The 57,671-nt window shown below is 40.2% G+C and carries 60 protein-coding genes, 1 pseudogene and 1 riboswitch; of the genes and pseudogenes, 22 read left to right on the plus strand and 39 right to left on the minus strand.

Features of this window, described 5'->3' with window-relative positions; genetic code table 11:
• Positions 1–370: 370 nt before the first annotated feature.
• Entirely contained in the window at positions 371–1,117 is a 747-nt protein-coding gene (locus NYE23_RS14625; RefSeq protein ID WP_341078893.1) for a class I SAM-dependent methyltransferase, read from the minus strand.
• 55 nt (positions 1,118–1,172) lie between these two features.
• On the minus strand, positions 1,173–3,263 hold the full coding sequence (locus tag NYE23_RS14630; RefSeq protein WP_341078894.1) for a transglycosylase domain-containing protein: 2,091 nt from the start codon (positions 3,261–3,263) through the stop codon (positions 1,173–1,175).
• Between the two features lie 322 nt (positions 3,264–3,585).
• Here NYE23_RS14630 and NYE23_RS14635 point away from each other — a divergent pair, with 322 nt between their 5' ends.
• Positions 3,586–4,122 carry a universal stress protein gene (locus NYE23_RS14635; protein WP_341078895.1) on the plus strand — a complete coding sequence of 179 codons (537 nt, stop codon included), beginning with the start codon at positions 3,586–3,588 and terminating at the stop codon, positions 4,120–4,122.
• Between the two features lie 61 nt (positions 4,123–4,183).
• Here NYE23_RS14635 and NYE23_RS14640 read toward each other — a convergent pair whose 3' ends face one another.
• Positions 4,184–4,639, minus strand: a complete 456-nt coding sequence (locus tag NYE23_RS14640; protein WP_341078896.1) for a helix-turn-helix transcriptional regulator — start codon at positions 4,637–4,639, stop codon at positions 4,184–4,186.
• A gap of 270 nt (positions 4,640–4,909) precedes the next feature.
• Between NYE23_RS14640 and NYE23_RS14645 the strand changes: the two genes are divergently transcribed.
• The 6 genes and pseudogenes from NYE23_RS14645 to NYE23_RS14670 all read left to right on the plus strand — a co-directional run bounded on the left by NYE23_RS14645 (position 4,910) and on the right by NYE23_RS14670 (position 10,326).
• Entirely contained in the window at positions 4,910–6,049 is a 1,140-nt protein-coding gene (locus tag NYE23_RS14645) for a histidine kinase N-terminal domain-containing protein (RefSeq protein WP_341078899.1), read from the plus strand.
• 117 nt (positions 6,050–6,166) lie between these two features.
• Positions 6,167–6,709 carry a GNAT family N-acetyltransferase gene (locus tag NYE23_RS14650; RefSeq protein WP_341078901.1) on the plus strand — a complete coding sequence of 181 codons (543 nt, stop codon included), beginning with the start codon at positions 6,167–6,169 and terminating at the stop codon, positions 6,707–6,709.
• 207 nt (positions 6,710–6,916) lie between these two features.
• Positions 6,917–8,209, plus strand: coding sequence for a hemolysin family protein (locus NYE23_RS14655; RefSeq protein WP_341078902.1), 1,293 nt, complete (start codon positions 6,917–6,919; stop codon positions 8,207–8,209).
• Between the two features lie 295 nt (positions 8,210–8,504).
• Positions 8,505–8,690: pseudogene (locus NYE23_RS14660) on the plus strand (MerR family transcriptional regulator); the annotation flags it as partial.
• Positions 8,691–8,699: 9 nt separating this feature from the next.
• The gene (locus NYE23_RS14665) at positions 8,700–8,906 is read left to right on the plus strand and encodes a MerR family transcriptional regulator (protein ID WP_341078904.1); all 207 of its coding nucleotides are present in this window, start codon (positions 8,700–8,702) and stop codon (positions 8,904–8,906) included.
• A gap of 64 nt (positions 8,907–8,970) precedes the next feature.
• Positions 8,971–10,326, plus strand: a complete 1,356-nt coding sequence (locus tag NYE23_RS14670) for a hemolysin family protein (RefSeq protein WP_341078906.1) — start codon at positions 8,971–8,973, stop codon at positions 10,324–10,326.
• A 47-nt stretch (positions 10,327–10,373) separates the two neighbouring features.
• On the opposite strand, the gene NYE23_RS14675 is transcribed toward NYE23_RS14670, so the two are convergent.
• Both NYE23_RS14675 and NYE23_RS14680 read right to left on the minus strand, forming a co-directional pair.
• Entirely contained in the window at positions 10,374–11,783 is a 1,410-nt protein-coding gene (locus NYE23_RS14675) for a sensor histidine kinase (protein ID WP_341080742.1), read from the minus strand.
• The gene (locus NYE23_RS14680) at positions 11,773–12,471 is read right to left on the minus strand and encodes a response regulator transcription factor (RefSeq protein WP_341078907.1); all 699 of its coding nucleotides are present in this window, start codon (positions 12,469–12,471) and stop codon (positions 11,773–11,775) included. The genes NYE23_RS14675 and NYE23_RS14680 overlap by 11 nt, the downstream gene beginning before the upstream one ends.
• A 437-nt stretch (positions 12,472–12,908) precedes the next feature.
• Here NYE23_RS14680 and NYE23_RS14685 point away from each other — a divergent pair, with 437 nt between their 5' ends.
• From NYE23_RS14685 to NYE23_RS14695, 3 genes are all read left to right on the plus strand, one after another.
• The gene (locus NYE23_RS14685) at positions 12,909–13,547 is read left to right on the plus strand and encodes a hypothetical protein (RefSeq protein ID WP_341078909.1); all 639 of its coding nucleotides are present in this window, start codon (positions 12,909–12,911) and stop codon (positions 13,545–13,547) included.
• 81 nt (positions 13,548–13,628) lie between these two features.
• Positions 13,629–13,946, plus strand: coding sequence for an ArsR/SmtB family transcription factor (locus NYE23_RS14690; RefSeq protein WP_035326772.1), 318 nt, complete (start codon positions 13,629–13,631; stop codon positions 13,944–13,946).
• A gap of 205 nt (positions 13,947–14,151) precedes the next feature.
• Positions 14,152–14,949 (plus strand): S8 family peptidase, encoded by a 798-nt coding sequence (locus NYE23_RS14695; RefSeq protein WP_341080743.1) that lies wholly within the window; start codon positions 14,152–14,154, stop codon positions 14,947–14,949.
• Between the two features lie 203 nt (positions 14,950–15,152).
• Here the strand turns inward: NYE23_RS14695 and NYE23_RS14700 are convergent, their stop codons facing one another.
• From NYE23_RS14700 to NYE23_RS14710, 3 genes are all read right to left on the minus strand, one after another.
• Positions 15,153–15,611, minus strand: coding sequence for a C1q-like domain-containing protein (locus tag NYE23_RS14700; RefSeq protein WP_341078912.1), 459 nt, complete (start codon positions 15,609–15,611; stop codon positions 15,153–15,155).
• 628 nt (positions 15,612–16,239) lie between these two features.
• Positions 16,240–17,163 (minus strand): cation diffusion facilitator family transporter, encoded by a 924-nt coding sequence (locus tag NYE23_RS14705; RefSeq protein ID WP_341078914.1) that lies wholly within the window; start codon positions 17,161–17,163, stop codon positions 16,240–16,242.
• A gap of 221 nt (positions 17,164–17,384) precedes the next feature.
• On the minus strand, positions 17,385–18,680 hold the full coding sequence (locus NYE23_RS14710) for an NCS2 family permease (RefSeq protein ID WP_341078915.1): 1,296 nt from the start codon (positions 18,678–18,680) through the stop codon (positions 17,385–17,387).
• A 93-nt stretch (positions 18,681–18,773) separates the two neighbouring features.
• Positions 18,774–18,875: riboswitch (purine riboswitch) on the minus strand.
• A gap of 202 nt (positions 18,876–19,077) precedes the next feature.
• Between NYE23_RS14710 and NYE23_RS14715 the strand changes: the two genes are divergently transcribed.
• A complete protein-coding gene (locus NYE23_RS14715; RefSeq protein ID WP_341078916.1) occupies positions 19,078–19,392 on the plus strand; it encodes a DUF948 domain-containing protein in 315 nt (104 codons plus the stop codon).
• A 31-nt stretch (positions 19,393–19,423) separates the two neighbouring features.
• Here the strand turns inward: NYE23_RS14715 and NYE23_RS14720 are convergent, their stop codons facing one another.
• Complete coding sequence (locus tag NYE23_RS14720) at positions 19,424–20,326, minus strand: YihY/virulence factor BrkB family protein (protein ID WP_341078917.1); 903 nt, start codon at positions 20,324–20,326, stop codon at positions 19,424–19,426.
• Between the two features lie 317 nt (positions 20,327–20,643).
• Here NYE23_RS14720 and NYE23_RS14725 point away from each other — a divergent pair, with 317 nt between their 5' ends.
• Positions 20,644–21,537, plus strand: a complete 894-nt coding sequence (locus NYE23_RS14725) for a YitT family protein (RefSeq protein WP_048011901.1) — start codon at positions 20,644–20,646, stop codon at positions 21,535–21,537.
• A 29-nt stretch (positions 21,538–21,566) separates the two neighbouring features.
• On the opposite strand, the gene NYE23_RS14730 is transcribed toward NYE23_RS14725, so the two are convergent.
• From NYE23_RS14730 to NYE23_RS14805, 16 genes are all read right to left on the minus strand, one after another.
• Positions 21,567–21,929: a YidH family protein gene (locus NYE23_RS14730; RefSeq protein WP_341078919.1), complete on the minus strand. Its 363-nt coding sequence runs from the start codon at positions 21,927–21,929 to the stop codon at positions 21,567–21,569.
• Positions 21,930–22,026: 97 nt separating this feature from the next.
• The gene (locus NYE23_RS14735; RefSeq protein ID WP_341078920.1) at positions 22,027–22,803 is read right to left on the minus strand and encodes a sulfite exporter TauE/SafE family protein; all 777 of its coding nucleotides are present in this window, start codon (positions 22,801–22,803) and stop codon (positions 22,027–22,029) included.
• Between the two features lie 64 nt (positions 22,804–22,867).
• On the minus strand, positions 22,868–23,095 hold the full coding sequence (locus NYE23_RS14740; RefSeq protein WP_035326750.1) for a sulfurtransferase TusA family protein: 228 nt from the start codon (positions 23,093–23,095) through the stop codon (positions 22,868–22,870).
• A gap of 53 nt (positions 23,096–23,148) precedes the next feature.
• The gene (locus NYE23_RS14745; protein ID WP_341078922.1) at positions 23,149–24,270 is read right to left on the minus strand and encodes an MBL fold metallo-hydrolase; all 1,122 of its coding nucleotides are present in this window, start codon (positions 24,268–24,270) and stop codon (positions 23,149–23,151) included.
• 45 nt (positions 24,271–24,315) lie between these two features.
• Entirely contained in the window at positions 24,316–24,894 is a 579-nt protein-coding gene (locus NYE23_RS14750) for a sulfurtransferase TusA family protein (RefSeq protein ID WP_341078924.1), read from the minus strand.
• 21 nt (positions 24,895–24,915) lie between these two features.
• Complete coding sequence (locus NYE23_RS14755; protein ID WP_341078926.1) at positions 24,916–25,392, minus strand: DsrE/DsrF/DrsH-like family protein; 477 nt, start codon at positions 25,390–25,392, stop codon at positions 24,916–24,918.
• A gap of 135 nt (positions 25,393–25,527) precedes the next feature.
• Positions 25,528–25,827 carry a rhodanese-like domain-containing protein gene (locus NYE23_RS14760; RefSeq protein WP_341078928.1) on the minus strand — a complete coding sequence of 100 codons (300 nt, stop codon included), beginning with the start codon at positions 25,825–25,827 and terminating at the stop codon, positions 25,528–25,530.
• 15 nt (positions 25,828–25,842) lie between these two features.
• Positions 25,843–26,202 carry a rhodanese-like domain-containing protein gene (locus NYE23_RS14765; RefSeq protein ID WP_341078929.1) on the minus strand — a complete coding sequence of 120 codons (360 nt, stop codon included), beginning with the start codon at positions 26,200–26,202 and terminating at the stop codon, positions 25,843–25,845.
• Positions 26,203–26,299: 97 nt separating this feature from the next.
• Complete coding sequence (locus NYE23_RS14770; RefSeq protein ID WP_341078931.1) at positions 26,300–26,560, minus strand: metal-sensitive transcriptional regulator; 261 nt, start codon at positions 26,558–26,560, stop codon at positions 26,300–26,302.
• Positions 26,561–26,582: 22 nt separating this feature from the next.
• Positions 26,583–26,927, minus strand: a complete 345-nt coding sequence (locus NYE23_RS14775) for a rhodanese-like domain-containing protein (protein WP_341078933.1) — start codon at positions 26,925–26,927, stop codon at positions 26,583–26,585.
• A 621-nt stretch (positions 26,928–27,548) separates the two neighbouring features.
• Positions 27,549–28,961, minus strand: a complete 1,413-nt coding sequence (locus NYE23_RS14780; protein WP_341078934.1) for a SpoVR family protein — start codon at positions 28,959–28,961, stop codon at positions 27,549–27,551.
• Positions 28,962–29,089: 128 nt separating this feature from the next.
• Entirely contained in the window at positions 29,090–29,641 is a 552-nt protein-coding gene (locus tag NYE23_RS14785) for a PepSY domain-containing protein (RefSeq protein ID WP_341078936.1), read from the minus strand.
• A 95-nt stretch (positions 29,642–29,736) separates the two neighbouring features.
• Positions 29,737–30,429 carry a PepSY domain-containing protein gene (locus tag NYE23_RS14790; RefSeq protein WP_341078937.1) on the minus strand — a complete coding sequence of 231 codons (693 nt, stop codon included), beginning with the start codon at positions 30,427–30,429 and terminating at the stop codon, positions 29,737–29,739.
• Positions 30,430–30,499: 70 nt separating this feature from the next.
• Positions 30,500–31,852, minus strand: coding sequence for a HAMP domain-containing sensor histidine kinase (locus tag NYE23_RS14795; RefSeq protein WP_341078939.1), 1,353 nt, complete (start codon positions 31,850–31,852; stop codon positions 30,500–30,502).
• Complete coding sequence (locus NYE23_RS14800; RefSeq protein WP_341078941.1) at positions 31,849–32,544, minus strand: response regulator transcription factor; 696 nt, start codon at positions 32,542–32,544, stop codon at positions 31,849–31,851. Before NYE23_RS14800 ends, NYE23_RS14795 begins: the two co-directional genes overlap by 4 nt.
• Before the next feature lie 112 nt (positions 32,545–32,656).
• Positions 32,657–32,974: a DUF3889 domain-containing protein gene (locus NYE23_RS14805; RefSeq protein WP_341078944.1), complete on the minus strand. Its 318-nt coding sequence runs from the start codon at positions 32,972–32,974 to the stop codon at positions 32,657–32,659.
• Between the two features lie 207 nt (positions 32,975–33,181).
• Between NYE23_RS14805 and NYE23_RS14810 the strand changes: the two genes are divergently transcribed.
• Positions 33,182–33,436: a YhdB family protein gene (locus NYE23_RS14810; RefSeq protein WP_035326734.1), complete on the plus strand. Its 255-nt coding sequence runs from the start codon at positions 33,182–33,184 to the stop codon at positions 33,434–33,436.
• A 59-nt stretch (positions 33,437–33,495) separates the two neighbouring features.
• On the opposite strand, the gene NYE23_RS14815 is transcribed toward NYE23_RS14810, so the two are convergent.
• The 6 genes from NYE23_RS14815 to NYE23_RS14840 all read right to left on the minus strand — a co-directional run bounded on the left by NYE23_RS14815 (position 33,496) and on the right by NYE23_RS14840 (position 40,311).
• Entirely contained in the window at positions 33,496–34,032 is a 537-nt protein-coding gene (locus NYE23_RS14815; protein ID WP_341078945.1) for an NADPH-dependent FMN reductase, read from the minus strand.
• A 143-nt stretch (positions 34,033–34,175) separates the two neighbouring features.
• Positions 34,176–34,820: a response regulator transcription factor gene (locus tag NYE23_RS14820; protein ID WP_341078947.1), complete on the minus strand. Its 645-nt coding sequence runs from the start codon at positions 34,818–34,820 to the stop codon at positions 34,176–34,178.
• The gene (locus tag NYE23_RS14825; RefSeq protein WP_341078949.1) at positions 34,821–35,951 is read right to left on the minus strand and encodes a GAF domain-containing sensor histidine kinase; all 1,131 of its coding nucleotides are present in this window, start codon (positions 35,949–35,951) and stop codon (positions 34,821–34,823) included.
• A 163-nt stretch (positions 35,952–36,114) separates the two neighbouring features.
• The gene (locus NYE23_RS14830) at positions 36,115–36,837 is read right to left on the minus strand and encodes an SDR family oxidoreductase (protein WP_341078950.1); all 723 of its coding nucleotides are present in this window, start codon (positions 36,835–36,837) and stop codon (positions 36,115–36,117) included.
• 39 nt (positions 36,838–36,876) lie between these two features.
• A complete protein-coding gene (locus tag NYE23_RS14835; RefSeq protein ID WP_341078951.1) occupies positions 36,877–38,622 on the minus strand; it encodes a phospho-sugar mutase in 1,746 nt (581 codons plus the stop codon).
• Positions 38,623–38,808: 186 nt separating this feature from the next.
• Positions 38,809–40,311: a bifunctional GNAT family N-acetyltransferase/carbon-nitrogen hydrolase family protein gene (locus tag NYE23_RS14840; protein ID WP_341080745.1), complete on the minus strand. Its 1,503-nt coding sequence runs from the start codon at positions 40,309–40,311 to the stop codon at positions 38,809–38,811.
• A gap of 388 nt (positions 40,312–40,699) precedes the next feature.
• Here NYE23_RS14840 and NYE23_RS14845 point away from each other — a divergent pair, with 388 nt between their 5' ends.
• Together NYE23_RS14845 and NYE23_RS14850 are read left to right on the plus strand one after the other, a co-directional pair.
• On the plus strand, positions 40,700–41,140 hold the full coding sequence (locus NYE23_RS14845; RefSeq protein WP_341078952.1) for a disulfide oxidoreductase: 441 nt from the start codon (positions 40,700–40,702) through the stop codon (positions 41,138–41,140).
• A complete protein-coding gene (locus NYE23_RS14850; protein ID WP_341078953.1) occupies positions 41,140–41,610 on the plus strand; it encodes a thioredoxin family protein in 471 nt (156 codons plus the stop codon). The genes NYE23_RS14845 and NYE23_RS14850 overlap by 1 nt, the downstream gene beginning before the upstream one ends.
• 31 nt (positions 41,611–41,641) lie before the next feature.
• Here the strand turns inward: NYE23_RS14850 and NYE23_RS14855 are convergent, their stop codons facing one another.
• Positions 41,642–42,040 (minus strand): YhcU family protein, encoded by a 399-nt coding sequence (locus NYE23_RS14855; protein WP_341078954.1) that lies wholly within the window; start codon positions 42,038–42,040, stop codon positions 41,642–41,644.
• A gap of 342 nt (positions 42,041–42,382) precedes the next feature.
• Between NYE23_RS14855 and NYE23_RS14860 the strand changes: the two genes are divergently transcribed.
• Positions 42,383–43,303, plus strand: coding sequence for an RluA family pseudouridine synthase (locus NYE23_RS14860; protein WP_341078956.1), 921 nt, complete (start codon positions 42,383–42,385; stop codon positions 43,301–43,303).
• 105 nt (positions 43,304–43,408) lie between these two features.
• Here NYE23_RS14860 and NYE23_RS14865 read toward each other — a convergent pair whose 3' ends face one another.
• The 3 genes from NYE23_RS14865 to helD form a co-directional block, all read right to left on the minus strand.
• Positions 43,409–43,669: a GlsB/YeaQ/YmgE family stress response membrane protein gene (locus NYE23_RS14865; RefSeq protein WP_035326710.1), complete on the minus strand. Its 261-nt coding sequence runs from the start codon at positions 43,667–43,669 to the stop codon at positions 43,409–43,411.
• 202 nt (positions 43,670–43,871) lie between these two features.
• Positions 43,872–44,699, minus strand: coding sequence for an aldo/keto reductase (locus NYE23_RS14870; protein ID WP_341078958.1), 828 nt, complete (start codon positions 44,697–44,699; stop codon positions 43,872–43,874).
• A 270-nt stretch (positions 44,700–44,969) separates the two neighbouring features.
• Positions 44,970–47,237 carry an RNA polymerase recycling motor HelD gene (gene helD, locus NYE23_RS14875; protein ID WP_341078961.1) on the minus strand — a complete coding sequence of 756 codons (2,268 nt, stop codon included), beginning with the start codon at positions 47,235–47,237 and terminating at the stop codon, positions 44,970–44,972.
• A 391-nt stretch (positions 47,238–47,628) separates the two neighbouring features.
• Between helD and NYE23_RS14880 the strand changes: the two genes are divergently transcribed.
• The 4 genes from NYE23_RS14880 to NYE23_RS14895 all read left to right on the plus strand — a co-directional run bounded on the left by NYE23_RS14880 (position 47,629) and on the right by NYE23_RS14895 (position 50,493).
• Positions 47,629–47,892 carry a CD3324 family protein gene (locus tag NYE23_RS14880; protein WP_341078963.1) on the plus strand — a complete coding sequence of 88 codons (264 nt, stop codon included), beginning with the start codon at positions 47,629–47,631 and terminating at the stop codon, positions 47,890–47,892.
• A 141-nt stretch (positions 47,893–48,033) separates the two neighbouring features.
• A complete protein-coding gene (locus NYE23_RS14885) occupies positions 48,034–48,672 on the plus strand; it encodes a FusB/FusC family EF-G-binding protein (RefSeq protein ID WP_341078964.1) in 639 nt (212 codons plus the stop codon).
• 192 nt (positions 48,673–48,864) lie between these two features.
• Positions 48,865–49,482 (plus strand): DUF47 domain-containing protein, encoded by a 618-nt coding sequence (locus tag NYE23_RS14890; protein WP_048011739.1) that lies wholly within the window; start codon positions 48,865–48,867, stop codon positions 49,480–49,482.
• Between the two features lie 12 nt (positions 49,483–49,494).
• Positions 49,495–50,493 (plus strand): inorganic phosphate transporter, encoded by a 999-nt coding sequence (locus tag NYE23_RS14895; protein WP_048011738.1) that lies wholly within the window; start codon positions 49,495–49,497, stop codon positions 50,491–50,493.
• Between the two features lie 32 nt (positions 50,494–50,525).
• Here NYE23_RS14895 and NYE23_RS14900 read toward each other — a convergent pair whose 3' ends face one another.
• Complete coding sequence (locus tag NYE23_RS14900; RefSeq protein WP_341078967.1) at positions 50,526–51,185, minus strand: HAD family hydrolase; 660 nt, start codon at positions 51,183–51,185, stop codon at positions 50,526–50,528.
• Between the two features lie 82 nt (positions 51,186–51,267).
• Positions 51,268–52,938 (minus strand): M20 family metallopeptidase, encoded by a 1,671-nt coding sequence (locus NYE23_RS14905; protein ID WP_341078971.1) that lies wholly within the window; start codon positions 52,936–52,938, stop codon positions 51,268–51,270.
• Positions 52,939–53,216: 278 nt separating this feature from the next.
• Between NYE23_RS14905 and NYE23_RS14910 the strand changes: the two genes are divergently transcribed.
• On the plus strand, positions 53,217–54,518 hold the full coding sequence (locus tag NYE23_RS14910) for an NCS2 family permease (protein ID WP_341078972.1): 1,302 nt from the start codon (positions 53,217–53,219) through the stop codon (positions 54,516–54,518).
• Positions 54,519–54,648: 130 nt separating this feature from the next.
• On the plus strand, positions 54,649–55,221 hold the full coding sequence (locus tag NYE23_RS14915; protein ID WP_341078975.1) for a YitT family protein: 573 nt from the start codon (positions 54,649–54,651) through the stop codon (positions 55,219–55,221).
• 36 nt (positions 55,222–55,257) lie between these two features.
• On the opposite strand, the gene NYE23_RS14920 is transcribed toward NYE23_RS14915, so the two are convergent.
• Complete coding sequence (locus NYE23_RS14920) at positions 55,258–56,646, minus strand: L-cystine transporter (protein ID WP_341078976.1); 1,389 nt, start codon at positions 56,644–56,646, stop codon at positions 55,258–55,260.
• A 209-nt stretch (positions 56,647–56,855) separates the two neighbouring features.
• Positions 56,856–57,671, minus strand: a complete 816-nt coding sequence (gene proC, locus NYE23_RS14925; RefSeq protein ID WP_341078978.1) for a pyrroline-5-carboxylate reductase — start codon at positions 57,669–57,671, stop codon at positions 56,856–56,858.

Below are 57,671 nucleotides of genomic sequence, written 5' to 3' on the forward strand. Positions count from 1 at the left end.
TAGTTGGTGCGATTGTGGTAATTGGAGCACTAATCAGCTGGTTATTCTAAATTATTTCTATTAAAAAAGGCTGAATGGCCTTTTTTTTTGGCTCTTTTCGTATATATTACTGTTTTTCAGCCATCAATGTTGTCCGTTGATTTCCGCTCCAGGCTGCTCAGCGAACCGCGGGACAGGCGGTGAGCCTCCTCGACGCTCCGCGTCTGCGGGGTCTCACCTGCCCTGCTACTCCCGCAGGACTGTGAATAAGCTTCCTTGAGTAAACACCGCATGAAGAAAATGCGAATGCATTTTCGAGGATCTCCCACCTTCCGCTCCAATCAACTCAGTAGATACGAGGAAAAAGCAACAAACCTTGCGAAAACAAACTTTATTTATATGCAATGGCAATTGGCTGATAAAATCCAGACTCTTCAGGGAGGAGCCATTTGATCTGCCGAAAACCAGCTTTGCGCAGGTAATTGTTTAACTCTTCCCTTCTGTAGGCCCTATACTGAGAAAGTCTTTCTGACACAGACCAGGTTCCGTCCTTTTCCACCATTGTAAAATGCCTCAAATTATATATATCAGAACTCAAATGCCAATCCCAAAGCTGAAAGGTTATGGTGTGATCCCTTTTGGCAGGCAAGGTGGACGTTGGCCTTTCTTTATGTATTTCATCATAATTCCTGATTGAAAAGAGAAAAATGCCTTTCTCGCTGAGTAAACTGTAAACTTCTTTAAGTGCCTTGATGCATTCTTTTTCGGTGATAAGGTGCGGCAAGGCGTTATCCATCGAGATAATGGCCTGAAAAGATTCACTGTGCACAGATGACAATGCCCTCATGTCTGCCTGAAAAAATTGGATGTTCAGCTGTCTCAGCTCTGCTTCTCTTTTTGCCCTATCGATTGACTTTCCACTAATGTCTGATGCAGTTATTTTGTACCCCTTTTTGGCCAGAGCTAATGTTTGAGTCCCTATTCCGCAAGAACAATCCAATAAAGATGATGTGTTTTTTATTCCTTCTGCCGATAAAAGTTGATCCAGTACATCACCCTGTCTGGCAATGGAACGATCCCAATTCTCAAATATTAAGTGATACTCTTCCGCTAATTCATCATAAAATTGTTCTGCCATATAGATGACCTCCTTAAAAAAAGAGTACAGCTTTTCACTGTACTCGTAAAATGTATTAATCATGCTTCTTTTCTTTATCTTTCTTGTTATCTTTATCTTTTCCTTTACCTTTTTCTTTCCCTTTATCCCATTTCTCTTTCCATTTCTCTTTTTCTTTTTCAATTTTTTCTTTTATCTTCTCTGTTTCTTTTTTTATGTTGTCTTCCCATGCTTTCCTTTGCTGCTCCCTTTGCCTCTGTTCCATCAGGCCGGCAATATGAGGGACATTAAATGACTCTGCTTCCTGATTTTTCAGGGCTTCTGACATGATTGCCCGGAATATCGGAGCCGTGCCTTCACTGCTGGAGGTAGTAAGATAATTATTTGCATCTGTCTTATCATGGCCTACCCACACAGCACCTACCAGCTGTGGTGTGTAGCCGACAAACCATTGATCTTTAACTCCGTCAATGCCTTCGATGGTCATTTGTGTACTGCCTGTTTTCCCTGCAACTTCTCTGCCTGGTATTTGGGCAGCCTTCCCTGTACCATGCTGAACTACCCCGAGAAGCATGGTTGTCACTTTATCTGCAACATCCTTGGAAATGACTCTTGTATTCTCACCTTTCCACTCTGCTACTGTGACTCCATCTTTATCAACTATTTTTGTAATGGAGTGGGCTTCCGGCCTCTCTCCGCCATTTGCAAATACAGCATAGGCCTGTGCCATGGTCAGAGGAGAAACTCCTACACTTGTGCCCCCAAGAGCAAGTGCAAGATTCTGATTGATGGCTTCTTCAGGTATACCAAACCTCTTCGCCGCATCTACCCCTTTTTCAACACCAATCTCATCCAAAAGCCATACAGCAGGAACATTCAAAGAGTCCTTGACTGCTTCATACATTGGCACATTACCCCGGAACTGGCCATTATAGTTATTCGGCTCATAATCTTTGCCAAATGTCATTCTTTCATCTTTAAGTTCATCTGTGATTTTCCAACCCGATTCCAATGCTGCTGCGTATGGTACAATCGGCTTCATTGTCGATCCGGGCTGGCCTACTTTATGAACGGCACGGTTATGGCCAAGAAGGGTATGTTCACCTCTTCCACCTGCAAGGGCACGGATTCCTCCATTCTTTGGATCCAGAAGTATGGCTCCGCTTTGCACCTGCTGATCTCCCGTCCCTTTAGGAAATAATTGATCATTTGTGTAGGTTTCTTCTACACTGCTCTGCATCTCCTGATCAAGCTCAGTATATATTTGATACCCTTCACTTAAAAGCTCATCAAGCGAAATATTGTATTTGTTAATCGCCTCTTCCAGAACAACGTCTACATAATAAGGGAATTTCCCTTTAAAGGGATCACCGCCGCTGTCTTCAAAAACAAGCTTTTCATTTTTGGCTTTTTCCCATTCCTTTTCAGTAATAAAGCTGTGTTCCTTCATACGATCAAGGACGGTATTCCTTCTCTCTATTGCCTTTTCTTCATTTTGGTAAGGATTGATGGCTGATGGGGCTTTAACCAGCCCTGCAAGCAATGCTGCTTCACTAATGGAGAGATCCTCAACATCTTTTCCATAGTACTTCATCGCCGCACGTTTGATCCCCCATGCGCCTTCCCCAAAATAAACCTGGTTTAAATACATTTGAAGAATTTCGTCTTTGCTGTATTCCTTTTCAATTTCAAGGGCAAGGAAGAATTCTTCCAGTTTTCTCTTGTATGTTTTTTCTGAAGACAATAGCGCATTTTTGGTCAGCTGCTGGGTAAGCGTACTGCCGCCCTCGACTATTCCGCCTGCTTTCACGTTTGTAAAGAAGGCCCTGGCTATTCCTTTTAAATCAATGCCCCCGTGTTCATAAAAACGGTGATCTTCAATGGCAATAACAGCATTTTTCATATGATCAGGAATTTGATCAATGGAGATGCCTTCATTTTTATTTGCTGAGATTTTACTGGCTACTTCCCCATCGGCGTCATAAATGACCGTGGATTGTGCAAGCCCTGCTTCGAGTGCACTTATATCCGCATCCTTATATGAAAAATAGACGAAGCTTAAGAAAGCCAGGACCAAAGTAGATGCAAGCAATATGGATACCTGTGTAAGGTGCAGCTTATTCCAAGTGGACTGAAACTTTTTAATAACTGAAGTTTTCTTTCTCATATTTCCTCCAAATTCTTGCTGATGATTAATTTGCATTTGTACGGAAGTCTTCAGATTACACCGATAACAGCATAACTTCAAAGAATATGATTTTATATAGTATTTTGTTTCCATGCAAACTACTGCCGGACATATAAATATACCCTGGAACTTCCAATGATACTCTTCACTGCTGAAAATATGCATTAGAATTTACGGATACCGGTCATTTTTTATGGGGGTATATTAAGTTTTCAAGCTCTGAGGTTTTTTATGATTTACTCTTCGCAGCTGAGGGTATATAAACAATAAGTTTCCTTACCTTAAGAAGGAGTGAACACTGATGAATTTTAATAAAATTGTATTGGGCTATGATGATACAGACGGAAGCAGACAGGCTTTGGATTTGGCAATCGGATTAGTTAAACAAAACCCTGAAGCTCAACTCCTGGTTGCTCAGGTCTTTGAAGAAACAGTTGAAAATATTCCCATAAACAATGAAAAAGCAGTCGAGCCTGTAAGAACAAATGGCTATATGCTGGAGGGAATTCAGATCCCCCCTCTTCCGGTATATCATGATGAATCCTCTTCCAATACACATGCAAGAGTAAAGCATAGTGTGGACAATACTTTTTACAATGCCAGGGAAATTCTTGAGCCTTACAGCATTAATGCAAAGTTCGATGTTATTGAGGGAAGCCCGGCAGAAAGCATATGTGAATATGCAGCGGCTGAAAACGCCGATTTAATTATTGTTGGAAACTCAGGCAAAGGCGGAATTAAAAAGATGTTCCTTGGGAGCACCAGTACAAAAATTGCCAGAAATGCTCCTTGCCCGGTGCTTATAGCTAAAGAGAAGGAAAATCCGAAAATCCCTTAAAACAGAAAAGCAGCCCGGCGGCTGCTTTTTTATGTGAATAAAGCTATTATTGGTGAAGGTCTTAATTCTCGGCTGCCAGCTCCTCAAACCGTTCTTTAGAAGACATTTCGTCGAAACTGCTGTAAATTCTAAAATGGTCCTGATCAATAATCCGGTAGTGCTGGCTAATGATATTCTGCTGAAGAATCAAACCGTTGCTTCTCTTTAATTCCCTCCACCAGAGCTTCCCGCCAAGGGTCTTTTCCTTCCTATAATCGATTCCTTCTCTGGCAATAGTCTCCAGAACTTCAAGTGGTTCATTTCCAAACAAAAACCGGACTGTTTCCGTTTCCCTGAATAATGCACAAACAGCTACCACGGTCGACCAGCCTGCCTCTGCTCGCCCTTTCTCAATTTGAACCAGGGTCTTTTTTGAAACACCAATAATTTCCGCCATCTTATCCTGTGTGTATCCTGCCTCTGTACGAATAAGACGGATCTTATCTGAAACTTTCAGTATGATTTCATCTCTAGTCAATGCAGCTTCATTCCCTTTTTGTTGTTGGTGTAAATTTACACCTGTTTCTATATTATAAAAGAAATAATGACCATTTTACAAATAAAAAACTGTCTTTTTCTTTAACTATACCAATTATCACAAAAAAATGACTGTGCTTTTAGTCACAAGTTGGCCTTAATCCTCGGGGTAAAAATTACTGATATTTTCCATTAAATTAACAGAGGATTTTGCAGTATTCTATCGAAATCTATGGGTTAACTGTTATTATGCAAAAAAGTGGAGGATAAAATGACGATTGAACCAAATAATGCCATATTGGAACTTCTGCTAACGGAAAAAGAAAGCCTTTTAAGTGAATGGAATGATAAAATCCTCATAAATAAGGATGATCCTTTTAAAGATAAAATCAAGGATAATGGCGACGCCATGTTTCAATTGATTATTCAAATTTTGATAAAAGACGGGACAAAACTGGAAAACTATATTCAGAAGCTGGCATACTCTGTCGCTGAACAGCGAGTAAAAGCAGATATTAATATTGGAGACTTTGTTTATAATGTCAACTTGGGAAAAACAATCGTTCTCAATATATTGAATCGTTCCGAAATACATTTTCATGATCTCCAGAGACAGTACGAAAGAATCAGTTATTGCTTCGATAAATTCTTATATCACGCTGTGTCCAGATATACAGATGCCAAAGATCAGATTATTAAGGAAAAGACACAATTTATCGATTCCACCCATAAAGATAGATTAACACTGCTGGGCCAAATGACTTCAAGCTTTATCCATGAGTTCAGAAATCCGCTTACCTCTGTACAGGGGTTTATTCAGCTGTTAAAATCCGAAAATCCCTCCATGAAGTATTTGGATATCATTTCAAATGAACTGGAGCAGCTGAATTTTAGAATTTCACAATTCTTGCTCCTATCTAAAAAGGAACTGATCGGAAAAGAAAAAATTACTTTTTCTCTAAATGAATTAATAGATGAAGTCCTGATATTCTTATATCCCAGCATCCTGGATGGAAAGGTTACGGTCCTTCAGAATATGAAAGATGATATCTATTTGATTGGCTATGCAGATGAAATCCGTCAAGTCTTCATTAATATTATTTTCAATGCCATTGATGTACTTACACAGTACCGCAGCGACCCTGTCATCCATATTAAAAGCAAATGGGCACCAGATGGCCACATAAAACTGGATATTTCTAACAATGGCCCGAGAATTCCGGATCATCTTGTCAGTTCCATTTTTGAGCCATTTGTTACAACAAAAACACTCGGAACGGGGCTGGGTCTGTTTGTTTGCAGAGAGATAATTGAAAAACATCAAGGGACTCTGACCTGTGATACCGAATCAGACTGGACCGTGTTCAGTATAACCCTGCCAACTGAAAAGGTGACTAAAGACAGGAGCTGACTCCGAATCCGGGGAACAGCTTTTTCTTCTTACATACTAAAAATGCTTATATGATTTAAACAATAAAGCATATGTTTTAATTATTATATTTATAGTTTGCCGGAGGAGGTTTGTCACTTGTTTTCTTTAAAAGTAGATGAAGAAATAGAATTGCAATTGTTCCAGCTTCATCATTCAGAAGAGCTTTTCAGCTTGGTGGACAGAAACCGCAGCCACTTAAGAGAATGGCTTCCATGGGTAGATAATATGGCTTCACCTGTTCAGTACCATTCAATCATTCCTATATGGCTGAAACAGTTTGCCGATAATAACGGCTTTAATGCCGGAATCCGTTATCAGGGAAAACTCACAGGCTCTATTGGTTTTCACCAGATTGACTGGAACAACAGACAAACCAGCATTGGATACTACCTTGCAGAAGATTTTGAGGGCAGCGGAATTATGACAAGAAGCGTGCAGGCCATGATCAACCATGCTTTTTTTGATTTAAAACTGAACCGCATCGAAATACGCTGCGGGGTCAGAAATGGAAAAAGCCGTGCGATCCCTGAACGGCTTGGATTTCGCCAGGAAGGCATCATCCGGGATGGCGAGTATCTATATAATCGATATCACGATCTTGCAGTATACGGACTTCTGGCAAGAGAATGGAGTGTTTAAACAAAAAGCCTGCTCAGGCTTTTTTATTTTTCCCTGCATACAAGATTGTGCATTATTTATTTTTCCAGATTACATCTCTTAATTAAGGGTAATTTCATATAAAGAAAAATCTTTTATCCCTGGTTAATTTGTAAAATTCATGAATAAGGGAAAAGTACTTATTATAAAGGAGGTGCCTGCCCCTTACATATCGTGTAAGGGATATATATGATCACCCTTAGCCTATTCTTATTATTTTTATTAATCGCATTAACTGCTTTTTTTGTTGCTTCTGAATTCGCCATTGTTAAAGTGCGGACTTCACGAATTGACCAGCTTATGCTGGAGGGAAATCCTAAAGCCCGTTCTGCAAAACAAGTTATAAGCAGTCTGGATGAATATTTATCTGCCTGTCAGCTTGGAATTACAATCACCGCGCTGGGCCTCGGCTGGCTGGGTGAACCGACCATTGAGAGACTGCTTCATCCTGTATTTGAAAGTCTTAACTTGCAGGCTTCTGTAACTCATATCCTCTCCTTTGTCATTGCTTTTGCTGTTGTGACATTTCTCCATGTGGTCATTGGAGAGCTTGCGCCAAAAACCTTTGCGATTCAAAAAGCTGAAGCCATAACTTTAACCTTTTCAAAGCCATTAATATTATTTTATAGGATTATGTATCCATTTATCTGGATTTTAAATGGTTCAGCCAGAGTTATTACAGGATTATTTGGACTGAAGCCAGTTTCAGAGAGTGAAATGGCCCATTCAGAGGAAGAACTTCGGATTATCCTATCTGAAAGCTTAAAGAGCGGTGAAATTAACCCATCCGAATATCAGTATGTTGATCGGATATTTGAATTTGACAATAGAATCGCAAAAGAGATTATGGTTCCGCGGACCGAGATTGTTACCATTCCGGAAGATTCATCACTGGCAGAAACCCTCGATATCATATTGAATGAGCGTTATACCCGCTATCCGGTTACGGCGGGCGATAAGGATAATATTCTCGGGATCATTAATGTTAAGGAAATCTTAACTGACTGTGTAAGAAAAAAATGTGAAGGCAAACACCCCTTGCTGCAATATATTAAACCTGTCATCAGGGTGATTGAAACCATTCCCATTCACGATTTGCTCCTTAGAATGCAAAAGGAGCGTTCACATATGGCGATTCTCCTTGATGAGTACGGCGGGACCGCTGGAGTGGTCACAGCAGAAGATATCCTGGAAGAAATCGTCGGTGAAATCCGGGACGAATTTGATGCCGATGAACTCCCTCTTGTTCAAAAGTCAGGGGAAAACCATTATATCCTTGATGCGAAACTGCTGATTTCAGAAGCAAATGATCTCCTTGGAACAACATTATCTGATGATGATGTGGACACCATCGGCGGATGGATTATGACACAGAAGTATGATGCTGCTCAGGGAGACTTTGTTGAAGAAGAAGGTTACAGATTTATTATTAAAGAAATGGATGGACACCATATTTCTTATTTAGAGGTTGTGAAAATATAATCTTCATTTTCTTAAAAACCGGGAGCGCAATTTTGCTCCTGGTTTTTTGTGCGGGTGCTTAAGCTGAAGCTTTTTCAACACCCTATAAAAAATTTTTATTTTTCCGAATCTTTTCACTTCATATTTAATGAATAATTTCATAAAATAAATGTAATCCTTTTTTCCAAACTGCTACGTTTGACTGTATGGTTTCCGCTAACGTATAATTGATTCTAACTATATCTCTTGTTGAAAAGCATTATTATGGAGATATAAGTATTCATAACAGAGGTGATATGATGGGGCTTACTATCGTATCGGCGAATTAGCCAATATTGCTAACGTTTCTAAAAGAACGATTGACTACTACACTAGCATAGGCCTAATAAAAGCGAAACGCTCAAAATCAAATTATCGCATATATTCAGAAGAAGTGCTGTCTGATTTAAGATTTATTGAGGAATGCAAAATACTGCATCTTCCGCTTGAAGAGATTAAGAGAAAACTAGAAATGAAAACGAAAAGGGAGATTCAGACAGGGGAAGTTGAAAAGCATATTAACGCAGTCACATTACAGATGAAACAGCTTCAGCAGGAAATAGCTGTGCTCATGCCGCTTATTAATACAATGGATGATGAGCAGAAAAATGGCTTTTCCAGAAAGCTGACTGCCGAAAGTACTGCATTGCTCCGTTCCCTTTCCGGCTTAACCAGCTAATCCCATTTTTCACAAAATCAGGAGGTGACACCCTGCCCGTTTAGGCGGGATAAGGGGAACTTATTTGGACATATTAAACTTGGTTTTTATAGCCATTTTAATTGCTTTAACGGCTTTTTTCGTTACATCGGAATTTGCCATTGTTAAAATACGAAGTTCCAGGATTGATCAGCTAATTGAAGAAGGCAATAAAAATGCAATTGCTGCGAAGAAAGTGATTTCGAATCTGGATGAATACCTATCAGCCTGCCAGCTGGGAATTACCATTACAGCTCTCGGTCTTGGCTGGCTGGGTGAGCCGACAATTGAACACCTGCTGCGGCCGGTGATAAATAGTTTCGGTTTGCCGTCATCCATTTCGCATATTATCTCATTCAGCATTGCTTTTGCTTTTATCACCTTCCTGCATGTAGTAGTGGGAGAATTGGCTCCAAAGACTCTGGCGATACAAAAAGCAGAAGCGGTTACACTATTAACAACACGTCCTTTAATCTGGTTTTACCGGGTGATGTATCCGATCATTTGGGCGCTGAATGGTTCTGCCCGCCTATTGACCAGCATGTTTGGATTAAAGCCTGCTTCTGAACACGAATTAGCACATTCTGAAGAAGAACTTCGCATTATTTTATCAGAAAGCTATGAAAGCGGCGAAATTAACCAATCTGAGTTTAAGTATGTAAATAAAATCTTTGAGTTTGATAATCGGATCGCGAAAGAAATAATGGTTCCGCGTACTGAAATTGTTTCTCTCTCAAAAGATGATACACTTGAAGACTTTCTGCAAATCGTTCAGGAAGAGAAATTTACACGATATCCCATTATAGATGGAGATAAGGATCATATCATTGGCATGGTCAACATTAAAGAAGTCATGACAGATCTCATTATGAACCGGGAATTATCATCTAGCACTCTTGAATCATATATTCGTCCCATTATCAGGGTCATTGACAGTATACCTATCCATGAGCTGCTGCTTAAAATGCAAAAAGAGCGCATCCACATGGCCATCTTAATGGATGAGTACGGCGGTACCTCGGGGTTAGTGACTGTTGAGGATATCATCGAAGAGATTGTTGGCGAGATCCGTGATGAGTTCGACATGGATGAAGTGCCGATGGTTAGAAAGACGCATGAAGGTCAATATATCATTGATTCAAAAGTTCTCGTCAGCGAAGTTAACGACTTGCTGGGTACCGATATTAATGATGAAGATGTTGACACCATTGGCGGATGGATATTGACTGAGAATTACGAAGCCAAACAAGGCGACATAATCGAGCACGAAAAATATCGATTTAAAATTCTGGATATGGAAGAGCACCATATTAAGTATCTTGAAGTAACAGCAGTACCTGAAACAGAAGAGCCGGCACCTGCAAAAGAAGTGCCCTTTACTGAATCTGAAGTATTGTCTTAAATAACCAAAGGAACAGCCTGCTTGAGTGCTGTTCCTTTTCTTTAGCCTTATTGCTCCCGCGGAAATCTAATCGTAAATTTGGTCCCTACCCCTTTTTCACTCCTGACAGCAATTTCTCCGCTGTGCAGCTGAACAAGCTGTTTGACAATGGAAAGACCAATGCCAAATTCACCAAATGAATGATTGGTCCTGGATAAATCCGCTTTATAAAAACGCAGCCAGATCGATTCAATTTCTTGCGGATCGATGCCTACACCCGTGTCTTCTATTACAATCAATGTCTGACCGGGATCTTCTTTGCCCCTTAAAAATATGGAGCCCTGCTCGGCGAATTGAATGCTGTTCTTTACAATATTCACCAGAATCTGAATTAGCCGGTCATAATCAGCATAAACTGAAACCCCTTCTTCAGCCTCTATATAAATCCTGTTACCCTTTTCCTCTGCCTGAATTTCCAGCTGTTCCTTAACAATTTCAAAGGCCTCCATGAGATCAATATCCATTTTATTCAGCTGCAGCTGATTGGAACGGATCTTCTCATAATCCAGATTTTCATTCACCAGCCGAATAAGCCTCTTTGCTTCCCTGTCTATCAGGATCATCCCTTTTTCTGTATCCGCCTCCGGGATCAGACCTCCCTTAATGCCTTCAGCCAAACCGCTGATAGTGGTCAAAGGAGTCCGAAGCTCGTGCGAGACATCAGCAATGAATTTCCTTCTTCTATTTTCCAGTCTTTTAATTTCTTCATTTGATTCCCTGAGTCTTGCTGCCATATCATTAAAGTCTTTAGCCAGTTCACCAATTTCGTCCATATAGGTGTAGGGAACATTGATATCATAGTTCCCGGATGAAATCATAGAGGCAGCATTCCTAAGCTCCGTTATCCTCTTGATCAAATTTTTAGAGAGAACCAGACTTAAAAGGATGGTCGCAGAGAGTGAAATAAAAATGGTATATAATAAAAATCGATTTAATTGGCTGACAACCTCCATAGCCCCTGTTATAGGAGACAGAAGCAAGACTCCGCCAACAAGACTGTCCCCCTGCATATATGGCAGGGCAACCAATGTTACCTCCTGGCCGAAGCGTTTTATATCATGCTTTACAGTTACTTTATTTCCTTTGGAAATTTCAGCCCACTCAGATTTGGTCAGCTGAATCATCGGATCTGATTTAAGCTCCGGGTACAAGACCCTCCCTTTATGATCAAAGAGGATGTATTTGATGTTTCTGGCATCGAGCAGCTGGCTGTATTCTGTCAGAAATTCTTCATCCCCCTCTATTCTGACTGTTATGTCTGTCAGGATCTGCTCTCCATAGGAATCGAGCTCTTCCACTTTATTTTCAAAAATATAATTCTCCACAAACTGTGAGAATAGAAGGCTTAATAACAGGAATGCCAATATAAGGATACTGACATGACTAATCAGCAGCTGATAAAAATACTTAACCTTCATTTTCCGCTGCCGTTTCATCGAATTTATAACCTACACCCCAGACAGTATGAATAAAGGGCTGCTCATCAGTGCCTATTTTTTTCCGGAGCCTTTTTATATGTACATCTACCGTTCTTTCATCTCCATAAAACTGATAACCCCATACACTATCAAGCAGCTGCTCTCTTGTAAAAACCTGTTTTGGATGTTTTACAAGATAATACAGCAAGTCAAATTCTTTTGGGGTCAAATTCTTTAAAAGCTGCCCATTATAGTATGCCTCTCTGGATTCTTTGCTGATTTTGAAAAATTCACTGGCAACATAATGATGTTCATCTGCTCCTGCTTCAGCCTGGAATCTGCGTGTCACGGCTTTAATCCTCGCCATTAGCGTCAGCGGACTGAATGGCTTGGTCACATAATCATCGGCACCCATTTCAAGGCCCAGAACCTGATCGGATTCGCTGTCTTTAGCCGTCAGCATAATAATCGGAACCTTGCTCAGTTCCCTTATTTTACGGCAGAGCGTCACTCCATCCATGACCGGTAGCATCCAATCAACGATAATTAAGTCCCATTTTTCTTTATTAAAATGCTCAAACCCCCGCTGGCCATCGTGAACAAAAACACCCTGATACCCTTCTTTCATAAAGAACATCTCCAGCATTGAACAGACACTTTCATTATCTTCCACAACAAGTATTTTCATTTCCCTTCACCGCCCCTGTACAGTCTTTTATTCTTAATGTAATCGATTTGAGTGTTTTTTTTCAATGAATATCTCTGACCTTAATGTTTTTCAAAGATCTTTCTTCAAAGAATATTTTGTTTTGAGTATAAATTCAGCCCGGTGATTTCCGCTGCAGGCACGCAGCGAACCCGCGGGGAGGAATGCGAGCCTCTACTCCCGCAGGACATTGAATAAGCTTCCTCGATTGAACACCGCACGAAGGAAATGCGTCAGCATTTTCGAGGATCAAGTGCCCACAGCGAAGATCAACTCAGTAACTTAAACTAAGTTATGTAATATCAACAAAACTTTACGAAAGCAGCCTTTTCTATAAAGTCATCCAAATTCTTTATTGTTATCAATATCTTGGGAAATGCTAATTACGACTTATCATTTTGAAAGGAGTGCAGTATAGGATGAATAAAAAATTTCTTTTATTAGTATCTTTTTGCTTTATTTTAATAGGGGCCGCGATTTCGGTTAATGCTGAAACAGCGCCAAGAGGAAATTCACCGGCACAGGAGCAAATACATGAACACCATCACAGAATAATTGATGAATCACTAATGAAATCCCTTCAGGAACAAGGATTCACAAAAAAGGAAATCTTCATAGCTGCCCATATTGCAAAGTTTTCAAATAAACAGGTTGCAGAGGTATTGGCTTTTTATAAAAAAAATAACTCCTCCTGGGAAAAAACAGCACAGCAGTATGGAGTGGATTTAGAAAAAATCAAGAAGCATCATCATCACATGGATAAGTTCCTTGAAGCGAACAAGCAGGTTGTTCTGCAAAAGATCTCCGAGTATTCCGGCAAATCGACTCAAGTGCTTCAGGGGTATCTTGACAAAGGAGTTCCGCTTCGTTTTCTTGTTTCAGGTGCAGCCATGGCAAAGGCGGCAAATAAGGATTTGGGTGAAATAATCCAATTGAGGGAACAAGGAAAATCATTATCAGAAATAAAAACAGAATTAAATGTTGATAAAGAACAAATCCATGCAGAAATGAAAAAGCTGGTTGATGAAATTCACAAGGAAATCAGTAAGACAAAATAATAAGATAAAACCGCAGAGTCAACATCTGCGGTTTTGTTTTATATAAAACAGCCTTATAATGAAAGAGAGAGGTGAAACAAAATGACAGATGAAAACCCGGTGTACCCTGCCGACCTGGATGAAGAAACTTTATTCATGGTTTCCCAGACTTTTAAAGCTTTATCAGATCCAACAAGGCTTAGGATTCTTCACTTATTATTTCACGGAGAGTATTCTGTAAATGAAATTGCCGAAAATCTCTCACTGCTCCAGTCTACCGTTTCTCACCAGCTTCGCTTTTTGAAAAACCTGCGCCTGGTAAAATTCCGCCGTGAAGGAACAACTCTATTCTACAGCCATGATGATGAACATGTTATAAGTTTATTGAACCAGGCTATTGAACATAGCCAGCATTCATAAGAAAAGCGGAAGCGCCTTGCCCACGAAGGAACGCAGACTAAGATCGCCACGTCCTGTGGCAATGTCTGCATGACCCGCATCCTGCGGGCCTCAAGCATAAGACGAGCCTCACAGTAAGGCGTCCTTTGCCTTGCTGGGAGGATGCTTATGACCTAGAGGGGGGAGGCGCTGGAGCTAGACAGTTATCGGTGTTAAGGGTGAAGGCATTAAGGTGGCCGTATTAGATATTAATCACCCGGATCTAAAACCGAATCTTAAAATGGGCATGAATTTCACAAGTTCCATTGCCAGTGAATTTGGGGACAGAAACGGACACGGCACACATTGTGCAGGTATTATTGCCGGCTGTGACAATGATACTGGTGTTGTTGGGATTGCTCCACAAGCAGAACTATATGTTGCCAAAGTCCTTGGCGACGATGGTTCGGGTACAATCAATGGCATTATCAATGGAATCGATTGGGCAATCTCTCAAAAGGTCGATATCATTTCCATGAGCCTTGGTGCTTCCGTGAATCCAGGTGCGGCTTTTCACAGTGCCATGAAAAGGGCACGCGCTGCCGGAATTGTGATTGTAGCTGCAAGCGGAAACGAGAACAGTCATGTCTCCTGGCCAGCTGCTTATGATAAAGTCATTGTCGTTGGTGCCGTTGACCAGACATTAGGACGCGCTGGATTTTCTAACTTCGGTAAAGAGCTTGATATTGACGCTCCAGGTGTGGACACTTACTCAACATATCCTATCAACAAGTATGCAAAGTATTCAGGTACTTCAATGGCAACACCAATGGTATCCGGGGTCGTTGCACTGGTTCAGGCATACACTAGTAAGACTGGTGTAAAGGCAACACCGGAAGTCATAATGAATATGATTAAACAGCGTTCCGTAGACCTTGGCGATATGGGTGACGCAATGTTCGGTAATGGGCTGGTCAATATCTATAAGCTGATCAAAGGACAGAGCCTTCGACCTGCGGAGGGCTTATTTTTTTTATATAAATAATCGCGGGTTCGCTGCGTGACTGGAGTTGAAATCAACAGGCAAGCTTTATAGTCCCAAAACAGCAATCTATACGGATAGAGCCTTTAGAAAACAGCCTTTAGAAAATAAAAAAAGACTGCAAAGAGTCTTTCATGATGCCTTTAAAAGGGGAATCTGCGTTTTACAGTACTCAAAAAAAGCATGGACAATGATAAATCGTTTCCTTATTGTCTAACCAGGAGGGCACCATCATAACGTGTACGGGTTACTTCTCCCTCTATATTTCCATCAGGAGCCCTGATAACAACCTTTACACTATCGTTTTCTTGTAAGGGTATGATGGTGGAGACACTGGTTACCCCTTCCCCAAAAGAAAATATTTCCGTGTCTTGAGCAACTAAATTACCATTTACTTCAAATCCTAATGTTATAAAATATCCCTCATTTAAGTTATCTGGTATATAGCCAACCGCAGCATTGAGAGAATATACGCCATCCTGTTTGGGTCTAAAAATACCTGTTTCCGGGTTATATTCATTATTAATGTCTAACTGTTCTACTGTATAGACAACATCTGAATCCTCCGTCACCCTCTGGTTTGTATTTCTGACAGCCCTAAATGCACTTTGATTGGTAAACAGCCATTTCCAAATTCCAAAAGGATCATAGGCTATTTTAATCATAATAAAAGTCACCCTTTCTCATTTTCTACTAGTCTATTAATAAACCTTTGTTTTTGACTTGGCGCTTGTCCAGCTGCTTAGTAAAATTACGTTAAACAAAAACAGCCTTATTGCAGTCGTATTGTTTACCATAATAAGAGTTTTTGACTCTTCTTCTCGCTGCAAGCTCTTTACTAATGAATTTCAGCTTGTTTTTCTGCACATCTCTCAAAAGGATGCTTCTGCTATTTGTGGTATAAATAAGCCATTTCGAGTGTCAAAAAAAAAGCCACCCTAAATGGGGTGACTCGTAATTGATTATTAGTAATTTTTTCTGTTTTTATTTACCATCCATGGCCGAATCATGATTCCGTTCGGCTATCCCCATGTAAATAAGATCGCTATTTTTATCATCTGCAGGATCATTTAGAGTGTAGCAAAATGTCACCTGTCGGGTAGGATCCGTCCGCCTCGGGCAGGAATCCACTCTCACAATAGTATCAACACTGCCAGCTGCTTCCTCTTACTCGCAAACCACGAATAAACAATCGCGCAATCAGCGTAAATCCAAGATACCCCATCAATGGATAAACCTTGCCGACCGATTAATACTTTCTTATTTCAAGAATAAGCTGTCCTTATGGCCTTATTAATTGCAGCTTTCATTATGGCCGGGACAGCCTTTTCTTTCTCCCTCTACTTGTATGGTGCTATGCTCAATCCCATATTCATCATGCAGTACAGATTGAGCCGCATGAAGGACTGCATCGTGGCCTCCTTCATTTTCAATTACAAGATGGCAGCTAAGAGAAGGAAAACCGGAAGTAATCGTCCAAATATGAAGATCGTGAACATCTTTTACATGTGCAAGTCCGAGGAGCGCACTTTTAATATCCTCAGGGTTCAGGTGGGAAGGTGTCCCCTCCATTAAAATGTGGAAAGACTCTTTTGCCACTCTCCATCCGCTTATAAGGATAAGAACTGCTACTATTACACTTGCAATCGGATCAGCAAGTCCCCAGCCGAAGAAATAAATTAAAAGCGCAGCCGCAATAGCTCCAACCGAACCAAGCAGGTCACCCAGTACATGCAGAAAAGCGCTCCTTACGTTTAAGTTGTGATTCTTATCCCCGCTCATTAATATGAATGCTGCTGCAATATTGACGAGCAGTCCGATCGATGAAATCACGAGCATTCCCATGCTCTGAACAGCCGGCGGCTCAAGAATACGGTGATAGGCTTCATAGAAAATATAGAGAGAAATTAGGAGCAGTGTAATGCCATTTAGTGAAGCAGCAATAATTTCAAATCGTTTATAGCCAAATGTTTTTGAATTCGTAGCCTTTTTTTCACCTATTTTAATAGCCAGAAAACTTAAGCCAAGCGCAGCTGCATCACTCAGCATGTGTCCGGCGTCCGATAGCAGTGCAAGGCTATTAGTCCATATTCCGCCAATCACTTCTACAATCATAAATGAAGCAATTAAAATAAATGCCCACAACAAAGCCTTTTTATTGCCAGTGTGATGGTGATCATGTGAATGTCCATGCCCGTGCCCATGATTATGTCCCATATAATGCACCCCTTTATATGAATATATGCTCATATATATTATGTATGACTTCGGCATATTGTTCAATGATTTTTATTATTCCCTTTTTAATTTAGACTAAATGAATAGACTCAAACATCTGCAGACAATATCAGCAGTAACAGCAGAGAATTGAAAGAACTATTTCAGGCAATTATAGAATTCACAAAAGGGCTGCCTGACTATACAGGCAGCCCTTTCCCTTATGCAAGATAAACAAAATAACCCATAAATGCAATACATAGTCCATACATGATGGGATGGATCTCTTGTGGCCTTTTAAGTGCCAGCATTGTAATTGGGTATAAAATAAAACCAAGTGCAATCCCTGTTGCTACACTAAAGGTCAGAGGCATCATTAAGATTGTCACGAACGCAGGGATAGCGATTTCCAGCTTACCCCAATCAATATGTTTTACCTCCATGGCCATCAGTGCTCCAACAATGATCAGTGCCGGCGATGTTACTTCGGCCGTTATCACACTGAGCAATGGAGAAAAGAATAATGCAACCGCGAAGCATGCAGAGATGATCACTGAAGTAAAACCTGTTCTGCCTCCAGCCGCAATCCCTGAACTGGACTCAATCATGGAAGCAGTTGTAGAAGTTCCAAGCACAGAGCCTACGACAGTCGCACTGGAATCTGCCAGAAGCGCTTTGCCGGCATTAGGAATTTCATTATTTTTCATCAGGCCAGCCTGACTTGCTATCGCTATTAAGGCTCCTGCTGTATCAAAAAAGGCAACAAATAAGAAAGTAAATATTACTGCCAGCATTTCCGGAGTAAAGACTTGGTCAATATGCAGAAAAACCTCACCAAATGTCGGTTCAAGGCTCGGAATGGCCCCCACGATTTTTTCCGGCTTATCAATAAGGCCAATTAACATTCCGGCAGCTGCTGAGATGACCATGCCATAAAAAATGGCCCCTTTAATACCTCTTACCATCAATACAATTGTTAATATAAAGCAGAAAACAGCCAGCAGCGTGACTGGGGATTTGATATTGCCAATCGCAACAAATGTCGCTTCATTTCCTACAACCAGGCCCGCATTTTTCAATCCGATGAAAGCAATAAAAAATCCGATGCCGCCTGCAATTGCATGCTTTAAATCCTTCGGTATAATGTTAATAATTTTTTCGCGTATTTTTAATAAACTTAAAATGACAAATAAGATCCCTGAAATAAATACACCGGTTAATGCCGTTTGCCACGGAATACCCATTCCGATGCAGACAGAAAAAGTGAAGAAAGAATTGAGGCCCATGCTTGGTGCAATCCCAATCGGATAATTGGACAGCAGGCCAATTAATAAAGAGCCAATAATAGCTGAGAGTGCCGTAGCAGTAAAAACAGCCCCTTTATCCATTCCGGCCTGGCTAAGGATAATTGGATTTACAATTAAGATATATGCCATTGATAAAAACGTTGTTAACCCTGCAATTGTTTCCTGCTTGTAAGATGTTTCTCTCTCATGAAACCGAAAAAAAGATGACATGCCATTCCCCTCCTTTTTTTAGTGGAAAATAAAAAAAAGCTTCGCAATATGCGAAGCTGCCATAAAAAAACAGAAGAAAATAGCATGCCTATTAAAACAAGCTATATCCCCTGTAGTCAAGCTATTTACGGCAGCCCGGTAGAAACGCTCAGACCCTATCTCTGAACATATACAGGTAAAATGTAAGGCGCAGCACATCAAAGATTGCCCTGCCCCAAACACAAATTATATATTGATATAATGAAACCAATTCTAGCAAAATCAAATTTGATCGTCAATTCTTTAATTTATTCTGAGAATTCCCTTTTATCTTGAAGTTGGGTAAGAAGATTTAACGTTAATTTTTTGCTTAAATGGGTAAATAATAAAAAAACCCAGCATGAGGAGGCAGGTCGCTATGTTCATTGTATATGCTAGCTTGATTCTTATTGCAGCATCCCTGATTTTTCTGGGCATCTATGCTTTTAAAACGTACAAGGATGCCAAACCCGCAATTAAGAAGCTGACAGCAATAAGCACTGTCATGCAGCTAAAAGCAGATCAAGTGAAAAATGGGGTTGACGAACTGACAGCAACCCAGAAAGAAATCCAAAGGGATATCGATTATAAGAAACAAACATTTAATAATACAGTGGCTGCTGTTAAAGAAACACCGAAAAAAATAAAAAAGTGGTGGAACATTAAAATACCTTTTATCCATCAGATAAAATAAAACGAGGGCTGAGCCCTCGTTTTATTTTGCCCTATTTAATTGAAAGTGTACGGTACGCTTCTCCATCGGATTGTACTTTGGGATCTTTTTTATCATCTTTCTTCCCGCTGCCCGGTTTAAATGTATTATTTCTGTGATAGAGGGCACTTATTTCTCCGCCAATAACAAGTGCAAGGCCGGTTAAAAAGAACCAAAGCATTAATACAATAACTCCGCCAAGGCTGCCATATGTGGCTGAATAATTTCCAAAATTGCTTACGTAAAAGGATAAGCCAAAAGATATGATCTGCCACATAACAGTTGCGGCTATTGCACCCGGCAATACCTGTTTGAAAGGAAAATGTTTATTCGGTGCTACCTTATAAAGAATAGCCAGGACTGTAACCATGATCACAAAAGCAACGGCCCATCTTAATACATTGATCAGAATTTGCATCCCATCAGATATATTTATAAAATTCCCAATAAAATTCAAGATGACTTTCCCGAATACAGGAAGAACCATGGCAACAATGAATGCTGCAAGCAGTCCAAGTGTTAAGCCTATGGAAATCAGTCTTGATTTTATAAATGATCTCGATTCCTTTACATCAAACGCATCATTCATAGCCCTTATGAAAGCCTGCATTCCATTAGAAGCCGACCATAATGTACCTATAATACCAAAAGTCAGCAGACCGCCGTTCGGCTTCGTAATGATATCTACCACATTATCCTCGATTACACTAAACGAATCAGACGGCATTACACTCTGCAGATATGTTAATGCTTTTTGAGGATCCAGTGATAGATATGGAACAATGGAGATAAGCAGGATTAATAAAGGAAAAATGGAGAGCATATAATAATAGGCTTGTTCAGCTGCAAGCCCGGTTGCCCGATCATTCTTAAACTCCTTTCCGAGCTTCTTGCCAAATTGAATAACCTTGTGCATGTAACTACCCCTCCCTTATAACAGCTAATTGCTTGTATGTGTTTATTTCCCCGCAGAGCTTTGAACTAATCGTATTTTCATAAAATATTCAATCAGGCTGGAAAAAAAGATAACTTTAAATGACTTACAAAGGAGTACAGAACTAAGCGTATTATTTAACCAGGTAATCCCTCATCTAATATAAGAAATGTTATAATTAGATATAGTAATTATCAGATTTGCCGAATAATTAGTTTAAGCTAAAATGGCACAAGCTATCATATTATATTATTAGCTTATACAGATACTCGAGTATCATATTAGAATGGGGGTCATTTATGAACGTTTCACTCGAAACTGCTGTTGAAGCAAATGTACATAAAGGATTGACTAAAGGAAAGCTTGCAAAAAGAATATTCTTCATCATAGTTGGAGCCATACTTATGGGCGTGGGGATCGAAGAGTTCCTTGTGCCCAATAAAATTCTGGATGGCGGAATAGTAGGCATCTCCATTATCCTCTCTCACCTGTCCGGCTGGAAACTGGGCTGGTTTATTTTCATCCTTAATATTCCGTTTTTTTACATAGGATACAAACAGATAGGGAAAACTTTTGCGTTGTCTACGCTGCTGGGGATTGCCGTATTATCAGCCACCACCCTCCTTTTGCACGACGTTCCTGTTTTTACTGAGGACTTGCTGTTAGCAACAGTATTTGGCGGCATTGTTCTTGGTGTTGGAGTCGGCATGGTGATCAGGTATGGAGGATCCTTAGATGGAACTGAAATTCTGGCCATTCTGGTAAATAAAAAACTTCCGTTCTCTGTCGGAGAAATTATTATGTTTTTCAATATCTTCATTTTTGCTACGGCAGGTTTTGTTTTCGGCTGGAACCGGGCTATGTATTCCATCCTCGCTTATTTCATTGCTTTCAAAACTATTGATGTGGTCATCAGCGGGCTGGATGAATCAAAATCAGCCTGGATCATCAGTGACCAGCATAAGGTAATTGGCGAAGCGATTCTGGCACGGCTGGGAAGAGGAGTTACCTACTTAAATGGGGAAGGTGCTTACACAGGGGATGATAAAAAAGTAATCTTTTGTGTCATCACCAGACTTGAAGAGGCAAAATTAAAAGCCATCGTTGAAGAAATAGATCCCAGTGCTTTTTTAGCAGTTGCTGATATTGCGGAAGTCAGGGGCGGAAGATTTAAAAAGAAAGCCATTCATTAATTAATAATTTACAAACATGAATGCACCAGTTAAATCAAAATAACAAATAAATATATTAGCAATAAGATAAATATCAAAAAGATAACAGCTGTTATTAAGTATATCAGTGATCGGGATGATGAGTAGGTCTGCTGGTTAATTCTCTTTCTGACCTGAAAATAATTTAAGGTAGAGTAAACCAGGATTGTCAGGCCGGTAACCAGAGAAAATAGACTTAATGAAATGGCAATGCTGTCTGCAAACTTATTTACTCTCTGCACATTATTAAAATGCAGTGTGGAAGCAAGTACGCCTATTCCGATTACAGCGATCGATGTTCTTACCCATGCCAGGAAGGTTCTTTCATTTGCCAGATGCTGCTGTATGTATTTCGACTCTTTGGTTTCTTCCATAAAACAGCTCTCCCTTAACTGAAGTATATGATTATTTTTACCGCTTAACCACAGGTTAAACATTAAAGGGAACAGCACCCGCTGCCCCCTCCCTGAATTATAATATATCCATCCAGATCTTAATGGATGTAGCCAGAATTAGTACAGCCAAAATAATTTGGAGAATTTTTGTATTTACTTTCTTTCCTGAAGCAGCTCCTAATGGAGAAGCAATTAAGCTGGCAATTATCATAACGGCTGCAGGAGCATAGTCTACCTGTCCGGTTGCCAATTTACCAGCTGTAGATCCAATTGATGAAATAAAAGTGATTGCCAGTGATGTCGCAATCGTCATCCTTGTAGGAATCTTCAATACAACCAGCATTATAGGAACCAGTAAAAAAGCACCGGCTGCACCAACGATACCAGCCCCGATGCCGACAATCAAAGCAAAGAAGGCTGCAAGCCATTTATTGAACTTTACTTGATCCAAAGGTATATCATCCAGGCCTTTTTTCGGCACAAACATCATGATTGCAGCAATTAAAGCCAAAACACCATATACAAGATTAATGCCGCCTTCAGTCATAAACCTTGAACCGTAGCTTCCGATTAAACTTCCGGCCAGTATGGCTGAACCCATATAAATAATTAGTGTTTTATTCAGATATCCGCCTTTCCTGTAGGCCCATACACCTCCGATTGTTGCAAAAAACACCTGTACTGCACTGATTCCGGATACTTCATGAGCAGAAAAAGCAGCTAATCCAAATAACGGGGGAATGTATAAGAGCATTGGGTATTTAATGATTGAGCCGCCAATTCCTACCATGCCGGAAATATAAGACCCGATAAAACCAATTAAAAATATAACGATCAAAAAAGTAAAATCCATGTGGCCGTCTCCTCCTTTTAAGCAATAAAAGGGAGTGGAAACCCCCTTTTATCTTTTCAATAGATTAGCCTTTTTTTATCCAGAACTTTAGCACTCCGTTGTCATCCTCATGTTTTAAAAGCTCATGTCCTGTTGACTCTGTCCAGGCAGCCAAATCTTTAACTGCTCCTTTATCTGTTGTATGAACTTCAAGCACTTGCCCTGATTCGATTTCACCTATTGCTTTCTTCGTTTTTACGATGGGCATTGGACAAGCTAAACCCTTTGCATCTAGTACTTTTGCTGCGTTCATGTTCCATTCCTCCAATTTTTATTATTAGTATTTTGAATTATATTACTAAAAGATTATCTTACGGCACAGCGATTTGGACCGATTTCCATTTCACGCTGTTTTTCTTCGTCCGGGCTGATTTTACCCATATTTGTTTCGCGGATTTCCTGATAAGCATTTGGCTGAGGAGGAAGATTCTCAGAAACCAATTTTCTGAACTCCCCTTCGTCTTCAATATTTAGTCCGTGATTTTCAGCAAATAATGTGCCAAGTTTTTCGGATACGCTGCCATCTTCATTTAATTCTTCAATAATCATGAAGTGTGCAGGCAAAACAACTAATTCGCCTGATAGGTCTTTATAGCGCTTATAAAGTGTTTCTCTTAAATCTCCAGCCCAATCCCCAGCTTTACCGGCAAGGTCAGGACGTCCGATTGAATCGATGAATAGAATATCACCTGAAAGAAGGTATTGATCGTCCACTACAAAAGATGTTGAACCAATTGTATGGCCTGGTGAATAAACAGCTTGAATACTGATCTTAGTAGAACCAATCATTACTTCGTTTCCATCTTCAAGACGGCTGTATTCAAATGTTACTTCCTCTGCATCCTTAGGAGGAAGCCAGTAAGAAGCACCCGTTTTTTCAGCAATTTTGCGTCCGCCTGAAATATGATCTGCATGCAGATGTGTATCAAAGACATGCTTGATCTCTGCATTCTTTTCAGCAGCAAAATCAGTAAATACGTCTGTCATTCTTGTTGCATCGACGATTGCAGCTTCACCGTTTGAAATCACCATGTAGGACAGACAGCCTTTTCCGATGCGGACGAATTGATACATTTCTCCGCCATCCTTCAAATCGCCCACTTTAACAGGCTCAAGGTGTTCACTCCATGATTTCATCCCGCCTTTCAGGTAGGAAGCATCGCGTCCAGCTTCTTCAAGCATTTCTGCGACCATTACAGAAGAACCTTCTTTTGCACACACTACTAAAAGCTCTTTATCAGCCGGAATTTTATCAAGAATAGGTTCTACGCCATCAAGAAGATCGAAGTATGGAACATTCAAGTAATCAAAGTTTTTGCCTTCAATCTTCCAATCATTAAAGTCGGTTTCATTACGGACATCAAGTATAAATAGTTCTTCATTTTGAATAACCTTTTTTGTTACTTCTTTAGCAGTCATTGCTTTCATTGTTTATATACCCCCTAATGTATATTTTTATTTAAAAATTTTTTATTAGTTAAGCTTCGTTTCTGTTGGTCCATTCCATTCAGACATTCCCGGGACTACATTAATTACATTTGAGAAGCCTGTTTCAGCTAATACCTGGGATGCCATATCACTTCGGCTCCCTGTACGGCATACTACAAAAATCTTTTTATCCCGGTTGAGCTCGCTAATTCTCTCCTCCAATTCTCCGAAGGGGATCGAAATAGCATTGGGAATATGGCCGAATGCATATTCAGCAGGTTCCCTGACATCGAGAACAACTATATCATCATTTGAATTCATCTCTTTTAAAAGATCATCGTTAGAGGCAACAGGCTCAAAAGCTGCAGTTTGGCGCTCTTCATTTTCACCTGCTTTTCGTATATAGTGCTTAAGCACATCGCCTTCTTCCATTGTGCCAAGATATTGATGTCCCGAGCTTTTTGCCCAGGCCTGAATATCTGCTTTTGAACCTTTATCAGTTGCAAGGACCTCAAGCACTTCCCCCGGATTCAGATTACTGATTGCTTTTTTCGTTCTTACAATCGGCATTGGGCAGGCAAGCCCCTTTGCATCTAATGAAGAGTTTGTTTTTAAAGTTTCCATTTACTATTCCTCCTTATAACTTTAGATAAATAAGTTGACATTGCCGTCTTCTGCATCTGCTAGATAAGCAGCTACACCGGCAAATTCCACACCATCAATGATTTCTTCCTGTTTAAACCCAAGAAGATCGACAGTCATTTGACAGGCTACCAGCTTAACATCCTGTTCTTTTGCCATTTCAATAAGGTCGCTCACAGGCATCGTGTTGTGTTTTTTCATGATATCTTTGATCATCTTAGGACCCATTCCAGCCATATTCATTTTTGATAAGCCCATTTTTTCAGGTCCTCTTGGCATCATTTTGCCAAACATTTTTTCCATAAAAGTTTTTTTGACTTGAATTGGCTCATCTTTTCTAAGAGCATTCAGTCCCCAGAATGTGTGAAAGATGGTTACCTCATGATCGTAAGCAGCTGCACCGTTTGCAATGATATAAGCCGCCATCACCTTGTCATAATCTCCGCTGAATAGAACGATTGTTGTTTTTTTCTTTTCCAATCTTTTATCCCCCTTTACCCTATTGGGTATTTTTATAATCAAAAAAATTTATTTCAGTGTTCGAATACCATATAGGGTATATACTAGAGTATATTTGGTTTTCTGTCAATACCCTATTCTTGGTCGTTCTGCATATCAGTAATCTAATGGCCCTTCCCAATTCATCATACCGCCAAGCATGTTAATGACACTAAACCCCTGTCCTTCAAGAAAGCGTGCAGCTAATCCGCTGCGGTTGCCTGATCGGCAAACCATAACATATTCCTGATTCTTATCCAGCTCATGCATACGAAATTCAATTAATCCAAGCGGAATATGAATAGCTGAAGGTATCTTACCTTCTTTTACTTCATCTGCTTCCCGCACATCAATGATATTTAATTTCGCTTCGGCGGCAAGCTGCTGCTCTACTTCTTTGACAGTCATTGTTTTCATTTAATATTCTCCCCTTTATTTCCAGGCGCTTACTCCGCCTTTAATGTTTGTAATGTTCTTATATCCGGCTTTTTTTAGAATTTTACTTGCTTTGCTGCTTCTCATTCCGCTTTGGCAGATAACTACTACTTCCTTATCCCTTGAAAGCTGCCCCATTTTCTGTTGAAGCTGGTGAAGAGGCATATTCTTAAATCCTGGAATATGGAAGCTATTAAATTCTGCTGATGTTCTCACATCAATGTATTGCTTTGTTTTGTCCTTCATTTCATTCTTTAGCTGAGCAGTTGTCATCTGCTTAACGCCCTTTGCCGGAATAAGCTTCTGAGCCAGAAAAATAATAAGCAGGGCGATAATAATTCCATTTACAATAGTCATTGCTTACCTCCGAATTTATGTGATTTGAATTTTTTATATCATTTTATACCCTACGGGGTATATTGTAACTAAATAAAAAGAGAAAGTCAACTAACCATCATCTGCTTTTAACAAGTAAGTTGACAGCCTCTTCAATCATGATTGAACTCTCAATTCCCTTTTCAGCGTTTTCAACAATACATTGTTCAAGATTCGAACTGACAATAACTGCAATTGCTTTATCAATTGCTGATCTTGAAGCTGTTAGCTGGGTGATGACAGATTTGCAATCTTTTTCATCCTCCATCATTTTTAGTATCCCTCTAAGCTGGCCCTCCACCCTCTTGATTCGATTTTTAGTTTTTACATCATACAACACAAGCTTCACCCCTTTTATAGTTTTATTTTACACATTGGCAATCAGGCATTGAAAAACCAACTATCTTAAACCCTTTTTTTCGGAGCATCCTTATTCCCACATTTTTCTCTAATGAGCTGGATGCAACTAAATGGATTTCGTTATAAGGAATATCTTTTATATGCCTATTTATATATGGAATGGGCAGATTGATCGCTCCTGGTATTTCACAATGACAGGAAACATTATAATCCCTGACATCCAGCAGTGCTATGCCTTCCTTGGTAAGGCATTGATCCAACCGATAATAAGGGATGTCTCTAACAGGATAATACCTTTTAAATAATGAGAAACTCCCTAGCAGCAAGGTAAAAAAAATCAGAAGCATAATTCTCTCCTCTGCATAAATAATTTAATTACAATTCATATATTATACCCTATTGGGTATATAGTCAATGCTTTTTAATAGAAAAACACCCAAGCGGGTGTTTTTAATTTTTTGCATTAGCAGCAGTCGCTGTCATTGCCTATTAAGACTAGTCTTTCATTTTGCTGATCATAATCAAGAATCATACTTTCCGTATGCGGCTTGATTTCCGGGTCGATTGCCGCCTGGATTTCATTTATTGTTTCAATTATATCGTCTGCTTCCGGCTCATCCAGAGCCAGTCCTATTTGTGGGCCTCCTCAGCCAAAGCCTGCAAAGTAAACCCTAATGCCGCCAGTATTTTTCTCTTGAAGAACCTTTTTCAATAGATCCCGAGCTGAATCTGTAATTTTCAAGATCATCATCCTTTCCTCAGTTTATCAATGGATGTGAAACAAATATCAGTAACTGGGAGTCATCAAACTACCTTTACAATACCCCCGCCTGTACACGTTAATATTACTGCAATACTCTTTAAAAAGGAAAGTATTTAGTTTTATCCTGCCCATTTTTTAAAAACCTCTCTGCAGCCCTACCCAAAAAAAAAGACAAACCACAACATATGTGGTTTGTCGGTTATTTTTATAAATATTTTCTGTGAATGCTCTTCCCATCGTAAGTGAAAAGCATGTTCTTGCCTTCAACAATGGTTTCCATATGGACACCTCTGCCCCAAAGCTGGTGTACATATGGGAGTACTTTTTCAAGATATTTAAGATCAAGCTCCACACCTTCAAACCAGTGCTTTAAGTATAGTTCACCATTCTTCATATAATCGCCGTCATTCACCGTCAAATATGGAAATCCTCCATTTACACGCATGCTGACAAGCTGATCGCGCACATGCTCCCACTGTTTATCCACAATTTTATAATCCTTGCCTTGTTTTTGGAACAGATACATATCCTCTCTCATGACAAGGTCTTTTGTTAAGTAATTTCTTAAAAAAGATATATCTGACTCGATTTCACGAACCTCAAACATTTTTTCTCGTCCGGAATTTGGCACTGCACCTCGCCTCTTCATTTCCTCAGTCGGATTGTTATATCGCTCTTCAATATCTTCAAAAATTTTCAGTCCCAGATAATATGGATTGATTCCGGTTTTGGACGGCTGCACTACCCCTGCATTTAATTTTGCAAATTCCAGCGCTTCGGCAGATGTCAAATCCATTTCCCTCAAAATACGCTGATGCCAATAGGATGCCCAGCCTTCGTTCATAATTTTAGTTTCCAGCTGAGGCCAAAAATAGAGCATTTCTTCCCGCATCATCGTTAATATATCCCGCTGCCAGTCGGTTAGCTCCCTGCTGTAGCTCTCAATAAACAGCAGTAAATCTTTTTCGGGTTTTGGAGGGAATTTCTTTTTCTTCTTCTTTGGCTCAAGCTTCTTGTTTCTTTCATCTAAATCCCATAAATCATCATAAGGGCTGGCCGCTGCCGTATCACCGCTGCTTTCATACTCATCATCCGTACTCCAGGCTAGCTTCGGCCTCATAAGAGACGGATCAATATGCTCCTCAATTGCCAGCACGGCATCAAGGAAAGTTTCCACTTCCTTCTTCCCAAACTCAATTTCATACTGCCTTATTCTTTCAGCAGTGGCAGCCATGCTCTCTACCATGTCCCTCTTTGTGTTTTGAAAACGGACATTATTTTTAAAGAAATCACAATGTGCTAAAACATGCGCCACAATTAATTTGTTTTGGATAAGGGTATTGGAATCCAGCAGAAATGCATAGCAAGGATCCGAGTTAATTACGAGCTCATAAATTTTTGATAATCCTAAATCATAATGCAGCTTCATTTTATGAAACTGTTTTCCAAAGCTCCAATGCGAAAACCTGGTCGGCATGCCATAAGCGCCGAATGTATAAATGATTTCGGCTGGGCAAATTTCATACCTCATTGGGTAATAGTCCAAGCCAAATCCATTTGCAATTTCAGTAATTTCCTGAATGGCATATTCCAATGATTTATTTTCTTCTTCCCGCATTGCCACTCCCCCTTTTAGTCCTTACCATAATCTATGAACCAACAAGAGGATTGATGAGTAGTCTCTTCATAAGCTTGTAACAAATTACAGCAAAAAGCGGAGCATTTCGCCCCGCTTTCCATATGGCATTAGTCATCCAATTCCACTTTTAATACTTTACCTGTTTCAGCGTCAATATCAACATCTGCTTCGCCTTTACTTGTTTTCAGTTCAACTTCATAAAGGATTTGTCCATCGTCTTCGTCTTTCTCAATTTCTTTCATCGTTCCATTAACTTCTTTTTCAGCTATTTCAATAGCCTTTTGTTCGGAGATTATATTTTCCCCATTTACCTCTTTTCCGGATTGATCATCGTCATCATCGTCATTTCGCTCTTTATTAATTGAAATGACTTCACCATCTAAGGCGTGAACTTTAATATCGAAATCTTCTTTCCCGTTCTCAATATCAATTTCATAATACTGTTTGCCATTTGCTCTTTCCAATTCAATGCTCTCTACCCTTCCCTCTGCTTCAGAAAGAGCAATCTTCTTCGCCTCTTCAACAGTAATCAAATCCTGCACAGCTTCTTTCTTACTTCCAGCACTTCCATTCTGATTCGTATCTGCTGCACCTGCTGCAACAGCACCACCCAGCAATAAAGCTCCTGTCAATGAAATGACTGTAAATCTTTTGTTCATAATATTTTTCCTCCTTTTTCTTTTCTACATGTTCAATATAACCGATGAAAATGAGAGAAAAAGGATAAGAAAATTAAAATTTGATGAGAAAGGGATTAATCATCCCAGGTAACCGACAACACTTCTCCTGTAATAGCATGGATCTCGACAGCTGCATCCCTGCCATCATCCTTTTCTATCTCAACAAGATAAGAAGGTCCCTTTTCTGTTTCTCCAAAGCTGATGTCATCCACTTCCCCAGGTTCATTTTTTAGAGCAATTTGGACAGCTTCCTCTTCGGTTAGATTTTTTACAGGGACCTTTGTTTCCTCAGCAGCACGGGATAAAACTTCTCCATTCAGAGCATCAACAGTAATCTTAATCTTCGCTTCTTCTTTCTGAACGATTGCCTCGAAGGCTGATTTTTCTTTATGAGTCACTTTTTTCAGGGAAAGTATTTCACCAGTTTCTTCTGCCTGAATAATTTCCTTTATTTTTTCTTCATCAAGCTGCTTCTGTTCACCATTAGAATTCTGATCTTTTTTTTCAAAAGAAAGAATTTCTCCTCCGTTTTCACTCAGCTTTATTTGATATAACCCTTCGCCTTTTTTCATTTCAATCAAATAAGTGCTGTTCACTTTTTTCAAATTCAGAATTTCTCCCTCATATCGGTCTTTAATTATTTCTCTGGCTTCACTTTCAGTAATTGATTCTGAAGCGGAGACATTTGTGAATTGCATTACAGCAAATACAAGGAGCGCAGCCAGCAGAAGACCCGAAGCTGAAATTATTATAAGTTTATGCTTCATTTCCTTACACCTCTCCACATATCTTATTTCTCTATTATCTGATAATAAAATGAGAAATTGATGAGAATGGTTAAGTTTTTTTAATTCTTATGGATGCTGCAGTTCCCAATCCTTCAGTACTTTCGAGTCTGATTTCAACCCCAAGAGCATCAGCGATTTCTTTGGCAAGGGACAGTCCCAGTCCCGACCCTCCTGTTTTTCTGTTTCTTGCCTTATCTACCCGGTAAAAACGGTCAAACACTCTTGGCAGATCCTTCTGGGGAATACCCATGCCGCGATCTTCAATCCGGATATAAACCTCACTTTCCTCTGTCCCGGCAGTAACCTTTATGACATCATCACTGTATTTCCTGGCATTATCCAGAAAAATAAACAGAAGCTGCTTTAATTTATTTTCATCCGTTTGAATAAAGGCATTTCCAGACAAACTCGATTCCAACTGTATAGTCCTTTTAAAAGCATCTCCATATGTCCGTATGATTTGGGTTAAAAAACGGTTAAGATCTATCATCTTCAAATCGAGCATCCACTGGTCATCATGCCGTGCAAGCATAAGAAGCTGTTCTGTCATTTCCTTCATTCTTAATGCCTCTGAATGAATGGCTTCTATTGATTCATTAAATAATTCAGGTTCTTTCAATCCCCTTCTCTTAAGCAAGCTTGAATAACTCTCAATAACAGTTAATGGGGTTTTTAATTCGTGGGAAGCATTTGAAATAAAAAGTTTTTGCTTTTCATAATTGGATTCAAGAAGATCTATCATATGGTTGAAGGTTTCACCCATTTGATGCAGCTCATCCTGGGATTTCCCCTCCAGTTCAAGACGCTTGAATTGGCCGCTTTTTCTAATTTCCTTCATGGTGGCTGTCATTGTCGCAACAGGCCTTGTAATAAACTTACTAAGGATCGCGCTGGAAATTAGAACCGGAATCATTGCCAGGACTGTGACAATCCCCAGAACGAAGCGCAGAGTCCTTAATATTTTTTCTGCATTTTCCAGGCTTCTGGTCAGCTGAAAGCTTCCTATTTCACCATCTGGAAGGATCAAAGGTGCAGTTGCAAACATATAGACCCTATTATTACGTTCCATTGTTTTTATCACTTCGCTGCTGATGTACTCTGAAGGGATCTCACTGAGCGCCTTTTCATCCGAGGATGTGGAGGTTACCGCCTTTTTATCTGGCTGAACCAGTCTTACCATTCCACTTGAAGGAACAAGTGCCCTAAGCAGTTCAGCTTCCGGAACATTCCCGATTGAACTTTGCGCAATCTTTATCATATTAGCTATTTCATTTGAAATGGATGCCTGCTCATTTTCATATATTAATTTGCTGAATACAGCATACACAGCAATATTCATGATAATCAGCAGTACTGCAAAGAGAACGGTTGTATACAAATAAATTTTCTTCCTAAGATTCATTTCGTCTCCTTTAGTACATACCCTACTCCGCGGATTGTATGGATAAGAGAAGGCATCTCAGGCAAGTCTATTTTCTTGCGCAAATATCTGATATAGACATCAACAACATTTGTGTCCCCCAAAAAGTCATATCCCCAGACGGCCTCCAAAATCTGTTCCCTGTTCAGGACCTGTCTTTTATTTGTCATTAAATAAACCAGTAAATCAAATTCTCTGGGCGTCAGTTCTATGAATTGATCTCCCCGGCTGACTTCCCTTGTTTTTTCATTGAGCTTTAAGTCTGACACTTCAAGAAAGTCAATAACCGGAGTTTCTTGAGCAGTCACTGTTTTAACCCTTAGTGCCGCCCGAATCCTCGCAAGCAGTTCCTCAATCTGAAAAGGTTTTGTTATGTAATCGTTCGCCCCCAGATCTAAACCAGATACTTTATCTTCCACTGAACTTTTAGCCGTCAGCAGCAAAATGGGGGTCTGTTTATCCTTGCTGCGAATTCTTCGCAGAATTTCAATTCCGCTCAATCCTGGAAGCATGATATCCAGAATGATTAGGTCCCAGTTTCCAGTCCGGTATAACTCCATTGCCTGAAAACCATCCATTGCTTTTGTTACTTGATAGCCTTCGAATTCAAGTTCAATTTCCAGAAGCCTGGCGATTTTAGCTTCGTCCTCCGCAACAAGAATTGATTCCCTCAAAAAACTCACTCCCCATATTTGACTGTGTTATTCATAATCCAAGATTATCAGAAAGATATGTTTTTATCATTATTTTGAATAAAGAGACAATGAAAAAAGCCCCCGAAGGAGCTTACTGAGTTTTTCTTTCTACAGTGAGGCTAACCGCTTTGTTATCTTTAAGGTTATGTGTGACCATCACCAGTACGGTTACTGGATTCCCGTCTTCTTTTACGGTAAAAGTAAAGGTATCTGTTACATCTGTTTCAGTAACTTTCTTTCTTCCTCCATACTGATAATCCACCACTTCTTCCCCAGGGTAATCTTCTTTTACAACTGCGATGGCAATTCTTCCATATTTTTCATAATCCGGTTTTTGTACAGCTCCTGCCAATGAACTTCCCCCGGCTAATAAACAAATCAGCATAAAGATGGATAAATACTTTTTCATTTAGACCTCCAAAGCATGTGTCGTTAATTCTATTTTTGACCCAGGCTTCGATTTTATGTATGGAATTGTCTTATAAATGAATGTGGCCAATATATACAGGAAAATGATGAAAACCCTTGTATATCAACAAGTCCAAGATTTACTTTGAAATAAAACGCCGCATCATCATAAACTATAATCAACTCCTGGAAGAGGAGGAGAGGACAAATGAATAAAGTGGATTATGACCGTGCGTTATATTATACACACCGGTCTGAATGGGATAACCTGCTGATCCTGATGGTCAGGACAGAAGATCAGTTTCTTTCGAAGAAAATTGAACATTTTCTTCATGCCTACAATTTCGAAAAAGATTATTCTGTCATTGAGAAACATTTATACTCACTGCTTAGATATATTGACCATGCCAATGAATTATCAGAAAAACAGCTGCCAAACACTGTATTTTATGAACTAACCTAACAAAAGAATTCCACCAATAATAAAACACGGATTTTTGGTCCGTGTTTTTGTTTTTATTATTATTTTAATTCCTGCTTTATTTGACAATATGACTTCATATATGCCTGAAGTTCATTCATTAAATCCTCTACCAATTTGGCTGGTTCCTCAAAAAGGCCATCATTTTCATAATCAAAACAATGCGGGTCCAGGACAAGCTGTTTAGGTATAACATTGGCATATACGCCTCTGCCGGCAATTCTTAAATTATTCAGTGCATTGATGCCGCCTTTTCCGCCTCCAGCCACAACCAGCAGGCCGACTGGCTTATGGGCAAATTGCTCACTTCCCAGAAAATCCAGCGCATTCTTTAATGCTCCGCTCATGGCACTGTGGTACTCAGGGGATGCCAGAATGACTCCATCAGAGTCTGCAATCATTTGTCGCAGCTTTTTAACGGCAGGCAGCCCATATTGATCTTCTGTTCCATTATATAAAGGAATTTCTCCAAGGCTTAAGTCGATCAGTTCAGCATTATATTTTCTTGCAATATAACGGGAGGCTATTCCCGTTCGTCCCTTCATTCGCGGACTTCCATTAATAATTGTAAGCTTCATTTTAAACTCTCCTTTAAGATCCTATATTCTTTAGTATATAGAAATATTCGCTTTTACACATCGTCAGGATGGCTGAGTTTTATAAAGCTTGTTTTGGTACTAATTCAGTAAATATCTTCTCAGACTTTTGGATGAGTTTTTTATTATGACTCTGCAATACCATGACGCACTGCATAAAGTGCTGCCTGTGTCCTGTCTGCGAGCTCTAATTTGGACAGCAGGTTGGAAACATGGGTTTTGACAGTCTTTTCTGTTATAAAAAGAGATGAAGCAATTTCTTTATTGCTTTTTCCTTTTGCAATCTCCCTCAGAACCTCGAGCTCTCTCTTTGTCAGCTCTTCAAGCGGCTGTCTTTCTGTACTGTTTTTATTCGTTAAATGTGTGAGCAATTGGGAGGTAGCTTTTGGATGAAGCTGATTCTCTCCTTTCATCAGCTGGATAATTGCCTGAACAAGGATATCCGGCTCAATATCCTTCAGCTGATATCCTGATGCGCCCGCCTCAATTGCGGGTATCACATGATCCTGGTCTGAAAAGCTTGTGAGTATCATGATTTTTACAGCAGGATAATTCAGTTTAATCTGCCGTGTGGCTTCGATTCCATTCATTACAGGCATATCCAGGTCCATTAATACAACATCAGGCTGGGTTGCCTGCATCATCTCAACAGCTTCAAGGCCGTTTTTTGCCTCTCCGATAATTTCGATTTCCGGCTGAGTTTTAAGAAAAAATACAAGTCCTCTTCTTACAACATGATGATCATCCGCAATTAAAACCTTGATGGCCATTTATTTGCCTCCCTTTTCCAAAGGAATGGTAATTTCAATATTCGTTCCTTTGTTTGGCTCTGTTATTAATTTGAATAAACCATTCAGCGCTTCCGTTCTTTTCTTCATGCTTTTGAGGCCAAGAGAAGGGATATCGTTTTCGCGATAATGAAACCCTCTGCCGCAATCGGAAATCGTCATGGTAACTGTCCTTTCATCCACAGTCAGCACTACATCAGCTGTTGATTCACCAGAGTGTTTTTTGCAATTAGCCAGGGCTTCCTGACCAATTCTCCAAAGTGTTTCTTCGACTTTCCCCGGAAGACAGATTACACCCTTTACTTTTGAGTTTAGCTTCAGGCCAAGCATTTGACTGTAAGTCTGCATAGCACATATAATTCCATTTTCCAGTCCGCGCGGTTTGAGCTGCCAGATAAGCGCTCTCATCTCGCTTAAGGCTTCCTGTGCGAGATCCTGCATGTAGGAAAAGGTCTCTTTCATTTCCGGGTTATCAGTCATTTCCGCTCCACCTCTCGCCGTTAAGCTTAAAGAGAACAAAAGCTGGTTAACAGAATCATGCAGGTCCCTTGCCAGCCTGTTTCTTTCCGCAGCAAGAGCCGTCTCCTGCTCCAGCTGTGTCAGCTTGATTCGTTTTATGGCCGTTCCGATTTGGAAAGCAACTGATTCCAGCAAAGCCAATTCTTCCGGTGAAAAATGAGTTTTAGCAGGTGAACCTATATTAAGAACCCCAAACTTTTCCTCTCCTGCTCTCAGCGGTACGGAGGCATGATGGGTTAGCCCGTTGGTATCATTTCTTTGCTCGGCAATTGCATCTTCTATTCTTTTGCATTCAATTATATTTGAAGCTTTGTTTAGTCTGCCGTCATTATAGCGGTCAATGCACCAGCAATCTCCCTTGCACATCGGCCTGCAGTTATCCGCGGAAAGGGCAGGGGGCAGTTTCTCTTCTGCTGCCAGGCGGAACTCCCCATGGCTATCGATCAGAAATACCCATCCCGTTTCCAGACCAGTGATGTGAAGCAATTTTTGCAGCACCTCTTTAAGAAGCGAATCTATTTCTGTTCCTTCATTCAATAGCTCTGCTATTTCTTTTAATATTCCGATTTCTGATTGTCTTTTTTTCCCCAACACCCGGATCCCCCCTTGGACCTTGTCATATATGTACCTATATTATATAACTTTTTTTCCCTAACTTCCTTGGCATTTGGGAGGAAGCAGCCTGCGACTAAAGTTGCAGACAGGAAAATCACCCTCATAAAAAACACCGAAGAGCAATCCTCTTCGGTGCAGAATTTTATGCTATTGGATAGTTTTGAACAAATGGATGAAGAACGATTTCGTCTATCATCATGTGTTTCGGTGCTGATGCCATGTAAACAACAGCATTTGCGATATCTTCGACCTTCAGCCAATCTCTTTTCTCTTCAAGTCCCTGCTTGGATTCTGCAAAAAATGTATCAACCATTCCAGGATTTATGGTTCCGACACGGATACCGTATTCTCTGACTTCCTGAGCTAAAGATCCCGAAAAGCCTTGAACCGCATATTTTGTTGCCGTATAGGCTGATCCATTAGGAATGGTATACCTGGCTACATCTGAAGAAATGGTAATGATTGTACCTGATTTTCGCTCTTTCATATACGGCAGTACTGCCCTGCTTCCGAGAAAAACTCCCTGTACATTTACTTCAAAGACCTTTTTCCACTCATCCAGTGTCGTTTCATCAACCTGTTTAAAAAATCCCATACCTGCATTGTTCACGAGAAGGTCAACCTGTTTGTATGTTTGAAGAGTCTTTTCAACTGCAGCCTTTACTTGTGCTTCATCTGAAATATCTGCCTGAATAGGCAGTACATCTGTAAATCCCAACCTATTGAGGTCTTCTGCCGATTGATGTATTTCCTCTGAGCTTCCAATCAGGGTTAACTTCATGCCCTGCTGAGCCAGCTTAACAGCGATTTCCTTGCCAATTCCTCTGGATGCACCTGTTACAATTGCCGTTTGTCCCTTTAACATCATATCTTCCTTTCTGTTAACACTTCTGGGTGTGGTAATTTATTTTGACACTGAAATTCCCATTCTTTCTTGGACGATGTCCATAAATGCTTTTTGAACGGATTCCAGTTTTTCCTTGCTGCTGGCTAATGAAGAGTCATTGATTCCAAAGTAAAATTTAATTTTCGGTTCTGTACCTGATGGCCTTAGGCAAATCCAATTCCCTTCTTCGAAGAAATATTTAATAACATTGGACTTAGGCAGGCCGATATTCTTCTCTGTTCCATCTGCTTCTGTTCTGATTCCTGTTAAGTAATCTTCAACAGCCTGGACTTTCAGCCCGTCAAGTTCCTTTATTGGATTAGCGCGGAAAGATGCCAGTGTCTGCTGGATTTTTTCAGCTCCTTCAATTCCTTTGAGAGTCATTGATTTTAATCCTTCAAGGAAATAGCCAAACTTTTCAAATAAGCTTAGCAGTGCCTCATAAAGGGACATGCCTTTCTTTTTATAGTATGCAGCCATTTCCGTCGCAAGCAGAGCTGCCTGGATAGCATCCTTGTCCCTTGCAAAGTCGCCGATAAGATATCCATAGCTTTCCTCATAACCGAACAGGAAGCTGTATTCACCCGACTCTTCATATTCTTTGATTTTTTCTGCAATGAATTTGAAGCCAGTTAAAACATCAACGGTTTTTACTCCAAATGAAGAGGCAACCCTGCGGCCAAATTCAGATGTAACGATCGTTTTTAACATGATGCCATTGTTAGGCAGTGTCTTCTTTTCCTTCTTCTGAGAAAGTATGTAGTGAAGCAGCAGCGCACCTGTCTGATTTCCTGTCAGAAGAACATATTCACCTTCTTTGTTCCTGGCAGCGATGCCAAGACGATCTGCGTCCGGGTCTGTAGCAATTAACAGGTCTGCATTAGTTTCTCTTCCATCCCTCATTGCAAGCTCAAAAGCATCTTTTTCCTCTGGATTAGGACTCTTTACTGTTGAAAATTCAGGATCCGGGAGCTCCTGTTCCTTCACCACATGCACATTTACATAGCCCAGCGCTGACAAAGCCTCTCTCAAAGGCTTGTTGGCCGTACCGTGAAGCGGCGTAAAAACTACGCGAACATCCGCTTCATTTGCGGCACCCGGATTTTCGGAAATGGTAAGGAGCTGCTTCTGATAAGCCTGATCAACTGTTTTGCTAATCATGGTAATGAGCCCCTTCTCCTTTAACACATCTTCATCCATTACTTCTATCAGCAATTCGTTTTCTAATTCATTTACCTTGCTTATAACAATATCAGCTTCGGCAGGAGTCAGCTGAGCGCCGTCCGATCCATACACCTTATAGCCATTGTATTCCGGAGGGTTATGGCTGGCTGTAATGACTATCCCTGCATACGCATGCAGGTACCTGACTGCGAATGAGAGTTCAGGCGTTGGACGGAGTTCGTCAAATACATATGCCTGAATTCCCCTGCTGGCAAGTGTTTTAGCAGCTTCCATTGCAAATTCCGGAGACATTCGGCGTGAGTCATAGGCAATTGCCACCCCTCTGTTTTTTGCATCCAATCCTTTTTCCTCTATGTATGCCGCCAATCCTGCAGATGCCTTCCGGACAGTATAGATATTCATGCGGTTTGTTCCCGGGCCAATTTCCCCGCGCATACCGCCTGTTCCGAATTCCAGTCCCTTATAAAATGCTTCTTCAAGGAGCTTTTCATTTCCCTGCAGACGTTTCAGCTGTCCTAATAATTCACTGTCCAAATTCTCATGGTTTATCCATCGTTCTGCCGCTGTTTTCCATTCCATCATATGACCTCCCAAAAAAAGCTTCTTTATATCTTTTTCGAGTCTCAGGCAGATTTTCCTTTTAAAAACATCCGAGGAATTTTGACAAATTCCATCCTGACATTATGTACGCGCTGCCAAAGGCTTTACATTATCCCTTAAATGCGTTGAGCGCCAATTGAAAGGCGCTCAAGCTGCAACTATATATTACTTCTTATATTTAATGCTGTAAATATCATGCCTGCGGTCTTTTAGCTGACGCACTGTGCCATCCTGCCTCTGGCGCCGGAGGATTTCGAGATCAACATCACCTATCAGGACCATTTCGATATTTGGATTTGTTTCCCCCACTATGCCATCCCTTGCAAACTCAAAATCGGATGGTGCAAAAATGGCAGATTGTGCATACTGAATATCCATATTCTCTGTTTGCGGAAGATTGCCGACCGTACCTGAAATAACCGTGTATATCTGATTTTCAACAGCGCGCGCCTGAGCACAATAGCGTACCCTCAAATATCCCTGGCGATCTTCGGTACAGAAAGGGGTAAATATTATTTTTGCCCCTTTATCCGTTGCAATTCTCGCCAGCTCAGGAAATTCGATGTCATAGCAAATTTGGATGGCTATCCTTCCGCAGTCCGTATCAAATACCTTTACTTCGTCCCCGCGGCTGATTCCCCACCATTTGCGCTCATTTGGCGTAATATGGAGCTTATACTGCTTTTCAATCGTTCCATCCCGCCGGAAAAGGTAAGCGATATTATAAATCTCATCATCATCTTCTTTAACAAAATGAGAGCCGCCAATTATATTGATATTATATCTGACTGCCAAATCCGTAAATAACTCGATGTATTGTTCAGTGTATTCTGTCAGCTTTCTCACCGCAAGGCTTGGTGAACGTTCCTCCAAAAAGGACATCAGCTGGGTAGTAAATAACTCGGGAAAAACGGCAAAGTCGGACCCTGAATCTGAAGCAACATCTGTAAAATATTCTACCTGATGGGCAAATTCATCGAAGGATTTTATCTGCCGCATTAAATATTGAACCACACAAATACGAACCGGGTAGCTTGTTTTATAAAATCGTTTGCTCATTGGTCTGTAGTCGACATTATTCCATTCCATCAGGGTTGCATATTTATTTGACTGCACATCATCAGGCAAATAGTTGGGATTAATCCTCATCAGGGTAAATCCATTCAGGAGCTGAAAGGATAAAACCGGGTCATAGATTTTATGGAGCGAAACTTCGTTTACATACTCTCTTGGGTTCATTTCATTTGAGTATTTATGATAGTTTGGAATACGCCCGCCTATGATGATGCTTTTTAAATTTAAAGACCTGACAAGCTCCTTCCTTTCTTCATACAGTCGATGGCCAATTTTCATCCTGCGGTAATCAGGATGGACCATTACTTCTATTCCATAAAGGTTATAGCCTTCGGGATTATGGTTCGTTATGTATCCTTTGTCTGTTACATCATCCCAGGAATGACGGTCGTCATATTCATCAAAATTTATAATAAGGCTTGAGCAGGAACCAATGATTTCCCCGTCATATTCTGCAACAAACTGGCCTTCAGGGAAAATTTCCAGATGGCTTTCAAGCTGATCCTTCTTCCAGGGAACCATGCCGGGAAAACATAGCTCCTGAAGGGCAATGATATGATCTATATCTGAATGCCGGGTATTTCTGATAATCATTTTCTTTTCAAATTTCTTTAAATCAAGCTTTGTCAATGGTGGTGCACTCCTTTTGGAAAATAATAATTATCCTGGGAGCTGTCGCGAAAGATCAGCCTCTCCAGTGATATACAGGTTCCTTTTCCCTTTTTTACTGAATTGATAACACCATCAGAATTTTCTTAGCTGAATTCCCTCTTGTTCTTATCTTGCTTCTTTTCCTTCATATATATTTCTATATAGCTGATTGAATATCTTCTTTTAATTTTCTTAATTCCCCCTGTTCCTTGTCTGATGCCATTTCAATATTACAAATGCCCTATTTCTGAATGCCCTTTGAACATGTTGATTTACAAGGGATGTCCAATAGCTTTATAATTTTAGAGTACATATTAATAAGGAGATTATTATGGAGAAAACACAAACAGACCGGCGGGAGAATTTGCTGTTTATTGCCTGGGCAGCTTCAATTCTTGCTTTGTTCGGCAGCCTTTATTTTTCGGAAATCAGGCAATATGAACCTTGTGAGCTTTGCTGGTATCAGAGGATTGTCATGTATCCCTTTGCAGTCATACTAGGATTGGCAGTGGTTAAGAAGGATTATCGCATCAGCCTATATACGATGGTGTTATCTGCTGTCGGAGCCGGCATTTCCATCTACCACTACTCCATTCAGAAGATTTCATTTATGGCTGATCATGCAGCAGCATGCGGGAGAGTTCCCTGTACGGGACAATATATTAATTGGCTGGGATTTGTTACAATTCCATTTTTAGCATTAACAGCTTTTATAATTATTTTCATTTGCAGTTATCTTGTCTGGAAGAAAACGAAGGAGGCAGCAGAATAATGAAAAAGGTCATTATATTTCTTGCTATTATCGTTGCATTATTTGCAGCAGTAGGAATCTTAACTAAAATGCAAAATGAAGAAAAAGTGTCAGAGAAAAATCCATATGGAAAGGATTCACTTCATCCTGAAACAGTCAAACAGCTTGAGGACCCGAATTATCAAAACCTGATTCTTCCCGGAGAATTGGAGAAAAAGTTAAATAACAATGAGGATGTTACCGTTTATTTTTATAGCCCGACATGCCCTCATTGCCAAAAGACTACTCCGGTGGTGGCTCCGCTTACAGAAGATATGGGGATTGATCTCGTGCAATTCAACCTGCTTGAATTTGAAGACGGCTGGGATAATTACGGAATTAAGGAAACTCCAACAATCGTTCAATACAAAGACGGCAAAGAGGTTAACAGAATTACCGGTTATCAGGAAAAAGAAGTATTTGAACAATGGTTTAATGAGAATTCAAAATAACCAGAAAACGCCTGCAGCAGCAGGCGTTTTTTCATACAAGCATTTCATTTGCGGCTTTAGCATAAACACTGAATAAATCATTCCGGGGCATTCTCTCTCCGCAAAAATGACTGTAATCAAACGGAAATGATAAACCGAATTCTTTAAGTATTTGAACATTTTTAAAGAATATCATTTCATATTTATCGCTGATTGGGCGAGATTCCAGAATAGCCATAAGCGTCTGCAGCCCTGCTATAACCTGATATGCCTCCTTTAACGTTCCGAAATATTCAAAGTGCCTTGTAGAAGTATGTAAAATCTTCTGCTGTTCAAATTCTCTTATATCATCGTCTGTGAAATAAAGAGGAAACACATTTGAATAGAATTTTCCTATTAATTCTTGAATTTTTTGTTCCTGATCAGGAGTTGATGCAAATACAACTTTCACTGATAACCCACCTTTGTAATCCTTGTAATCAGTTCGTAATATATACATAAGAATATCATATTCTGAAAGCCCTTTAGGGTGGTAATTATACCCATGGAGAAGGAATTTGCTGGTATTTATTCCTCCTGCGGAAATAGATGGAACAGGCATAATGCTAAGTAATTAGTTCCAAAGTTCTATATTAACCCCATTTTTAGCAAAATTAAAGGTGATTTTAAATATTACAATAATTTTTGGGGATTACTATTCCTTTTATCATCTGTCTTTAAAGGCTAAAATATTATTGTCATTAATTTATATGTATTAAAGGTACGATTATTCAATCAGGATAAGGAGTAATTTATGGTAAAAATACAAAGGTTTGGTGAATGGTGTGAAATAGAGGCACCTGCCCACTGGGAAGGCTATTCAATCGAATATATTGTCCGGACATTATGGGGAGCACCAAAAACACAAACACACAATATGAGAATGAAAAAACAGGTTTTAACCAATGATGAACCTGCTAATTGGACAAAATCTGTACATGCAGGAGATAAATTAAGATTTCAATTTTTTCAGGATGAAGATTCAGGCGTTATTCCCTCATATTACGAGATCGATGTTCTTTTTGAAGATGACCATATGCTTGTTTTGAATAAGCCGGCCGGCATGGACACGCATCCTAACTCACCGGATCAAACGAATACCCTCGCAAACGCTGCAGCTTTTCATATGCAAATGCAGGGGGAATATAGAGAGATAAAACATATTCATCGCCTGGACCGTGATACAACCGGTGCCATTTTGTTTGCAAAGCATGCATTAGCTGGTGCAATTCTGGATAAAGAGCTGAAAGAAAGAAGAATTAAACGAACATATTTAGCTTTAGTCCATGGCAGAATTTCAAAGAACAAAGGAACCATCAGGGAACCAATTGGGCGGGACAGGCATCATCCAACCAGAAGAAGAGTATCCCCCGGAGGCCAGCCAGCTTCAACGAACTATGAGCTAATTGAGTACTTTCCAAAACAAAGTCTTTCACTTATTAAATGCCGTTTGGATACAGGCAGAACACACCAGATCCGTGTTCATCTAAGCCATATCGGTCATCCTCTTGCAGGGGATACTTTATATGGCGGGAAACCTGCTTTTTCACGGCAGGCATTGCACGCTCTAAAGCTTGAGATTCCACACCCATTCTTAGAGGAAACTATAGTCTGTCATGCGCCTTTCCTGGATGACCCTGGGATTTTCAAGGGTATTGACCCGTATCGTTTTTAATTCAGAGAGCTGCCCTTTCTGAGGCAGCTTTAAGTTTTTGCTAAGAAGCAGAATGCTTAATGCAAAAAAAGAAGCCCCAAACGGGACTTCTTTGAACTAATTCAATTAGTCATGTGATTTACGCATAGCCTTCATGATGAAGCCTACGATGAATACAAGCACGATAGCACCAATTAAAGCAGGAATAATAGCAAAGTCAGCTACGACTGGACCCCAATCACCAAGAATTAATGAACCTAACCATGCACCAATGAAACCAGCAATGATGTTACCAATAATTCCGCCTGGAATATCTCTTCCCAAGATCATACCTGCTAACCAACCAATGATACCACCTATAATTAATGCCCATAAAAAGCTCAACATTGAAAATCACTCCTCGTTTTAATTTAATTTAGCTTTTGTTCAGATAAAGAATTTCATTCAGCTGCGCAGCTTTTGGTGATCTTATCTGCTTGTACAATTAAATTACCCAGGATTCATTATCTAAAACCAAAAATTTAAAAACTATTCTTTTGGAAAAATTTTATAAAATAAAAAAACACCCGTCAGGATGTTTTTGCAATACCTAAAAATCAAAATTATCCGGATCTGCTCCAAAGCGGTGATTATTATTTAATGCATTCATTTGTCGCATTTCATCTTCAGTTAATTCAAAATCAAATATATCTCCATTTTCCCTTAGTCTATCTATTTTCACTGATTTAGGAATGACCATTATGCCGTTTTGGAGATGCCATCTTAGAATAGTCTGGGCTGGTGATTTACCATGCCTTTCGGCAATTTCTTTTATGTCACTGTCCTCGAGCACTCTTCCCCTGGCAATTGGAGACCAGGCCTGTACTTTTATATTGTGCTCACCGCAAAATGCCCTTAATTCTTTCTGAGAAAGAAGAGGATGCAGCTCAACCTGATTGACTGCAGGCTTTTCTGAAGCATTCTCCAGAATGTCCTTTATATGATGAATTTGAAAATTGCTCACCCCTATGGCCCTTGCCTTGCCATCCTTATAAAGCTTTTCAAGCGCCCTCCAGGCTTCGAGGTATTTCTCCTTAACCGGCCAATGGATAAGGTATAAATCTAAGTAATCCAAACCCATCTTTTTCAAACTATTATCAAAGGCATTAAGGGTCTGATCATATCCCTGATCCGCATTCCATACTTTTGTCGTAATGAAAATCTCTTCTCTGGGCACCCCGCTTTCTTTTATTGCCTTTCCAACACCCTCCTCATTTTCATAAAAAGCCGCAGTATCAATCAGTCTGTATCCTAAGTTAATCGCATCTTTTACTGTGTTTTCAATCTGCAATCCCTTTTCGACTTTATATACGCCGAGCCCGAATTGAGGCATTTCAACTCCATTATGTAAGGTTAAAGTGCTGCTGATATCCTTCATATGATGGAATCATCTCCTTCAAAGTTTTAATTCATTTTATCATTTGCAGGAAAAGGAGACCTACTGTTTACACTCCAAAATAAAAGCGATTGCCTTAGATAAGCAATCGCCCATCTATATAAACGGCAGATGCCGGGATTTTATATTTCCGCATTCTTTGCCATTTTTTCTCATGCAAAAATGATTTTCCCGGTGAAAAATTGTCCTAAACAAGGGACAGGATCACTTTCTTAAAAAGAATAAGCAGCTGAAAAATCAGCTGCTGAAGTTTTAAATTACTATGAAATTACCTTGTTCCAATCCGTAAAAATATAATCTGTGAAGAGGCCGTGTCATGGCGACATAAAGCAATTTAATATCCAGTTCAGAATCTCTGGAAAACTCCTCTTCCATGGACAGAATTATAACGGCATCAAATTCAAGTCCCTTGGCCAAGTAGGATGGCACTATAACAATTTGATCTTTCGGTATGCTTTCCTGCTCCTGCAGCAGTTTAAAAGGAAGCCTGGCATGCTTTTCAAAAAGGGTGTGAATCAGCTGACAGTCTTTCATCGTTTTCCCGATCACCGCAAATGTTTTATACTCTTCTTCTTTCAATGAAATGACCTGTTTCTCAAGCTGTTTTACCAGCTCACATCCATCTTCTCTCCTGATAAATTCAGGATTTCTGCCATGGCGGACAACCGGCTCCACTTCAGGGAATGAATAAGGGAGAAGCTTAAGTAATTCATTTGCTTTTTCCATAATTTCCACTGTAGTACGATAGCTTTTCTGAAGCTCTGTATATGTTGCACGGGGAAAAATATAGTCCAGGACCTCCTGCCAGCTTGTGAGCCCCCTATAGGAATGAATTCCCTGGGCAAGGTCCCCCACTAGTGTAAACATATCTGTACCAAGTGACTTTTTTAATGAGAGCAGCTCCATAAAGCTGTAGTCCTGTGCTTCATCAATGACGATATTTTTTGCCTTCAGCTCTTTGGGAATGCCAAATAAGCTTTCCTGCAGATAAAGCATTAAAGCCAGGTCCTCCCTCTCATACACTTTTTTCCTGAACCATTTCGTGCAGTATTCACAAAGAATTTCTGCGTCTTTTTCCGTTAAACTTCCGCCTGACAGCCTTGAAAGACGGCTGGGATCTTCAAATAATTCTTTATAATACCGGATCAGACTTTTTTTCGGAAATTGCTTCAAGTATGTTGGAACTGCTGTTCTAAAGCATTTCTTTAATTCTTCCAGTCTGGCTGCCTTTTTATCAAGCGCATCGGAAACATACTGTCTTCTTTTTTCAGGATCTTTCCCTCTGTAAAGGGCCCTTTCGATTCTCTCGTCATAATAGGTTTCGATTTTCTTAATGATATTTTTCTTTTTCTTTGCAAGATCGTTTTGAAGCACAGCCTTCAATTTTTCCAGCCTGCGGTAGAGAGGAAGATAATTGTAGTCCTCTAAAAAAAGCTGGAAAAGTTTCTTGCGGCCAAAAAGCCTGAATTTACCTACCATAAAATCTTCTCTGGGGCAGAAGCTATTATATATTTCTCTGAGGTAATTAGTGAGAATAGTTTGAAATACCGGTGACCCTTTAATGGATGATACCCAAGCTGCAAGACTTACTTCCTCACTGCCATGGTCTTCAAGCAGATTCACTAATTTATTGTCTTCCGCCAATTTCAGGTCTTCGCCAAGACATGCCAGTACATATTCCTGGTAAGTTGTCTGTCGGACTCTCTCCACCCCCAGTTCCGGAAGCGCCTCCGAAATATAATCAATGAAAAGCCTGCTTGGCGCCAGTATCATAAGCTGTTCAGGGGCAAAATTTTCTTTGTACTGATAAATAAAATAACTAATTCTGTGCAGGGCAATCGTTGTTTTACCGCTGCCTGCCGCTCCTTGAACAATGATAGGCTTATTCAAATCAGCACGTATTATTTTGTTCTGTTCTTCCTGTATGGTTGAAATAATTTCAGTGAGGCGGTTGCTTGAGCTTTTGGACAGTGATTCCTGAAGTAATTCATCTGTGGTCGTGAGGTCAATGTCCCGTACTTCATCCAGAATCCCTTCTTCAATCATATATTGCCTTTTTAAAGACAGGTGTCCCGTAAAGCTTTCTTCATAGGAATGGTATTGAACCTCTCCCAGCCTGCCTTCATAGTATAAGTTGGCTATGGGAGAACGCCAGTCAACAATAATCTGCTCCTGATTTTCCCTTGAATACAATGAAGTTTTGCCTATGTACAGTATCTCTTCTTCGTTTAAATCTTCCCTTAAGAAATCAATTCTGGCAAAGTACGGCTTTTTCCGGGCTTTTTTCAGCTGCATTAATTCATCTTTGGACATTTCAAAAAAACGGGCATTAGTCAGCAGTGATGAGTAACTTAAGCTGGATTCAAGCCAGTCAACGTCTTCGAAAGCTTCTTTCATATTTTCCTGAAACTTGTCTTTGCTGGATTCTGACGTTTTAATCACGACATCAATATAACGTTTCGTAAATTCAAGCCGCTGAACTTCCTTTTGAAAATCGGGGTGTTCAAATTGGGATGACATATGTTTCTCCTTTCAATTTTTTTCAGCCGCAATGGAGAAATACATATGAGCGAACGCGTGGGCAGAAAAATATATTATCAGAAAAGTCTGCAAGAATCAAGTGGTGACAGGCACCACCCGAATTTTGTCGAATTGAGCAGAAATATACATCGGCGATCATTTTAATTTATAATATAAAAAAAACGCTTTTTAGGAGGTGATGGGAATGGCCATTGCAGTTGCAATGCCTGATAATGCAGCGTCTCATGCAAAGCCTGATATTGGTGGCGATACTTTGCATGAGGCGGTAATGGACTAAAATATTATCGCCCATTCAGCTAAAACCATTTCTGATATCGGCTTTGCACCTTATTCATTTTTTATTATCAAAATAAATAAGGAGCTGGCAGAAATGAGTTATGTAAAAGCTAATGCTGTTTTACCGGAGAATCTGATAGCAGAGATTCAAAAATACGTTCAGGGTGAGGCTATTTATATCCCTAAGCCAGAAAAGGACTACCAAAAATGGGGTTCCCGCTCTGGTGCAAGAAAAATTCTGGATGAAAGGAACCATTCTATTAAAGGCGCCTTCCAGAACGGCAAAACCATCACCCAGTTGGCGGAGGAATATTTTCTTTCTGCTGAAACAATCAAAAAAATAGTTTATAAAAAATGAATTATTCGCACTGAACTTTGTTCAGTGCTTTTTCATATGCTAAGTTCATTTCCTAATCATTTTATACATTTACATTTTTATGTAACTCTTATAAAGTGAATATTGATATACAAAGGTGCTGAAAGTATAGGAGTGTGTATAATGGAACCTTTCATCAGGAATGATCAATATAATTTTATTAAATATCAGACGCAAGTGCTAATTAATGGCCATGCATCTGTCAATGATACAGGGGTGCTGAATGCGCTGAAATCTCTTTCTTCAGAAAAGGTATTGGGCCTTTTTGCAGAGCTGAGTGAAGAACAAAACCAGCTTCTTTCCCCAGTCAGTGATATTAAAGAAAGAGATCAGGCAGATGCCTTCTTAGCACATATAAAGGAATATGTAATACCCTTCCCGTCAATAACTGAACAATCGATCAAAAAACTGTTTCCAAAGGCAAAAAAAATAAAAATACCAGCACTTGAAGATATCGATTTCAGGGAAATAACCTACTTGGGATGGGACGACAAAGGTACAAACAGGAAGTATATGATCAGCCTGCTGGATGGCAAACTGGCTGGGATATATGGAACATTTAAGCCGCTTGGCAAAAAAGGAATCTGTGCCATCTGCAGCAAACTCGAAGAAACAGGCATGTTCTTAACTGAAATTAAGGGTTCTCAGTTAGGCACCTATACAAAAAAAGGGAATTACATTTGCCAGGACAGCCGGAAATGCAATGCAAATTTGAATTCACTTGAAAAACTGCATGATTTTATTGGAAGGCTGAAAGGGTAGATTGTCATCCCCCCTTAACTAAGGCACCGCCGAGTTTGGCGGTGTCTTTTTTTTTAGCTAAAATTCTCTATTCGTTTATTCTCATCAAACTAGGGAATATTACTGTAATAAAAAAAACTATCATATTTTGTCGATTTCGTATAAAATAATTACGTTTGATTGAAGTTTTCCTAACATATTGGGGGTAAAAAAATGGTTTTTAAGAAAAAGGACAAGTTTAACACGCTGTTAAGCAATATTTCCATGAATTTAAAGGATAGTGCGATTTACTTTGCAGACTATAAGATTAACAATGTCAGTGATTTAAAAACCTTTTCAAAAACAATGAAGGATTATGAAACAAAGGGTGATTCCTATGTTCATGAAGTCATCAAGGAATTAAATAACGCTTTTATTACACCGATCGAAAGAGAAGATATTCTTCACCTTGCCATGAGCATGGATGATGTTCTGGATGGATTTGAGGAATGTGCTGATTTATTTGAAATGTATTCCATGACACAGGCAGATGAATTTATGCTGAAGTTCGTGGATGCGATTAAGAACTGTGCAATTGAAATTGAAAAATCTGTTGAACTTCTTTCAACTAAGAAATTACTGCAAATAAGAGATCATGCGATCAAAATCAAAGATTACGAATCCAAGTGTGATGGAGTCCGCCGTCAGTCAATCAAGCATCTTTTTGCTACTGAAAAAGATCCTATCCGCATTATTCAGTATAAAGAAATTTATGAAACTCTGGAAGATATTGCTGACAGCTGCCAGAATGTCGCCAATACGCTTGAAACCATCATCATGAAAAATGCTTAAGGGGCGATCACAATGGATGCAGTATTTATTATTACAATCTTAATTGTCATTGGAGCCCTTGCATTTGATTTTATCAATGGATTTCATGATACGGCAAACGCAATAGCTACCTCTGTCTCCACTAAGGCTCTTAAACCAAGGCATGCCATCATATTGGCTGCCGTCATGAACTTTGTTGGTGCCATGACATTTACTGGGGTTGCCAAAACCATAACAAAGGATATAGTGGACCCGTTCACTTTGCAGAATGGTTCTCTTGTCATTCTGGCTGCTTTAGTTGCTGCGATATTCTGGAATCTGCTGACGTGGTATTATGGCATTCCAAGCAGCTCTTCCCATGCAATCATCGGGTCGATTGCAGGTGCTGCGATTGCCGCAGCAGGATTTTCAGCTTTAAATTATCAGGGATTTTTAAAAATCCTTCAAGCACTTATCTTTTCGCCTTTAATTGCATTTGCAGCCGGTTTTATTGTTTACAGCATCTTTAAGATTGTTTTCAAAAACAACAACCTGACTAAAACAAACCGCAACTTCAGGCTGTTCCAGATTTTCACAGCAGCTCTGCAATCTTATACACATGGAACAAATGACGCACAAAAAGCTATGGGTATTATTACAATGGCACTTATAGCAAACAACTATGTCACTTCAACTGATATACCATTTTGGGTACAGTTTTCCTGTGCATTAGCAATGGGTCTCGGGACTTCCATCGGCGGCTGGAAAATCATCAAGACAGTCGGCGGAAAAATCATGAAGATCCGTCCGATTAATGGAGTGGCTGCTGACTTAACAGGTGCAATGATCATCTTCGGCGCTACATATATTCATTTGCCAGTCAGTACTACTCATGTTATCTCCTCTTCTATCCTGGGTGTAGGTTCTGCCCACAGACTTAAAGGAGTAAAATGGGGAACTGCACAGAGAATGCTTATTACATGGGTAATCACATTGCCGATATCAGCAACATTAGCGGGTATTGTTTACCTTATCCTGAATGCAATTTTTTAATAAAAAAGGAGCGGGCTTAGCCTGCTCCTTTTTTATCTGCCGCTTTGCCCCATTATCATCTCATCAATGGGTATTTCAGAAAATGCCTTGTACCGCATAACCTTCTCATGAAAGGAAAGAAAATGCGTCACATCATTAGGAACAGCCACACAGTGCATTCCTGCTTGAACAGCAGCAATTGACCCATTTAAGGAATCTTCGATGGCCAGACTTTCTTCAGGTTCAACGCCCATTTCTTCAAGTGCCTTTATGTAAAGAGCTGGATCAGGTTTTACCTTTTCAACATCCTCTTTTGTTTTGACCGTTTGAAATAAAGCCTCGATTCCAAAATGATTTAAATAATGATTAACCCACTCTCTGCCTGAGCTGGATGCGACTCCAAGCTTAAGGCCTTTTTCAATGCATTTGTCTATCAGTTCCCGAATCCCCTCTCTCAGAATTAAAATATCCCTTTGGCTCTGGAATGCTCTTTCTGTTTTTTCCTGAATAGATTTACGATTAACTTTAAAACCTAATTTATCATCAATATAATCAAATAGAATATCATCTGTGGTGCCTATGCCCTTCGCAAAATCCTCCAGCCCAAGTTCAAATCCGTAATCTTCAAACAGGATTTGTTTAAAAACCTCATACCATAAAGATTCTGTGTCTACAATGGTTCCATCAAAATCAAAAATTACAGCCTTTATCATTCTGTCACCGCCCCCGAATTCTCTCCCTGCATTAGACGCTATTTTCCAGTTAAAGTTACTTCTGCCGCCAAAAGCGAGAAACTTAATTTCCCGGCTTTTCAAGGATTCTTTTTGTAAGCTTTCGGATAACCTCAGGCAATATTTCAAAAGTATACGGTTTATAGACCCGCTCAGTCCATTTGTGTCCAGCTTTGCCATAGACTCCAATGTTAATCACAGGTATACTTAAATCTCTCATCGCCTTTAATGGGATCGGAAAAAGGCTTTTTAAAGCAGGAAAATTCTTTTTAAGAGATTGTATGTCCTCATCCGAGCCGTCAAAAGATAAAAAGCTTCCATCCGATAAGTAGGGGAAATATTTGCGGACCTTAAATGTCTCACCTGTTTTCTTAGCCTCTTCAGCAAGAACTTCCTCCAGACAACTTTTTAAAAAGATGCCTCTTTCTGCAGTTACATCAATTGTGTTGGCAGGAAGAAAGGGTGTTCCATAAAATAAGATCACTCTGGGTTTCTTCTCAGGGTCTGATTGGTGGAGAGCTTCTACAATATCAAAAGCAATCATTCTGGCATCAGTTTCATGAAGCGAGCTCCTATTCCTTGCTTCTTCCATTACACTCACAGTATTGATGCCCTTTTCTTCAAGATAGACAAGAAACTCATCTAAAGCCGTCACTTCTGTTCCCCAGTCCAGCTGTCTTTCCGGAAGCTTATTGACGGTCCGAAAATCTTTATAGGCACCTTCCAGGCGGTGCTCAACAGCGATGGCCGCATCTTCTGCAATCATTCTCAGTTCTTTCGAAAGCTGCTTCAAGGGTTTTTCATAGAAAAAGTAATTGAAGTAAACCCTGCAGCCAACTGCCGTCTGAACGTCATATCGTTTTTTATCATCCCTCATATATAAACAGCTTGGCGGAAGCACCAGTTCTCCTTCAAGCCTCTCAGTAAGCTGAAAATTCTGGCTGATACGCGCAGTCAGCTCTGCAGCAATTAATGTAGGATCAATTCCCGCAAGACTTTCACCGGCGTGGGCCTCCCTTCCGAAAATGGAGAAACACGGCAATATTTTTCCTGCAGTACCAGTGTAAATATACTTAGTGGTATCTCCGTCATACAATGGCGAGATAAAATCATTATTTATGGCAGCAATATATTCAAGGCCCATTTCTTCCTTCAGCCTCAGCAATTCGGAAAGGGCTGCTCTGCTTCCTTTATGCTCACCCTCCTCATCAGCGTTGAACATAACCAGCAAATTCCCGTCCAATTCACCGGGATTTTCCGAAAAAAACAGGAGATTGGCCAGATGTACAGCAATTCCGCTCTGCATATCCAATGACCCTCTTCCAAAAAGCCACTCATTGGATCTGGCATCTTCCTGCACTTCCGGATCAGAGCCATATTGTTCAAAAAACTCCTGAAGCTTATCGGGATCATGGGCCATGCCCTGAATGGGACCAAAATCCTCAGTGCCAACCGTGTCCAAATGGGCCAGATATATAATGGTCTTTTTGCTAATCGCCCTCCCCTTGAGGAAGGCAAACACATTCTTGCGGTCCAGTTCATCTCCGGGGATTTCCTGGGTCCATACTAGATGATCATTATCCTGAAAAGATGGATACGAACAGATAACTTCCTTTAGAAATTCAGCTTTATGCACTTCTCCATCTGAATGGTTATAGCTCTCCATCTGCACAAGGGCCTTTGTTAAATATTCGGCCTGCTGACTCAGATTCATGGTTTTAAGATTTGCAAACATAGGCCAACCCCATTTCGTTGTCGTTTGACCTTAGTGTATAAGCATACTCTATTGAGAATCAACACTTTTTTATATCGGGGGAAGCAAATTCACTCAGCAGCATTAGAGAAGCTTTTTTCTATATATTAGGATGAAACAGCCAATATATAGAATAATAACATTAAGGTCTTGAAATTTTCATCAAAAACGAATATTATATTATTTGTGCTTTCAAAACGTTCGTATTTCTCATTTACACATATAACCTGAAAGAAGTTTTAGTTTATGGGGGACTTTTTATGTTCAAATTAAAAGAAAATCAAACAAACGTTAAGACCGAGGTCTTGGCAGGCATCACAACTTTCTTAACTATGGTTTATATAGTGGTCGTAAACCCTGTCATCTTATCTGATGCAGGTGTACCTTTTGATCAAGTCTTTTCCGCAACCATTATTGCAACTGTAGCAGGTACTCTATGGATGGCACTGTTCGCCAATTATCCGATTGCCATCGCACCTGGAATGGGCCTGAACGCCTATTTTGCCTACTCTGTTGTCGGCACTCATGGAAATATTGATTACATGACTGCATTCTCAGCAGTATTTATTGCTGGTATTATCTTCATTATATTGTCACTTACCCCTTTCCGGGAAAAGTTGATCATTGCGATACCGGATAATTTAAAGCACGGAATTACTGCCGGAATCGGGTTATTTATTGCCTTTATCGGCTTGCGCTTAACCGGGCTGATAACAAGCCACCCAACAAATCTTGTTGCGCTCGGAGACTTGCATTCTCCTCAATCCATTCTTGCGCTTGTCGGCCTTGCTGTAACTTTAATTCTCATGACGCTCGGGATTAACGGGGCTTTATTTTTCGGCATGATTATCACTGCCCTGATTGCCTTCTTTACAGGACAGCTTTCTTTTGACCAGGGATTTGTTTCATTGCCTTCGCTTCCGGATGGAATCATCATTTTAAATCCATTTGAAGCAATTGGAGATGTTATCCAGCACAGTTTATACGCCGTTGTATTCTCCTTCCTGCTTGTAACAATTTTTGATACGACTGGAACGATGATCGGCGTTGCCCAGCAGGCCGGATTAATGAAAGGCAAAACAATGCCTAGAGCACGCGAGGCCCTTTTGTCGGATTCCATCGCTACTTCTATCGGTGCCATGTTTGGTACAAGTCCTACTTCTGCATATATTGAATCTTCAACAGGTGTGTCAGTCGGCGGAAGAACTGGATTAACAACCTTGACTGTTGCAGGTTTGTTCCTGCTTGCAGCTTTCTTCGGACCTCTTGTCAGTGCGGTATCAGGTCTTGCTGCCATTACTGCACCTGCCCTGATTATCGTGGGAAGCCTGATGATGGGCAGCATCTCTCATATTAAATGGAATGAACTTGATGAAGCATTCCCTGCATTCCTGATTATCTTAAGCATGCCGCTTACATCCAGCATTGCAACAGGAATTGCACTTGGGTTTATCGCTTATCCGCTTATGAAAGTGGTAAAAGGGAAATGGAGAGAAGTTCATCCCCTGGTTTATTTATTTGCAGTATTATTCTTTTATCAGCTTGCGTTCCTGCCTCACTAGCCGGAAGCGACCAGCTGATCAAAAGCTTGTCCAAGCCGGACAAGCTTTTTTTGCATGGAACCGCTTCTATTTCATCCCTGATGATTCATATTCTATAAGTATAGAATGGACAAGTTAGGGTGATAGGCTTATGTTTGAAAAGCTGCTTGTAACTTTAATAGGAAGTTTATTATTAGGCATTGGCATTAACGGCTTCCTAGTCCCCCACCATTTACTTGACGGGGGCATTATTGGCATAGGGCTGATGCTCCATTATTACTACGAATTTCCCACTGGATTGAGCATGATTGTCCTGAGCATTCCATTATATGTACTTGCCTGGTTTTATGAGAAAAAATACTTCTTCTATAGCCTGCATGGCCTTCTGATTTCATCCTTCATTATTGATTTGCTTTCTGCTTTGCGAGGGCATTTTGAGCTTTCCATATTGCCCAGCTCCATTTTAGGGGGATGCCTGGTGGGTTTTGGGATCGGCCTTATGCTCCGTTATGAAACCAGTACAGGAGGCACAGACCTGCTTGCACAGCTGATGACAAAGCTCCTTCCTATTAATATCGGCGCTTTAATATTTGCAATTGATGGATTGGTTATTTTAAGCGGAGTAAAAATAGTTGGTATTGAAAAATTCCTGTACTCGTTTATAACCATACTTTTTGTGGGAGCCATGACGTCCTTAACGGTTATAAAAAAGGCCGTCAAATGAAAAAATCGACAGGTGCCAGGCACCTGTCGATTTTTCTTATGCTTCTGCTTCTATTTTTTCATTCATATCATTATAAAGGTTTCCATCCATTTCACCGGTGATTCGGCTTGTTAAGATACCGGAGGTCATGGATCCGCTGACATTAAGCGCTGTGCGGCCCATGTCAATTAGCGGTTCAATTGAGATCAGCAAGCCAGCCAGTGCAATAGGCATGTCAAGGGCAGATAATACCAGGATCGCTGCGAATGTCGCACCGCCGCCGACGCCTGCCACACCAAAGGAGCTGATCGCTACAATGAGAATGAGAGTAAAAATAAATCCTGGTGACAGCGGGTTAATGCCCACAGTAGGAGCAATCATTACAGCCAGCATGGCCGGATAGATTCCCGCACATCCATTTTGGCCGATGGAAAGGCCGAAAGATCCTGCAAAGTTAGCAATTCCTTCAGGAACACCGAGTGACTTTTGCGTTTTAATATTCAAAGGCAATGCACCGGCACTTGTTCTTGACGTAAAAGCAAAGGTCAATACCGGAAATGCTTTTTTCAAATAAGTGATTGGATTTAATCCGCTTAATGTTAAAAGCAGCAGGTGAATCAGGAACATAATGGCAAGTGCCACATAAGAAGCAATAACAAATTTACCTAAATTTAAAATGGAGTCAAAGTCACTCATGGCAACTGTTTTCGTCATAATTGCCAAAACTCCATATGGTGTTAAACGTAAAATTATTGTAACAACACGCATTATAATTGCATAGAAGGCATCAACAATTTTCGCAAAGAGTTCAGCCTGGTCTGGTGATTTCCTTCTCACACCAAGATAAGCAATCCCTAAAAAGGCTGCAAAGATAACGACAGAAATCGTAGATGTTGGTCTTGCCCCTGTAAAATCAAGGAATGGATTGGCCGGAAGCAAATCAAGCATTTGCTGTGGGAACGTTCTTCCTTCAATGCCCTGATATGTTTCTTCAAGCTGTTGCCCGCGGGCAGTCTCAGCATCGCCTCCGCTGATTTGGACAGCCTCCAGGTCAAAACCGGCAGCTGTTGCAATTCCGACAGCAGCAGCAACTGCGGTGGTGCCTACAAGCAGTCCAAGGATAAGGACACTTATTTTCCCAATATTATTTGTTAATTTCAGTTTAGTAAAAGCACCTAAAATCGAAATGAAGACGAGCGGCATGACGATCATTTGCAGGAACTTGACATAACCTCCGCCAACTAAATTAAACCAGTCTGCAGATTTGGCAATAACCTCAGCACCCGGTCCATATATCAGCTGAAGTGCGAAGCCAAACAGGATCCCTAAACCAAGCGCTGTAAACACACGCTTTGAGAATGAGATATGCTTTTTCTGCATAAAGAATAAAGCGCCTAAAAGCAGAAGCATTACGAAAATGTTTAAAATTAAAAGTCCTGTACTCATCGGACTGAATCCTCCCCAAGAGATCTTATTATAATGACTTACTATAATACATGTATTCCTATGAGTCAAGTCGGAATTAAAATTTAAATTTTCTTATTATATATTCCATTTCGCTGAGGAATGTTCTTATTTTTCTTTATATTTGTGCCTGAAACTATTGGAAAACCCGACACGATAGGATTGCCGGGTCTAGGATAATGATATCTTGTCTAATTATTTTTCCGGGAAAGTGCCTTCGTCTTTTCAAAACATTGTTCCATTGCACTCATCACTGCTGCACGGAACCCTTTTCTCTCCAGTTCGGCAACGGCTTCTATTGTTGCACCTCCCGGAGTGCAGACCTCATCCTTCAATACCGCAGGGTGCATGCCTGTTTCCAGCACCATCCTGGCTGCCCCCAAAATAGCCTGTGCTGCGAGCTCATAAGACTGATCACGGGGCAGCCCGGCTTTTACACCGCCATCTGCCAATGCTTCAATGAACATATAGGCATAAGCGGGCGAAGAACCGCTGATAGGGGGAATTGCGTCCATCATCTTTTCTTCCATAACAGCTGCTCTTCCAATACAAGAAAATATTCTGATTACATCTTCCATCTCCTCAGGAGATAGTGATTCATTCGCTGAAAGAACACTCATGCCTTCTCCCACTAATGATGGAGTATTAGGCATGGAACGGACAGCTTTTATTTTTCTGCCAAATGCCTTTTCCAGAAAGGAAAGACTTATGCCGGCCGCAATCGTTATGATAATGGCATGTGATTGGATGCAATCTTTAATTTCTTCAATAACCGCAGCATGAGCATCAGGCTTAATAGCCAGAAACAGTATATCCGCTCCCTCCGCTGCCTCACTATTAGAAAAGCGCGTTTGTATATCCCACCTGCTTTTAACGTTAACAAGCGATTTCTCCGTTTTCGCTGAAGCAATAATCTGCCTTGCATTCACCAGATCTGATTTTAATATACCCCCGATTATCGCCTGAGCCATTTTTCCGCATCCGATAAAACCGATATTTTTATTCAT

Source organism: Cytobacillus sp. FSL H8-0458 (assembly GCF_038002165.1).
Lineage (GTDB): Bacteria > Bacillota > Bacilli > Bacillales > Cytobacillaceae > Cytobacillus.

Coding starts and splice junctions, on each gene's coding strand:
- NYE23_RS14700 (WP_341078912.1), bottom strand. CDS start 15,611: ATGATTAAAATAGCCTATGATCCTTTTGGAATTTGGAAATGGCTGTTT.
- NYE23_RS14820 (WP_341078947.1), bottom strand. CDS start 34,820: ATGGCCATCAAGGTTTTAATTGCGGATGATCATCATGTTGTAAGAAGA.
- NYE23_RS14805 (WP_341078944.1), bottom strand. CDS start 32,974: ATGAAAAAGTATTTATCCATCTTTATGCTGATTTGTTTATTAGCCGGG.
- NYE23_RS14775 (WP_341078933.1), bottom strand. CDS start 26,927: ATGCTTCTGATTTTTTTTACCTTGCTGCTAGGGAGTTTCTCATTATTT.
- NYE23_RS14795 (WP_341078939.1), bottom strand. CDS start 31,852: ATGAATCTTAGGAAGAAAATTTATTTGTATACAACCGTTCTCTTTGCA.
- NYE23_RS14900 (WP_341078967.1), bottom strand. CDS start 51,185: ATGATAAAGGCTGTAATTTTTGATTTTGATGGAACCATTGTAGACACA.
- NYE23_RS14815 (WP_341078945.1), bottom strand. CDS start 34,032: ATGAAGCTTACAATTATTAATGGAAGTCCGCGAATGAAGGGACGAACG.
- NYE23_RS14730 (WP_341078919.1), bottom strand. CDS start 21,929: ATGGAAGAAACCAAAGAGTCGAAATACATACAGCAGCATCTGGCAAAT.
- NYE23_RS14870 (WP_341078958.1), bottom strand. CDS start 44,699: ATGAAGGATATCAGCAGCACTTTAACCTTACATAATGGAGTTGAAATG.
- NYE23_RS14715 (WP_341078916.1), top strand. CDS start 19,078: ATGTTCATTGTATATGCTAGCTTGATTCTTATTGCAGCATCCCTGATT.
- NYE23_RS14685 (WP_341078909.1), top strand. CDS start 12,909: ATGAATAAAAAATTTCTTTTATTAGTATCTTTTTGCTTTATTTTAATA.
- NYE23_RS14835 (WP_341078951.1), bottom strand. CDS start 38,622: ATGGAATGGAAAACAGCGGCAGAACGATGGATAAACCATGAGAATTTG.
- NYE23_RS14735 (WP_341078920.1), bottom strand. CDS start 22,803: ATGGATTTTACTTTTTTGATCGTTATATTTTTAATTGGTTTTATCGGG.
- NYE23_RS14710 (WP_341078915.1), bottom strand. CDS start 18,680: ATGTCATCTTTTTTTCGGTTTCATGAGAGAGAAACATCTTACAAGCAG.
- NYE23_RS14895 (WP_048011738.1), top strand. CDS start 49,495: ATGGATGCAGTATTTATTATTACAATCTTAATTGTCATTGGAGCCCTT.
- proC (WP_341078978.1), bottom strand. CDS start 57,671: ATGAATAAAAATATCGGTTTTATCGGATGCGGAAAAATGGCTCAGGCG.
- NYE23_RS14705 (WP_341078914.1), bottom strand. CDS start 17,163: ATGGGACATAATCATGGGCACGGGCATGGACATTCACATGATCACCAT.
- NYE23_RS14890 (WP_048011739.1), top strand. CDS start 48,865: ATGGTTTTTAAGAAAAAGGACAAGTTTAACACGCTGTTAAGCAATATT.
- NYE23_RS14860 (WP_341078956.1), top strand. CDS start 42,383: ATGGTAAAAATACAAAGGTTTGGTGAATGGTGTGAAATAGAGGCACCT.
- NYE23_RS14655 (WP_341078902.1), top strand. CDS start 6,917: ATGATCACCCTTAGCCTATTCTTATTATTTTTATTAATCGCATTAACT.
- NYE23_RS14840 (WP_341080745.1), bottom strand. CDS start 40,311: ATGATTATCAGAAATACCCGGCATTCAGATATAGATCATATCATTGCC.
- NYE23_RS14645 (WP_341078899.1), top strand. CDS start 4,910: ATGACGATTGAACCAAATAATGCCATATTGGAACTTCTGCTAACGGAA.
- NYE23_RS14810 (WP_035326734.1), top strand. CDS start 33,182: ATGAATAAAGTGGATTATGACCGTGCGTTATATTATACACACCGGTCT.
- NYE23_RS14635 (WP_341078895.1), top strand. CDS start 3,586: ATGAATTTTAATAAAATTGTATTGGGCTATGATGATACAGACGGAAGC.
- NYE23_RS14765 (WP_341078929.1), bottom strand. CDS start 26,202: ATGACTATTGTAAATGGAATTATTATCGCCCTGCTTATTATTTTTCTG.
- NYE23_RS14785 (WP_341078936.1), bottom strand. CDS start 29,641: ATGAACAAAAGATTTACAGTCATTTCATTGACAGGAGCTTTATTGCTG.
- NYE23_RS14845 (WP_341078952.1), top strand. CDS start 40,700: ATGGAGAAAACACAAACAGACCGGCGGGAGAATTTGCTGTTTATTGCC.
- NYE23_RS14680 (WP_341078907.1), bottom strand. CDS start 12,471: ATGAAAATACTTGTTGTGGAAGATAATGAAAGTGTCTGTTCAATGCTG.
- NYE23_RS14760 (WP_341078928.1), bottom strand. CDS start 25,827: ATGAAAACAATGACTGTCAAAGAAGTAGAGCAGCAGCTTGCCGCCGAA.
- NYE23_RS14865 (WP_035326710.1), bottom strand. CDS start 43,669: ATGTTGAGCTTTTTATGGGCATTAATTATAGGTGGTATCATTGGTTGG.
- NYE23_RS14750 (WP_341078924.1), bottom strand. CDS start 24,894: ATGGAAACTTTAAAAACAAACTCTTCATTAGATGCAAAGGGGCTTGCC.
- NYE23_RS14675 (WP_341080742.1), bottom strand. CDS start 11,783: ATGAAGGTTAAGTATTTTTATCAGCTGCTGATTAGTCATGTCAGTATC.
- NYE23_RS14780 (WP_341078934.1), bottom strand. CDS start 28,961: ATGCGGGAAGAAGAAAATAAATCATTGGAATATGCCATTCAGGAAATT.
- NYE23_RS14850 (WP_341078953.1), top strand. CDS start 41,140: ATGAAAAAGGTCATTATATTTCTTGCTATTATCGTTGCATTATTTGCA.
- NYE23_RS14740 (WP_035326750.1), bottom strand. CDS start 23,095: ATGAACGCAGCAAAAGTACTAGATGCAAAGGGTTTAGCTTGTCCAATG.
- NYE23_RS14625 (WP_341078893.1), bottom strand. CDS start 1,117: ATGGCAGAACAATTTTATGATGAATTAGCGGAAGAGTATCACTTAATA.
- NYE23_RS14720 (WP_341078917.1), bottom strand. CDS start 20,326: ATGCACAAGGTTATTCAATTTGGCAAGAAGCTCGGAAAGGAGTTTAAG.
- NYE23_RS14880 (WP_341078963.1), top strand. CDS start 47,629: ATGAGTTATGTAAAAGCTAATGCTGTTTTACCGGAGAATCTGATAGCA.
- NYE23_RS14725 (WP_048011901.1), top strand. CDS start 20,644: ATGAACGTTTCACTCGAAACTGCTGTTGAAGCAAATGTACATAAAGGA.
- NYE23_RS14630 (WP_341078894.1), bottom strand. CDS start 3,263: ATGAGAAAGAAAACTTCAGTTATTAAAAAGTTTCAGTCCACTTGGAAT.
- NYE23_RS14830 (WP_341078950.1), bottom strand. CDS start 36,837: ATGTTAAAGGGACAAACGGCAATTGTAACAGGTGCATCCAGAGGAATT.
- NYE23_RS14915 (WP_341078975.1), top strand. CDS start 54,649: ATGTTTGAAAAGCTGCTTGTAACTTTAATAGGAAGTTTATTATTAGGC.
- NYE23_RS14920 (WP_341078976.1), bottom strand. CDS start 56,646: ATGAGTACAGGACTTTTAATTTTAAACATTTTCGTAATGCTTCTGCTT.
- NYE23_RS14690 (WP_035326772.1), top strand. CDS start 13,629: ATGACAGATGAAAACCCGGTGTACCCTGCCGACCTGGATGAAGAAACT.
- NYE23_RS14745 (WP_341078922.1), bottom strand. CDS start 24,270: ATGAAAGCAATGACTGCTAAAGAAGTAACAAAAAAGGTTATTCAAAAT.
- NYE23_RS14885 (WP_341078964.1), top strand. CDS start 48,034: ATGGAACCTTTCATCAGGAATGATCAATATAATTTTATTAAATATCAG.
- NYE23_RS14665 (WP_341078904.1), top strand. CDS start 8,700: ATGAAAACGAAAAGGGAGATTCAGACAGGGGAAGTTGAAAAGCATATT.
- NYE23_RS14905 (WP_341078971.1), bottom strand. CDS start 52,938: ATGTTTGCAAATCTTAAAACCATGAATCTGAGTCAGCAGGCCGAATAT.
- NYE23_RS14790 (WP_341078937.1), bottom strand. CDS start 30,429: ATGAAGCATAAACTTATAATAATTTCAGCTTCGGGTCTTCTGCTGGCT.
- helD (WP_341078961.1), bottom strand. CDS start 47,237: ATGTCATCCCAATTTGAACACCCCGATTTTCAAAAGGAAGTTCAGCGG.
- NYE23_RS14910 (WP_341078972.1), top strand. CDS start 53,217: ATGTTCAAATTAAAAGAAAATCAAACAAACGTTAAGACCGAGGTCTTG.